Source organism: Enterococcus sp. S22(2020) (genome assembly GCF_020295385.1).
Taxonomy (GTDB): domain Bacteria; phylum Bacillota; class Bacilli; order Lactobacillales; family Enterococcaceae; genus Enterococcus_L; species Enterococcus_L dunnyi.
This window is the reverse complement of the sequence record NZ_JACFUD010000004.1, coordinates 461,372-519,042: the sequence shown is the minus strand read 5'-3', so window position 1 is coordinate 519,042 and position 57,671 is coordinate 461,372. Positions and strand designations below refer to the sequence as shown.

54 protein-coding genes, 1 tRNA gene, 1 pseudogene and 1 riboswitch (2 of these 57 running past the window's edge) are annotated in these 57,671 nt (G+C 38.5%); of the genes and pseudogenes, 3 read left to right on the top strand and 53 right to left on the bottom strand.

The features are described from left to right. A protein-coding gene (locus H3T55_RS10990; RefSeq protein WP_225534493.1) for a hypothetical protein crosses the window boundary here: on the top strand, positions 1–265 show its 3' portion. Its footprint begins 122 nt before the window's first position; 265 of the gene's 387 nt are visible here — the last part of the coding sequence; its start codon lies off the left edge, out of view; the stop codon is at positions 263–265. A gap of 54 nt (positions 266–319) precedes the next feature. Here the strand turns inward: H3T55_RS10990 and H3T55_RS10985 are convergent, their stop codons facing one another. The 7 genes from H3T55_RS10985 to H3T55_RS10955 all read right to left on the bottom strand — a co-directional run bounded on the left by H3T55_RS10985 (position 320) and on the right by H3T55_RS10955 (position 10,967). Beyond that, positions 320–1,822, bottom strand: coding sequence for a helix-turn-helix domain-containing protein (locus tag H3T55_RS10985; RefSeq protein ID WP_225534492.1), 1,503 nt, complete (start codon positions 1,820–1,822; stop codon positions 320–322). Positions 1,823–2,182: 360 nt separating this feature from the next. Continuing rightward, entirely contained in the window at positions 2,183–3,154 is a 972-nt protein-coding gene (locus H3T55_RS10980) for a DUF916 and DUF3324 domain-containing protein (RefSeq protein WP_225550166.1), read from the bottom strand. A 107-nt stretch (positions 3,155–3,261) separates the two neighbouring features. After that, entirely contained in the window at positions 3,262–4,011 is a 750-nt protein-coding gene (locus H3T55_RS10975; protein ID WP_225534490.1) for a WxL domain-containing protein, read from the bottom strand. Between the two features lie 20 nt (positions 4,012–4,031). Beyond that, positions 4,032–5,093: a WxL domain-containing protein gene (locus H3T55_RS10970; protein ID WP_225534489.1), complete on the bottom strand. Its 1,062-nt coding sequence runs from the start codon at positions 5,091–5,093 to the stop codon at positions 4,032–4,034. Continuing rightward, on the bottom strand, positions 5,090–8,587 hold the full coding sequence (locus H3T55_RS16720; RefSeq protein WP_225550164.1) for a pectate lyase-like adhesive domain-containing protein: 3,498 nt from the start codon (positions 8,585–8,587) through the stop codon (positions 5,090–5,092). Before H3T55_RS16720 ends, H3T55_RS10970 begins: the two co-directional genes overlap by 4 nt. 299 nt (positions 8,588–8,886) lie before the next feature. Beyond that, on the bottom strand, positions 8,887–10,035 hold the full coding sequence (gene nagA, locus H3T55_RS10960) for an N-acetylglucosamine-6-phosphate deacetylase (protein ID WP_225534488.1): 1,149 nt from the start codon (positions 10,033–10,035) through the stop codon (positions 8,887–8,889). Positions 10,036–10,139: 104 nt separating this feature from the next. Then, positions 10,140–10,967: a helix-turn-helix domain-containing protein gene (locus H3T55_RS10955; RefSeq protein ID WP_087641498.1), complete on the bottom strand. Its 828-nt coding sequence runs from the start codon at positions 10,965–10,967 to the stop codon at positions 10,140–10,142. A 192-nt stretch (positions 10,968–11,159) separates the two neighbouring features. On the opposite strand from H3T55_RS10955, the gene H3T55_RS10950 reads away from it, so the two are divergent. Further along, complete coding sequence (locus H3T55_RS10950) at positions 11,160–11,336, top strand: hypothetical protein (RefSeq protein WP_225534487.1); 177 nt, start codon at positions 11,160–11,162, stop codon at positions 11,334–11,336. A gap of 87 nt (positions 11,337–11,423) precedes the next feature. Here the strand turns inward: H3T55_RS10950 and H3T55_RS10945 are convergent, their stop codons facing one another. The 38 genes and pseudogenes from H3T55_RS10945 to H3T55_RS10760 form a co-directional block, all read right to left on the bottom strand. Beyond that, positions 11,424–12,641, bottom strand: coding sequence for a pyridoxal phosphate-dependent aminotransferase (locus H3T55_RS10945; RefSeq protein ID WP_087641496.1), 1,218 nt, complete (start codon positions 12,639–12,641; stop codon positions 11,424–11,426). Between the two features lie 199 nt (positions 12,642–12,840). Continuing rightward, positions 12,841–14,496, bottom strand: coding sequence for a glycoside hydrolase family 13 protein (locus tag H3T55_RS10940; protein WP_225534486.1), 1,656 nt, complete (start codon positions 14,494–14,496; stop codon positions 12,841–12,843). Positions 14,497–14,607: 111 nt separating this feature from the next. Further along, positions 14,608–15,264 (bottom strand): hypothetical protein, encoded by a 657-nt coding sequence (locus tag H3T55_RS10935; RefSeq protein WP_225534485.1) that lies wholly within the window; start codon positions 15,262–15,264, stop codon positions 14,608–14,610. 299 nt (positions 15,265–15,563) lie between these two features. Further along, positions 15,564–15,833 (bottom strand): hypothetical protein, encoded by a 270-nt coding sequence (locus tag H3T55_RS10930; RefSeq protein ID WP_225550162.1) that lies wholly within the window; start codon positions 15,831–15,833, stop codon positions 15,564–15,566. Positions 15,834–15,837: 4 nt separating this feature from the next. After that, a complete protein-coding gene (locus H3T55_RS10925) occupies positions 15,838–16,212 on the bottom strand; it encodes a hypothetical protein (RefSeq protein ID WP_225534483.1) in 375 nt (124 codons plus the stop codon). Positions 16,213–16,218: 6 nt separating this feature from the next. Beyond that, the gene (locus H3T55_RS10920) at positions 16,219–17,484 is read right to left on the bottom strand and encodes a hypothetical protein (RefSeq protein ID WP_225534482.1); all 1,266 of its coding nucleotides are present in this window, start codon (positions 17,482–17,484) and stop codon (positions 16,219–16,221) included. Next, on the bottom strand, positions 17,477–18,229 hold the full coding sequence (locus tag H3T55_RS10915; protein ID WP_225534516.1) for a tandem-type lipoprotein: 753 nt from the start codon (positions 18,227–18,229) through the stop codon (positions 17,477–17,479). The genes H3T55_RS10920 and H3T55_RS10915 overlap by 8 nt, the downstream gene beginning before the upstream one ends. A 665-nt stretch (positions 18,230–18,894) precedes the next feature. After that, positions 18,895–18,977: transfer RNA gene (locus H3T55_RS10910), tRNA-Leu, on the bottom strand. Positions 18,978–19,066: 89 nt separating this feature from the next. After that, positions 19,067–19,447: pseudogene (locus H3T55_RS10905) on the bottom strand (pyridoxamine 5'-phosphate oxidase family protein); the annotation flags it as partial. Positions 19,448–19,552: 105 nt separating this feature from the next. Continuing rightward, positions 19,553–20,278 (bottom strand): YdcF family protein, encoded by a 726-nt coding sequence (locus H3T55_RS10900; protein WP_087641490.1) that lies wholly within the window; start codon positions 20,276–20,278, stop codon positions 19,553–19,555. 218 nt (positions 20,279–20,496) lie between these two features. After that, entirely contained in the window at positions 20,497–20,940 is a 444-nt protein-coding gene (locus tag H3T55_RS10895) for a SprT family protein (RefSeq protein WP_225534515.1), read from the bottom strand. 44 nt (positions 20,941–20,984) lie between these two features. Then, on the bottom strand, positions 20,985–23,174 hold the full coding sequence (locus tag H3T55_RS10890; protein ID WP_225534514.1) for a Tex family protein: 2,190 nt from the start codon (positions 23,172–23,174) through the stop codon (positions 20,985–20,987). A 255-nt stretch (positions 23,175–23,429) separates the two neighbouring features. After that, positions 23,430–25,841: a glycosyl hydrolase family 18 protein gene (locus H3T55_RS10885; protein WP_225534481.1), complete on the bottom strand. Its 2,412-nt coding sequence runs from the start codon at positions 25,839–25,841 to the stop codon at positions 23,430–23,432. A 135-nt stretch (positions 25,842–25,976) separates the two neighbouring features. Then, a complete protein-coding gene (locus tag H3T55_RS10880; RefSeq protein WP_225534480.1) occupies positions 25,977–26,711 on the bottom strand; it encodes a metallophosphoesterase in 735 nt (244 codons plus the stop codon). A 134-nt stretch (positions 26,712–26,845) separates the two neighbouring features. Continuing rightward, complete coding sequence (locus tag H3T55_RS10875) at positions 26,846–27,253, bottom strand: EVE domain-containing protein (protein ID WP_225534479.1); 408 nt, start codon at positions 27,251–27,253, stop codon at positions 26,846–26,848. 16 nt (positions 27,254–27,269) lie between these two features. Beyond that, positions 27,270–27,689 (bottom strand): pyridoxamine 5'-phosphate oxidase family protein, encoded by a 420-nt coding sequence (locus tag H3T55_RS10870; protein ID WP_225534478.1) that lies wholly within the window; start codon positions 27,687–27,689, stop codon positions 27,270–27,272. 95 nt (positions 27,690–27,784) lie between these two features. Further along, positions 27,785–28,342, bottom strand: a complete 558-nt coding sequence (locus H3T55_RS10865; protein ID WP_087641485.1) for a cob(I)yrinic acid a,c-diamide adenosyltransferase — start codon at positions 28,340–28,342, stop codon at positions 27,785–27,787. Then, positions 28,326–28,784 carry a EutP/PduV family microcompartment system protein gene (locus tag H3T55_RS10860; protein ID WP_225534477.1) on the bottom strand — a complete coding sequence of 153 codons (459 nt, stop codon included), beginning with the start codon at positions 28,782–28,784 and terminating at the stop codon, positions 28,326–28,328. The genes H3T55_RS10865 and H3T55_RS10860 overlap by 17 nt, the downstream gene beginning before the upstream one ends. 34 nt (positions 28,785–28,818) lie before the next feature. Further along, positions 28,819–29,202 carry a DUF4430 domain-containing protein gene (locus H3T55_RS10855; RefSeq protein ID WP_225534476.1) on the bottom strand — a complete coding sequence of 128 codons (384 nt, stop codon included), beginning with the start codon at positions 29,200–29,202 and terminating at the stop codon, positions 28,819–28,821. 23 nt (positions 29,203–29,225) lie between these two features. Continuing rightward, positions 29,226–29,912, bottom strand: a complete 687-nt coding sequence (locus tag H3T55_RS10850) for an ECF transporter S component (protein ID WP_225534475.1) — start codon at positions 29,910–29,912, stop codon at positions 29,226–29,228. Continuing rightward, the gene (locus H3T55_RS10845; RefSeq protein WP_225534474.1) at positions 29,902–31,578 is read right to left on the bottom strand and encodes an ABC transporter ATP-binding protein; all 1,677 of its coding nucleotides are present in this window, start codon (positions 31,576–31,578) and stop codon (positions 29,902–29,904) included. The genes H3T55_RS10850 and H3T55_RS10845 overlap by 11 nt, the downstream gene beginning before the upstream one ends. Continuing rightward, positions 31,551–32,438, bottom strand: a complete 888-nt coding sequence (locus H3T55_RS10840; protein ID WP_225534473.1) for an energy-coupling factor transporter transmembrane component T — start codon at positions 32,436–32,438, stop codon at positions 31,551–31,553. Before H3T55_RS10840 ends, H3T55_RS10845 begins: the two co-directional genes overlap by 28 nt. A gap of 420 nt (positions 32,439–32,858) precedes the next feature. Then, complete coding sequence (locus tag H3T55_RS10835) at positions 32,859–33,314, bottom strand: AraC family ligand binding domain-containing protein (protein ID WP_225534472.1); 456 nt, start codon at positions 33,312–33,314, stop codon at positions 32,859–32,861. Further along, complete coding sequence (gene eutH, locus H3T55_RS10830) at positions 33,307–34,416, bottom strand: ethanolamine utilization protein EutH (RefSeq protein ID WP_225534471.1); 1,110 nt, start codon at positions 34,414–34,416, stop codon at positions 33,307–33,309. The genes H3T55_RS10835 and eutH overlap by 8 nt, the downstream gene beginning before the upstream one ends. Before the next feature lie 21 nt (positions 34,417–34,437). Then, positions 34,438–34,701, bottom strand: coding sequence for a EutN/CcmL family microcompartment protein (locus tag H3T55_RS10825; RefSeq protein ID WP_225534470.1), 264 nt, complete (start codon positions 34,699–34,701; stop codon positions 34,438–34,440). A 9-nt stretch (positions 34,702–34,710) separates the two neighbouring features. Then, entirely contained in the window at positions 34,711–35,331 is a 621-nt protein-coding gene (locus H3T55_RS10820) for a hypothetical protein (protein ID WP_225534469.1), read from the bottom strand. A gap of 9 nt (positions 35,332–35,340) precedes the next feature. After that, positions 35,341–35,970 carry an ethanolamine utilization phosphate acetyltransferase EutD gene (eutD, locus tag H3T55_RS10815; protein ID WP_225534468.1) on the bottom strand — a complete coding sequence of 210 codons (630 nt, stop codon included), beginning with the start codon at positions 35,968–35,970 and terminating at the stop codon, positions 35,341–35,343. A gap of 155 nt (positions 35,971–36,125) precedes the next feature. Beyond that, positions 36,126–36,404, bottom strand: a complete 279-nt coding sequence (locus H3T55_RS10810) for a BMC domain-containing protein (protein WP_211272478.1) — start codon at positions 36,402–36,404, stop codon at positions 36,126–36,128. 81 nt (positions 36,405–36,485) lie between these two features. Next, complete coding sequence (locus H3T55_RS10805) at positions 36,486–37,937, bottom strand: acetaldehyde dehydrogenase (acetylating) (protein ID WP_225534467.1); 1,452 nt, start codon at positions 37,935–37,937, stop codon at positions 36,486–36,488. A gap of 12 nt (positions 37,938–37,949) precedes the next feature. Next, on the bottom strand, positions 37,950–38,363 hold the full coding sequence (locus tag H3T55_RS10800; RefSeq protein ID WP_225534466.1) for a BMC domain-containing protein: 414 nt from the start codon (positions 38,361–38,363) through the stop codon (positions 37,950–37,952). A gap of 15 nt (positions 38,364–38,378) precedes the next feature. Continuing rightward, entirely contained in the window at positions 38,379–39,032 is a 654-nt protein-coding gene (gene eutL / locus H3T55_RS10795) for an ethanolamine utilization microcompartment protein EutL (RefSeq protein ID WP_087641471.1), read from the bottom strand. 15 nt (positions 39,033–39,047) lie between these two features. Continuing rightward, entirely contained in the window at positions 39,048–39,953 is a 906-nt protein-coding gene (gene eutC / locus H3T55_RS10790; RefSeq protein ID WP_225534513.1) for an ethanolamine ammonia-lyase subunit EutC, read from the bottom strand. A 21-nt stretch (positions 39,954–39,974) separates the two neighbouring features. Further along, entirely contained in the window at positions 39,975–41,342 is a 1,368-nt protein-coding gene (locus tag H3T55_RS10785) for an ethanolamine ammonia-lyase subunit EutB (RefSeq protein WP_225534465.1), read from the bottom strand. Between the two features lie 47 nt (positions 41,343–41,389). Then, positions 41,390–42,817 (bottom strand): ethanolamine ammonia-lyase reactivating factor EutA, encoded by a 1,428-nt coding sequence (eutA, locus tag H3T55_RS10780; protein ID WP_225534464.1) that lies wholly within the window; start codon positions 42,815–42,817, stop codon positions 41,390–41,392. 107 nt (positions 42,818–42,924) lie between these two features. Next, entirely contained in the window at positions 42,925–44,331 is a 1,407-nt protein-coding gene (locus tag H3T55_RS10775) for a sensor histidine kinase (RefSeq protein ID WP_225534512.1), read from the bottom strand. Between the two features lie 4 nt (positions 44,332–44,335). After that, on the bottom strand, positions 44,336–44,908 hold the full coding sequence (locus tag H3T55_RS10770; protein WP_087641466.1) for an ANTAR domain-containing response regulator: 573 nt from the start codon (positions 44,906–44,908) through the stop codon (positions 44,336–44,338). A gap of 19 nt (positions 44,909–44,927) precedes the next feature. Then, on the bottom strand, positions 44,928–45,272 hold the full coding sequence (gene eutS, locus H3T55_RS10765) for an ethanolamine utilization microcompartment protein EutS (RefSeq protein ID WP_088269132.1): 345 nt from the start codon (positions 45,270–45,272) through the stop codon (positions 44,928–44,930). An 80-nt stretch (positions 45,273–45,352) separates the two neighbouring features. Continuing rightward, a complete protein-coding gene (locus tag H3T55_RS10760; RefSeq protein WP_225534463.1) occupies positions 45,353–46,486 on the bottom strand; it encodes a 1-propanol dehydrogenase PduQ in 1,134 nt (377 codons plus the stop codon). A 217-nt stretch (positions 46,487–46,703) separates the two neighbouring features. Further along, positions 46,704–46,846: riboswitch (adenosylcobalamin (AdoCbl) riboswitch) on the bottom strand. A gap of 114 nt (positions 46,847–46,960) precedes the next feature. On the opposite strand from H3T55_RS10760, the gene H3T55_RS10755 reads away from it, so the two are divergent. After that, a complete protein-coding gene (locus H3T55_RS10755) occupies positions 46,961–47,905 on the top strand; it encodes a helix-turn-helix transcriptional regulator (RefSeq protein ID WP_225550160.1) in 945 nt (314 codons plus the stop codon). Between the two features lie 43 nt (positions 47,906–47,948). Here H3T55_RS10755 and dnaJ read toward each other — a convergent pair whose 3' ends face one another. The 8 genes from dnaJ to H3T55_RS10715 form a co-directional block, all read right to left on the bottom strand. Next, positions 47,949–49,109, bottom strand: coding sequence for a molecular chaperone DnaJ (dnaJ, locus tag H3T55_RS10750; RefSeq protein ID WP_087641462.1), 1,161 nt, complete (start codon positions 49,107–49,109; stop codon positions 47,949–47,951). Positions 49,110–49,456: 347 nt separating this feature from the next. Beyond that, positions 49,457–51,286 (bottom strand): molecular chaperone DnaK, encoded by a 1,830-nt coding sequence (gene dnaK, locus H3T55_RS10745; RefSeq protein WP_087641461.1) that lies wholly within the window; start codon positions 51,284–51,286, stop codon positions 49,457–49,459. A 73-nt stretch (positions 51,287–51,359) separates the two neighbouring features. Then, entirely contained in the window at positions 51,360–51,929 is a 570-nt protein-coding gene (gene grpE / locus H3T55_RS10740) for a nucleotide exchange factor GrpE (protein WP_225534461.1), read from the bottom strand. Between the two features lie 37 nt (positions 51,930–51,966). Next, positions 51,967–53,010: a heat-inducible transcriptional repressor HrcA gene (gene hrcA / locus H3T55_RS10735; protein ID WP_087641459.1), complete on the bottom strand. Its 1,044-nt coding sequence runs from the start codon at positions 53,008–53,010 to the stop codon at positions 51,967–51,969. Positions 53,011–53,238: 228 nt separating this feature from the next. Next, on the bottom strand, positions 53,239–55,770 hold the full coding sequence (locus tag H3T55_RS10730; RefSeq protein WP_225534460.1) for a hypothetical protein: 2,532 nt from the start codon (positions 55,768–55,770) through the stop codon (positions 53,239–53,241). A 25-nt stretch (positions 55,771–55,795) separates the two neighbouring features. Further along, complete coding sequence (locus H3T55_RS10725; protein WP_225534459.1) at positions 55,796–56,491, bottom strand: WxL domain-containing protein; 696 nt, start codon at positions 56,489–56,491, stop codon at positions 55,796–55,798. Next, a complete protein-coding gene (locus H3T55_RS10720) occupies positions 56,478–56,789 on the bottom strand; it encodes a hypothetical protein (RefSeq protein ID WP_225534458.1) in 312 nt (103 codons plus the stop codon). The genes H3T55_RS10725 and H3T55_RS10720 overlap by 14 nt, the downstream gene beginning before the upstream one ends. A 42-nt stretch (positions 56,790–56,831) precedes the next feature. After that, positions 56,832–57,671: the 3' portion of a DUF916 and DUF3324 domain-containing protein gene (locus H3T55_RS10715; protein ID WP_225534457.1), read on the bottom strand. It continues 213 nt past the right edge of the window; the window shows 840 of its 1,053 coding nt (coding positions 214–1,053); its start codon lies off the right edge, out of view — the gene reads right to left on this strand; its stop codon occupies positions 56,832–56,834.

The window sequence follows — 57,671 nt, the reverse complement described above, 5'->3', positions numbered from 1 at the left end:
ACAGTTTGAACAGGCAGTTGCGTTTTTAAGCTCAGCAGAAACCTTGACTCTCGATGATCTAAAAGAATGGCAGGCAAATGAATTCCTTGTCGTTGCCCAAACGATCGACGGAGATTATATTGCGGGAACAAAAGATCAAACGTTTGTCATCCCTGTTTCACTATACAAATCTGATATTGAATTATTTGATCTGTTTCTGTCCGATTTTTTCATCGACTATTCTACTCAGAAGATTCATTCTTCTATATTGCCGACGTATCATTAAAAAGTTAAAGTCCGGGACAAAACTGTTTTCCAGTTTTTTCTCGGACTCTTGTTTTTAGTTTTGTAAAAAGTAATCAAAGACATATTCTATTTTTCGAATGTCAGCCCTTTGAAGCTCACTATTGATTGCAACTACTTTTTCTTCCTGATAGGCACGTCCTGGACCTCTCAAAGGCACCGTTGTTAAGATCACATCAACATCTTCCTCATTTTTGATTTCTCCAGAATTATTGATATCAAGCTTATATTTTCTTGAAAAAGTCTCGTGTACTTGAGTACATAGCAATTCCCATAAGATATTCGGCAAATCAGTTTCTATCGCCACTCGAATCGTTTTTTCATATTCATTTGTTTTCTTTAAGTTGCTGAACAGCATACTATAATGTGTGATCAAAAAATCTCTTTCTAAAAACAGGGAGTAACCTGACTGGGCGTAAAGCTCATCAATAAAAACTTCTAGACGGGATTGTAATTTCGGATAATATTTTTGGATTTGTTTCTGATAATAATACCCATTGATATCTGAATTAAACTTTTTAAAATTGAAACACAGGGTATGGACACAAAAAATGAATTCTTCAGCAATTTTTTTCTCAATTAGGTTCATCTCAAAAAAATGATCTGCGAACCGGTCGAAAAAGAGCGTTGAAGCTTTGGCAGCTACGCTGCCATTCAATGTTTCAATGGCAAAAACCTGCTGCATATCCGGTACCCAAGAACAGCTTTTCCAAACTTCATAATGAAAAGCAATTTCTTCTGGTGGCGCATACAAAACATTATTCAAGCGATAAAAAACAGTGCGGAACTCTTTAAAGAATTTGTTGTTCTTTGACGCTTTGTCCCATTCTATATTTTGTTGGATATAGTTCTTTTTTCTCGTTCTGATTTTTACGATCGCAATATAATACATTCTGCGGCGTTTTTCTAAACGTGTGACCTCTTTATTATATGCCCGATCCAATTCGTTGAATTGATGGACGATATGCTCAACTTCAACTTCATTCACATGCGTAAATGGCCATGAGATCCCTGAGTTCAGGCGCCAAAAAAAGAGTAACATGAAAAAGCGAATCTGCTGCTCTTCTCCTTGTAAAACGATCGTTTCCCTCGTCAGACTGATATCGAACTGGCTTAAAAACTTTTTTATTTTCTTTATGTTTCGTCGAACCGTCGCTTCACTAAAATAGAATCGATGCGCATAATCCCTGACTGAAACAAATTCATTTAAACAAATTTCTTTTAGCATTTTGATCAAAGGATTTTTTTGTATGATGAACGCAATAAAGTGCTTCAGATCGTCATTGATAGGAACTTTCAGTAAAATCCCTTTACTTTTACAAATTGAAAAGACGAATCCTTGGTGATCGTATTCCAAAATGTCATCCTGCAATAATTTGACTACCCTGCGAATCCTTTTGATCGATACATCAAATTTATTGCTCAGCTCCTCAATGCTGATATAACGCTCCTCCATATCTAGGAACAAAGCAAGCTCTCTTTCCAAAAGTAAATCCGGTGACAATAATTCATTATAATTAAAATCCGAGTCATAGTTCAAATTTACTCCTCCTTTCAGTAATTACTCCCATCATTTATGAAGGATCAAGCTATTATTTTCGTGAATACTGGTTCTAAAGAAGGATGGTCCATAAGACCTTTATGTGCTAAAATTTCAAAAGTTCTATGTGATTTCATAAAAAATATTTTCTTTTAATTATGACTGCAGGCTATTTCCACCTTTCTATTGAAACGATCATTTAAATGCTTTAATTGGTTATTTTTAGTATAGCATTATTCATTTGTCAATTTTTTTCTAATAATCAACAACATCTTTTCTTTTTTTGAAAAAATTGAAGACCATCATTCAAACAAAATGCAGCACGATCCACTAAGAAACACGATAAGAACATGACACGCTTTAGTTCTTTGCATCCTTTTTTTGATGCTTCGAATATAGAATGATTCCCAAAAAACCAAGGAAAATGACTACTAACAAAAGAAGAATAATGAGCAATTTCCAATCGATCACTGATTTTTCTGCGATATCCACATCTTCTTTATTGTATTTCTGTGCCTCTTCTTTTGAGATAAAAAATGTTTCATTCCAATGCCATTCATTTTGTTGATCACTTATTTTGATTTTTGCGTTATACTCTCCAGATCTCATTCTTTCTCCTGAAAGACTTATAGGGAAGCGTAGAAGAGAGTTCGGCGCCATACGCATGCCGTCTCTCACCTCAGAAAAAAGGATAGACTTCTCTCCTACTTTTTGGATTTGAACGTCAACCTGCATCTCTTCCATGAATGTTTTTGCTATGTTAGAAAATTCAACAAAAATAGTATTACGAAAATTATTTTGTCCAGCATAAACATTTCTAAAAATCAGATCTGGTTCAACCGCTACATCCGTTTCTGTCAATAGCATGCCTATCAGGTACGCAAATCGATTGTTGATTGCTTGTTCTTGCGTTTGTTTTGATTTTTCTTCTTTGACTTGAAGTTGTATCCCTCCTGCGATCGTCCCATCAAACTGCTCTTTGGGCATTGTGATTTCTAAGAGTAATTCTTTAGAGCTTCTCGCTGGAATATCGACCAAATCGGCTGTTTTGACCAGTTCTGTAAAATCTAGGTCCAGTGACTGATCTTTGGGTAAACGATTTGGACCATAATCGATTACACCATTCGAGCTGCTTTTTGCACTATTAAGGCTGACCTCGATGGTTAACGGCTGATCACCTGTATTGATCAAATTGATTTTGACTGTTTGCTTTTGTTCTGGTTTCATTCGTAAATCAAAATAGCCTACATCATTTAGCTGATTTTCAGGATGGATCACTTCATAATAAAATGCTGCACTTGATTCGCTATCTTTGGCTTCTGCTGACTTCATTGAAATCAGCTGGCAACTTATCGATCCTATAAAAAGGAATAATAGGAATCGGATATCTTTCCTCATTTCTTTGTCCTCATTTCACCGCTTAGATGTCTCTTTTTATTTTAGAAGGTATCTGACATAGTCCAAGTGATTTCTGCCACATATTGCCCTTTAATGATCGGTAAATTACCTGGTACCGCTAATTTGATCGATTGTGAAGAATTCTTTTCGTATTCACCAAAAGTGATGTCGTATGTGCCAAACCCTTTTTCAGCTGACTCATTTTCAAAAACCAACTCTTTTTCTCCTGCCGAAACACCGTCGATCCCTGGGACCAAGTCGAGCGTTGAAGCCAGCATCATTTCTTCCTCAGCAGGCATATTTTCCATATTGGCAGCAGTGGTCAGTAAACGTAAATTCGAATAGCTTAACGCTGCGCCTTTTAGTTGAGAGGTATTTTGAGTGAATTGCTTTGTCATTTGCGCATAGAGTTTATAGCGATGATCATCTGTTGCCCGAAGATCACGAAATTTTAGAAAGTTTTCCGTTGTGATCTTCTCTTCTGGAGAGCCTTTGATCGATGTTTGAAAATCAGTTGCAAAATAGTTTTTGGCTGCAATGGTTGTTTCCTGTACACCAAAATCAATAGGGGTAGCAGCTATGATCATCAATGGACCAGTAGTAGGATTCACATCCGGTTCTGTGATTTCTGGTCCCTCACTGCCCGGTGGTGTTACAACTGGCGGAGGATTTCCCTGTGTGTATGTGATCGTCCCTTCAGACTTGTACACATTTTCTTCTGCCTGCACGTTTAAAGTACTTGTCCCAACTGATAGTAGCAGTCCAGACATCATTATATTCATTTTCTTCATTTTGCTTCCTCCTATTGCTTTTATGGTAACTCAGATAGTATCCAAGTTATTTGGGTTTGATATACGGCTGCTTTTTTGGCTGTTTTACCAGGAACAGCTAGAGTTACTGCGTTATTTTGATACACCGGCTTTTGATAAACTGCATCGATCAAGGGGTGTCCATTTGTATGATATTTTGGAACAAGTGAGTTTTTTTGATTATTTTCATTTTCCTGTGAAGCGCCAAATGAAAGCAGCCAAGTTCCTGCACCTTCTCCTGCTTCAGCACTAGCGAGTTGCTGGATCTCTCCTGGTGTCAGCTCGATTGCTTGTGACGTCAATTCAGGATATGTGGTTTCATAGCTACTATTGATCCAAGCCTGTTTTAGTGATAGTTTCGCTCCGTCGAGCTCTAATTTTTGCTCATTTAAACTTGCAAATTGCGTCTCTTGTTTAACAAGCAGCCTCCACCCCAAGCTTTTCTCCCTAATATCAGAAATTTGAATAAAGTTTCCTCTGGCACCTGTTGTCCCATAAAATAGCTGAGCATTTGCATAATAGATTTGATCTTTAGTCGAAAGCTCATTGATGCCGAAATTCAACTGAGGAACAAACTCTAGTCTTAAATACTGACCTGCCTGTACAACTGCTCCTGGTTCAACACTATCTGAAGGGAATTCTGGATCAAAAATGTGATTTCCAGCAGGCTTATCAAAATAAATTTGACCCCTTTCTCTCCTGACAGTATTCACTTCTTTTGGAAATATAGTGATGCCGACTAATGGCACGAGACAAAAAAGAAACCATTTTTCCTTAACAGAATAAAACCGACGTATCTTTGTTAAGATCACTGCCAACAATAAAATCGATCCTACAAGCAGCAATTGTGTATCTCCCTTCTCTCCAGCTTTTGGCAAACGTTTTGAGCCATTCTTCGAAGAATCGGGTATCTCCTGTCGTTCTTGATTCTCCTTAAAACTAACAACACCTTCTGTCTTGAGCGCACCACCATCTTCTGCGGCCAAAGAGAATGATCCCAGCCAAAGACAATTGGATGAGTATAGTAAGAAAATCGAAAGCCAAATCCATTTTTTCATTTTCATTTATTTCCCCCCTGATAGGCATCTGTTATCGTCCATGTCAAATCGGCACGATAATTTCCCGCTTTCTTTACTTTTCCAGCAGGTAATCGATAGACAAAGCCTCTATCAGCATCAGACCATTCAGACTGTGTCACATTGTACTCAGAAGAATCCGTATTTTTATGCTGAACGATAATTTCTGGTTCACTAGTAATCGGAACTTCTCTTCCTTCATTTTTAAAACGAATAGCATTTTCTAGATAATAGTTCTTTTTTTCCTCGTACGGCATTAGCTTTTCCGTCAAAGATACGGTGATATACCACTCTTCTTTTTTGTCCCGTTTGTCTTGAACGATCAAATCTTTTGAATAAACTGGTTCCGTCACTAGTGTTTCTTTGTCATCTACCTGATGGGTACCGAAATCAATCGTTTCAGGAAAAGAAATAATTTCCAAATAACCTTGGATCGGCTGTTCTGGAAAACGAACGATCGGTGATTCTCCTATGATTTTTTCATGTTCCGCATTCGGATTCTCTGGTCCTGAAACAAACTGCTTCTCTCTTGGTGAATCACCTGTTGCTTGCCCTTGATTTTCTATTATTTTTCCTACTGCAGAATGATTCACGCGAGCTTTAAACGAAACTTTTGCAGACGCTTGACTCGCTAAATCCCCTACATCAACAGCTAAAACTCTTGTTTTAGGATCGTAGTGATAGCTTTCTTTTGCCAATAAAATTTGATTCAGCATTAGCTCTGCTTGATCAGGATCAAAGTCTAACTCAGGTGCAAGCTGATCGGTCAATAGAATATTTTTCCAATTTGTTTGATACTCATTTGGTTTGTCATTTTTAATTAAAATCTCGTATTTGATTTGATCTCCAACTTGAATTAGTTGATTTGGCTTGACTGCTTCAGCTGTTTTTTCAAGGTAAGGTCGGTCTGGCAAAACATCTTTCACTTGGAATCTTGCAGCACTTTCAAAATAGGTGTCTCGATAGTAAAACCCTTTGGTAGGATTCTTATTTCCGTTCACACTATTCGTTTTGGGCGGATTGTATACTTCTGGCGGAGCCAATCCTGCATTATCTTCCAAATAAATAACAACGCTCTCTGTTGTTTCTAAATAGCGCGGTAAATCGGCAATGAATGTCCCGTCGGCTGCTACGACACCATTAAGTTTTTCGACAATTTGATCTGCTTCATCATGGACCTCAATAAAATATTTTGTATTTGGTTCATTTCCTCGTCCTTTTAGTTGCTTGGTCGCGTTCGTTATTTCTTCATTTTCTAATTTAGCTGGTGGTGGCGGGGTTATATCGATCACCTTTGTCTCGCTTTTTATCAGCCAAGGTCCTTGTGTGACAACTACACTGATGGGTTGATCCGTTTGATTCAAACGATTGTCAGAATTCGTAACACCAATCATTCCATCTTTGTCTGATTTTACAGGCCCCACCATTTCACCATATGAATCGATAAAAATGGCCTCAGCAGTTTCTTGTTCTGCATAGAACGATGAAAAAGCAGCTTTTCCTGTTATTTCGTTGATGCTTTCAAATTGTGCCCCAAATTTTACATATAAACCATAGCTATCGTCAGCGTCCGTGTTAGCAAGCCATTCAATTTGCGGCTCTACGCTCATTCCAGTGATCCGTCTAACATTATTCGGCCTAAAGGTTTTCGCTAACCCTGTATCAGAAGAAACAATCTCATTATCACCTCTCCCATTGACACTAAGTGTTGCCACATCAGAATAGCTATTATCAGGAGCTTGTTCTGAGTATGAGGTTGTTTTCCACAACTTAACATCTGACTGAACCAATTCAAATGTACAACCGACATTGTTTGGAATTTCCATCACTCGAGCCTGAATTCCCGACACACTATCCAAAGTATTGTTAAAATCATATGCCTTTGGTCGATTTAAGGTTAAGCTGCGTTTGCTATCTTTTTTGTCAATATCCTTATATTTCCGATACAGATCTTGTCCATAATCCCGTCCTCTAAAATCGATCAGTCCATATACAGTCGTATTTCCATCACTTCCAGATGTTGAACTATTTTTCGTATTTCCTTTGATAAAGAGACTCCCGCCTGGTTCAACATTTACTGCGGTATCATTATTACAATAAGAAAGTACCGCATGATTTTTCTGCGTGACCAAACTTACCACCGCATCTTTTTTGATCAAAAGGGACGAGCCTGGATAATATAACGCAAAAGCATTGCCGTTCATGTCCGCTGAAAAGCTAGCCCCTTCTTCAACGGTAAAGTTTTTGAAATTGGAGTAGACTGCTGGATAATTTGCATGATCTGCTGTTTTATTTTTATAGTAAACAGTAGCATTTTTTTTAATGGTATGCTCCATAGATTCACCTGTATAGCCTTTGCCAGAAGGTATTTCCATAACATGCCAGATGATCGAGTAGTTATAATGTCTGATCTCACCTTTGTAGATCGTATCTTCTTCATAAATCATGCTGCCGACATAAAAATTTTCAGCGCTTGTTGAAAGATCGATCTCCCCATATACCGTTACCTCAGCATAATAAGCTCTTACTACTCTGGCTACACCATTGATGCCGATTTTGCCTTTCACATTAGAAAGATTTCCTATCCGAAAATACCAGTTTCTAGTACGAGTTGAATCGTAGGCACCACTGCCGCCAATGAAGGAATAGGAGGATGCACTTTCTATATTTTGATCAATAACTACGTCGTGTAAATGAAAAATCGCGTATGCTTGAGTAGGTCCAGAAGCGTCCAAAGCAAGTGAATAATTACCTAGATAAAGGGTATAGCCATTACCGTCGATCTCAATTGAGGTTTTTCGGGCTGTTAGAGAGCTGTTCCCAGAAATATCCGCTGCCAGTATGATTTTTGTCACTGTTCCATCGTTATACGCTGATTTGAATTCATTAAAATCACGCACTATTTTGATCTGTTGTAAAGGGTCGAATCCCACTTTAGCATTTGCTGCATCATTTGCTGCTTGCTGCTTTTCAGTTAAGCTTGAACCTGCTGTTTTATCAACCGATGATATGTTTGATTTCGTCAACACTTCCTGTTTTTGATCAGCAATTAGCTCAGATTCAAACACTGTTTCAATCATAGGAAATTCCATGTCATCTACATAGATTGGCATTGACGCAATTTTTTTTGCAACAAGAAGTTGATTATCTTGATCGATCAATCGGATTTGGCTTTGCTGGTTTGGATCTATTTGTCGGATTTTCCAGCTTATAGAAAGAGCTGCATCACCTTTTTTGGTAGAAAGGATTAGTTGATTTGACTCTTCTGTTTCTTGAATTTGTAGAGTCTGTTGTCCTGCTTCTTCTCCATAATCACCTTCTATTTCTTCCTTTTTTGGGCATTCAAGATTATCAAAAACTATTAAAATTTTTTCTTCCTCTGGTACTACAATTGTTAGTCTTCCTTCCTTTTCATCAGAAGATAGTCCTTCGGAAATGGTGATTTGATAATTTTCTTTCCCTACGATCGGTGAAGTTCTCACTATTAATGAAATCAAAAACATTAATAGCAAAATTGAAGTACAGTTGATCACCTTTTTCAAGTTTATCGTCACCTCCTCACTTTTTTATTTTAACAGCAAAAAAACTAGGTTAATTATAAAAATAGGGGATGCTGAAGGACCAAATTTGATGAAACTTTGTGAAAATATCAATAGAAATTTGTTTGTGATAAAAAACAAAAGTTATCTAATTAGATAACAAAACTCCTTGTATAACACAAAAAAAGAGTGATGCCAAAACTAAAAATCAGTTTTGCATCACTCTCTTTTTTCACAAAGTGTTACTTGCGGTATCTTTCGACTCCATCTAAATAGGTCGCTGCTAGCTCCATCGTTGGTTCTAACACGATAAAGTCTGCATCTCGTCCTTTTGCAATCATTCCGCATTGATCATCGATCTTACAGCTGACTGCTGGCACTAATGTTGCCATCATGATTGCTTGTTCTGGTGTAGCAATTTCCCAATCGACAACATTCTTGATTGCTTCTTTCAGCTTCAAGATACTTCCAGCTAAATTACCAGTTTCTAAACGGGCAGTTCCATCTTTAACTACAACTGGAAATTCACCTAAGTTATAATTACCGTCAGGCATACCCCCAGCCATCATACAGTCTGTAATCAAAGCAACGTGATCGTGCCCTGCTTTTTCCATCAAGATGTCTGCTGCATTTGGATGTACATGATGCCCATCACAAATCAATTCAGAAAATACATGATTTAAAGACATCAACGCACCAACCATACCTGGTTCACGATGATTTAAACCTCTCATCCCATTATACGCATGGACAAAAACACTAGCTCCAGCTTCAACAGCCTCTGTTGCTTGTTCCAGCGTCGCATCACTATGACCTAAAGCAACAACAACGCCTTCATCTGTCACAGCTTTGACGAATTCTTTTACTCCCTTACGCTCAGGAGCAAGAGCGATCTTCTTGATCAATCCGCCGGAAGCTTCTTGCCATTCATTGAAGGTATCTAAATCAGGATCACCAAAATAGCTAGGATTTTGCGCTCCTTTATGTTCTTCTGTAAAGAAAGGTCCTTCAAAATAGATTCCTTGTACTTTCGCACCAGGAACATCTTGATACACTTCTCCGATCGTTTGGGCTACATCTTTCAAACGTTCCTTACTTGATGTCAGTGTTGTTGGTAAAAATGATGTTACGCCGCAAGACAATAAACCTTCTGACATTACTTTCAAGCCTTCTGCATCATTGTCCATGACATCATGATTCATATACCCGTGGATATGTGTATCGACCAATCCGGGAGCGATCCATTTGCCTTCTTCTTTGATCACTTTTGCATCTGATTCCGGGACTTCCTTATAATAATCTCCAAAAATACCATCGGTAATTTCTAAATAGCCAGGTCCTTTTACATCGCTTTTCAAAAAGAACTTTTCAGCAAAGATAAACGTTCTCATCTTCATCCTTCTTTCTCATTTTTTTCTACTTTAAACGTACTCTTAAAATCAGTATAAGTCAAGAATGGTGTAGACCTTTTATAAAAAAACTTACGCTGTCTTCGTTAGATTTTAATTGTTTCAATGTGTCGGATTTGTTCAGATAGTGCCTCGTATTCTTTCGCTTTATCAATGATTCCTTTAGCCAGCATCAATTGACTCTTCAATTGAAACAGCTCACTTAAATAGTAATAGCTATTTCTATAGCGAGACCAGACGATTCCTTGATCGATATATATTTGAGCATCATCCAACCGTCCCTGATCCTTTAAGAATTTTGCGTAATTATAGAATATTTTTGTCAGTTCAGCATTTACCCGTTCATTTGGCAATTTATGAAAATAGTGAATACTAAGCTTTAAATATTTTTCAGCTTCATTTATTTTACCAATACTGCCATAAGTACTGCCGATACAGCTGATCACCTGAATTTCAAAATCTGATAAATTGTCCTTATTAGACTGGTACGTATACGATAGCCCTTTTTTTAGATCGAAGATCGCCTGCTCATAATTATTGTGGAGATAAAATTTACAACTACCTAAATAATAATAATAGCGCTGCCAATCTGTATCTAAATGAAGACGATCTTCGATTTTGGTCGCCTCCATGTAATCCATGATTTTACTGTATTCTTTATGACGAAAATAATCAGCGATTTTTTCAAACATTTGAGTTAGCAGCCGAACATCATCTGATTTAAACTGCATAATTTGATCGATCGTCACACCCAAGCGCTGACAGAGTTGCTGCATAACAACAACATTAGGCAATTCTTCGTTATTTTCGATTCTGCTTAATACGCTCTGTGAGCAAATATCTTCTGACAACATCTTTTGTGTTAATTTTCGATTCTTACGAATTTCTTTAATAACTGCTCCAAAAGAGTCCATTTCTTCACTCCTATGCCTATTTTAATTATCATAAACAATTAAAAATGCATCGTTTGATAAAAAAAAGAAAAATATGCGAATTCGCATTATGTATTTATTGTACTTTATTGCATAATATACTGCAAGAACATTACCTAACGCTAGACCAAGACGATTTAAAAATTTTACTTTGTAAATAAGGAGTGTTTACTCATGGAGCAGGAGAAACGAATTAGCTTTAGCTGGGAAAAAAATAGTTATATGGGCTATGTCGAAAAAGAATATGAAAATGCATATCTTGTTGTTGTTTCAGATCCAAGTCCAGACATGGAAGAAAAATATACAAATCGAATGGTAATTAGTAAGAAAGATTGCCGTAGTACAGACTGATTTTATTCTGGTTGCGATAGTCTTAATTAAAAAGCGGTTCAAAACGAAACAAAGTTTTGAACCGCTTTTTTTGTTGAAAGAATTACCTTATTTTTGTTTATAACTACTTAAAAATGTCCGCATCTTTTCTGCTGTCAACTTCAGATCTTCCATTTTTGGTAAATAGACGATTCTAAAATGATCCGGCTGTGTCCAGTTGAATCCGCCGCCGTGGACCAATAAGATATGATGTTCATGAAGAAAATCCAGTACAAATTTTTCGTCATCATAAATATCGAAGCGGGCAATATCTATTTTAGGGAAGATATAAAAGGCCGCTTTTGGCTTCACTGCTGAAAGCCCAGGTATGTCGTTGATCGCATTATAAATGTACTCTCGTTGCTCATACACCCGACCGCCAGGCAATAATAATTCATCCACACTTTGATAACCACCTAAAGCTGTCTGGATGATTTGCTGCGACAATACATTGGAACACAAACGCATCGATGCCAACATATTCAAGCCTTCAATATATCCCTTCACATGTTTTTTATTTCCACTCAAGACCATCCAGCCGCAACGGAAACCAGCGACCCGATGTGATTTAGATAGACCATTCAAGGTAACGACAAAAAGATCAGGGGCAAGTGTTGCGATCGGAATATGTGTCAATCCGTCCATGACCAAACGATCATAAATTTCATCTGAAAAGATGATCAAATCATTCTGTCTGGCGATTTCAACGATCTGTTCTAAGATTTCTTTTGGATATAACGCACCTGTTGGGTTATTAGGATTGATCAACACGATCGCTTTTGTATTTGAAGTAACTTTCGCTTTAATATCATCAATATCAGGATTCCACTCTGCTTGTTCGTCACAAATATAATGGACTGGGTTGCCTCCAGCTAAAGATACAGATGCCGTCCACAGCGGATAATCCGGCATTGGGACTAAGACTTCATCTCCATTATTCAGCAAGCCCTGCATACACATCGTGATCAGCTCACTCACACCATTTCCCGTATAGATGTCGTTGATCGTCACATTAGGAAAGCCTTTGACCTGACAGTATTGCTCAATCGCTTTTCTAGCTGAGAAAATTCCTTTTGAATCAGAATATCCTTCTGAATTTCTGACATTTGTTATCATGTCACGCACAACTTCATTCGGTGCATCAAAACCAAATGGCGCAGGGTTCCCAGTATTCAGTTTTAAAATGCGGATGCCTTCTTCCTGCATTCTATCTGCTTCTTCTAAAACTGGACCTCGTACATCATAGCTGACACCGTCTAGTTTATTGGATTTCTCGAAATTTCTCATACTGTCTCCCTCATTTTCAAAAAATTTATATGTTTAAAGTTACGCCACTCAGAAAAAAAAAGCAATCAAAATTTGGAAAATTTCTAAAAAAATTTCCTTTTTTTGATTGCTTCTATTCTCATTCGATTGAAAAAATAAGCCCTACTTCCTCCATCTTTTAAACTCAGCTTTATAGACCAAAGGAAATTTTCTTACCTTGTTAGTCTCTTTTATACTTATACACTCTTGCTTCGTATGGGGCAAATAGAGTGTGTTGATGAATCTCATGATCATCCAAATTTGAAAGCAAGAGTGTCCACTCTTCAATACGAACATTTTCTGGTAAATCTGCCGATGCGAATTCTTTTGATAGATTGATAATCACAACATAGCGCTCTTGTTCCAAACGGCGCCCATAAACAAATAATTGAGGATGTTCCGGCAGATAAAGTTTATAGCTGCCATAAATCAGGGCATCGTTCTGGTTTCTAAGTTGAATGACTTGTTTGTAAAAATTCAAGATCGACTCTGGATCGTTGGTTTCATCTAGTACATTGATCTCCTGTTTGTTTGGATTGATTTTAAGCCACGGCTCTCGTCTTGAAAAACCTGCAAATTCTTCAGCTGTCCATTGCATGGGAGTTCTCGCATTATCACGTGAAGTTCTGCGGATCACAGCCATTGCAGTTTCTTCATCCAATCCGGTTTGGAGCATGTCATAATAGAAATTTTTTGTATCTACCGCATTGATGTCGTCGATTGAACGAAATGGCATATTCGTCATACCGATCTCTTGTCCCTGATATATAAAAGGGGTTCCTTGAAGCAGTAAAAACGTCAAAGCTAAGGCTTTAGCAGAAGCCTTCCAGAATACAGTCTCTTCACTTCCAAAATTTGAGACAGAACGCGGAATATCATGGTTTTCCATATAAAGAGCATTCCAGCCACGTCCATCACCTAAAGCTTCTTGCCAAGCAGTCAATGTTTTTTTAAAATGGATGACATCCAACTTTTCCTGCTCATTTCGATTCCACAATGAAATATGGTCAAATTCAAAGAGCATATTGAAGTAGCCAGTTTCTGCTCCGACCCATTGGTGAGCTTCATCCGCACTAACACCATTCGCTTCTCCTACGGTCAGGATATCCCGCTTTTTAAACACATCACGTAATTCTTCTAAATGCGTTTCAATTCCTTGAACATTTTTATAGGGTGCGTGAGGGTCATCTCCAGATATGGTTTCAAGCGGTGCTTTCTTTATATGAGAAATGGCATCCACTCTGAACCCATCGATCCCTTTATCCAGCCACCAGTCGATCATCGTGAATAGTTCTCTTTTCACTCGCGGATTTTCCCAGTTTAAATCCGGTTGTTCTTTGGCAAATACATGAAGATAGTATTGATTTGTCGTTTCATCATATTCCCATGCAGAACCACCAAAGATCGAAACCCAGTTATTCGGCGGACCATCGATCGTTCCATCCGCCCAGATATAATAATCTCTATAGTCATCTTTGATCGAGCTACGTGACTCTAAAAACCACGCATGCTGATTAGATGTGTGATTGATCACTAGATCCATGACGACTTTGATCCCTAACTCATGGGCCTCTTTTAATAACAGTTCAAACTCCTCCATCGTACCAAATGTTGAAAGGATTTTTTGATAATCACTGATATCATAGCCATTATCTACATTAGGCGATTCATAAATAGGGGTGATCCAAATAAAACCGATGCCGAGGTCTTTCAAATAGTCGAGTTTTGAGCGAATGCCATTCAAATCACCAACACCATCATTTGTTGTATCCATAAAACTTCTTGGATAAATCTGGTAACCAACTGCCTCTTTCCACCATGCTCTTTTAATGTTCATTTGGCTCACCTTCAATTCTCAATCTTATTTCATTCCATTATATAAGATATCAGAAAAAAGCGTATGTAAAATGCCCATACGCTTTTTTATCGATACATTGTTCGTTCTATTCTAGTTGATTGGTGTTAAATCAATGGAATAAGAAGTTAACAAATCAAAATACAAATCATTATTTAATGAGATATAATAAGTTTTCCCTTCTTCTAAATGAAGTTCTCTTTCAAAGTAAACTGAATCTCCGGCTTTTTCCATCTCGCTAAAGTCAATACTCAGCAACTCTTCCTCATCACTAGAAAGTCTAAAGCTTCCATTCCCACCTGCATTAGAAAGTAGTATCAAGTTCAGTAAGTACTCATCACTTATAGCAGTAAATTTCATTTGCTCAACATCATAAGGATGGTCAAACTGGCCTAAAATGGAAACGTTACTTTCAATTTGCTTATACTCGCCCCAATCTGGAAACTCATCTACTTTAACACTTGAATAAACTGTCTTTCCTTCAACTTCATAGACGATCCTTGCCGAACCTTCTCCACTTGCTGTAATAACACCATCTTGATTGATTGAAAAGCTAGGTACATCATCTAAAAGTCTCCAGTTTTCCCCAGGAAGCTGATATGAATCCCCAACATGATCCAATGTGATATGTTCAGAATGAGCACCGATTTTCGTTCCACCCCAAGAGCTACCGACCACAGTCTTTCCAATCACTAAGCCACTAATCAACATAACCATACCAAATAAACCAACACTAATGAACTTTTTCATCCATATCCCTCACTTTCATATTGATAGTTAATTATATCATAAACGACCTTATGACAAAAAAAACAAACAAAAAATTTTGTGTTCGGATAATGAATAAAAATAAAAAGAGAGCATCTCTGCTCTCAAAATTTATGCGGCCAAGAAGACTCGAACTTCCACAAAATTTAGTTCGAGTTTCTACATTGATAAATCGCTATATATCAACATCCCTAAATTAAAGTATCTTATATCTTTAACATTTCTTTTTTCCGTCATCTCCCTTTACAAAACATACAAAAAATGATGAACCTCGAAGTTCATCATTTTCCATCTTCTGTAATAGTTGTTAGTTTTTTAGAAGTATTTTCAAACGTTGTTTTTGCTTTTGTTACCCATGCCCCTTTTGCAGAGGTTTGAAAGTTTGAAATATAGTTTGCACTACTACTTTTTAATCGTTCTACTTGAGCTTGTCCCATGCTTTTAACAAGTTGCTTTTTCGTTTCTGCTGTTTGAACACATGGGGGAGCAACCATGCCTCGTATCAGAGCTTTTTCCAGTTCTTTTCTTAATCTTTTTAACTCTAATTTCATTTTTTCACTGCTCATTTTCTTTTTTCCGCTCATTTTCTTTAAAAAGAGTAAGTTCATCTTCTATTAATCGGGTTTGTTTCTTATAATGAATCGTATTTTCTTCTTGTTTATTTTCTAGTTCTTTCATTGCCTGATTAACAACCCTATCCCCATCATCTTTACATTGTTCTAATAAATGATAGATTCTGCTCATATTTACTGGTTCGCTATATTCTGCTTGCTGATAATGATAGCGATAATTTTCTGCAAGATTTTCTAACTCACGACTAAATTTTTGCTTTTCATAAAAAGCTTCTTCTATCTCTTCTTCAATCTTTCTTTGGTTCTTTTCATACTCTGATTCTAGCTCTGATAATATGTTTATATATGTTCTCTCCATGAGAGTTTATCCTCCTATTTGTCTCGCTAACTCTTGGTCTGTTTCTACTTGTTTATTTATAGATGATTGTATTTGACCAATTAATTCATAGTATTCTTGTTGTATTGAAGATAATTCTGATATTTTTTGTTCATATTCTTCTTTTGGTTCTATTCGAACAATTGGCTCTGTTGCACCACCACCACTTAAAGAATCTAATACTTCGCCTTGATGTAATGTAGAGCCTATGGAGTCGGCTGTTTTCAACGTATCAGTCCATAATTTATCGGAATCTTTCTTTGCTTCCCGATACATTTTTTTGATATCATCTATTTCAATTTGAAGAGTTTTACTCATTCCTTGTGTTAATATCAGTGCTTCGGACGCATCCAAATAAATTTCTTCTGAAGCAGACAGACCTCCTCCGCTTTTTAAAAGCTTTGCCCGTAACACATCCACTGCTTTTAATTTACTCCGAGTATCTGTTTGAACTTTTTGTTGAGCTATATAAATTTTATTTAAATCAGGTGTATGTTGACGAATAAATTCTTGTTCTTTTTTTGTTAAAAAACCAGTGATTTCATGTGCTTTTCCGTTTTTTATAACAATAATTTTTCCTGGATAGACACTCCCACCTATTCCAGAAACTTTATTTAATGGATCATCTTCTGATACAAAATAAATAATATTCCCTTTATAACCACTTAACAGTTTCTCAAGTTCTTTTGCATTCGACAAATTTCCTTTTGTCGGAACACTCGTTAAAACATTCATCAAAGGTGCAGAATTGTAAAGAATGATGTTCGGTACATTATGCGCCATACCCATAACAGTTCCATTTCTTCCGCCTAAAGAGTGCCCCGTAACTGTATCAATATCGTAGCCATTTGCTTTTAAATCGTTCATAAACTTGTTACTAGCATCAAAATATGCTGACGAAGGGCCGTCTCCTTTAAAGGCTATATTCCCCCATTGCCCAACATCTTTAGAACCTTCTCCAAAAAAACCATTATCAAAGTTAGTACCTGCAAAACCAACCACTACTTTTCCTGTATTGTTATCTATAAATGCTACACCACTTGAACTTGTTTTAGAGTCGTAGAATGCATCTACTAGTTGGAGATTAGAAGGAAATTTCCCTTTTTCTTGTAATGTATCAATTTGCCCCTGAACCTCTTTTAAAGGTATGTTATTAAGTAATGCATTTTCTACTTCATAAGAAATTGTTGATACCGCACTGGTTGCTTCAGTATCTTTTTTTATCCCTTTATCTTTGACTTCATATTTACTCACTTGTTAAATCCTCCTCAGAAAGAGGTTGAAAATCAATAGAATCTGTGAAAAATATACTTAATTTTTTATCAAATCTAAATTCTAACTGTTTATAACCAACCGAGTTACCTTCTAAGTCCCCAGTTCCTTTCAACAACAAAGTAGGTGATTCATCTGTTACAATATCATAATTGCTTCTCAATGCTTGGACATTGGAATCTTCATTTGTCAATTGATATTCTAATTCATACATTGGAACTTCCGGATTATACATTTTTTTTATATTTTTATATTTATCTAATTTATCAAAGTTTCCATACTGGACAAAGAACTTGAATTTTTCAACCTTCTTTTTAATTTCTTCCTCTTGTACATCTCCTAATAAATGAAAACCACTACCATCGTATATAACTGGATACTTTTCTTTCTCAATAGGCTTACTTAAATCGTTAGAAATTTTTCTAGTATAATAAAACCCTTTCGCTTTTCTTGTATTTCTATTAATCCTTAGTAACATACCTTCTGTGAATAAATCTCCTTCTTCTGTTTTACTCATTGAAAAGTCAGAATTTAACACCCAAACCCCCTTGTCATTCTTATCAAACTCATCATCTCGGTAGCCTTCCATATCGTAGAAACTTTCCAGATTTGGTGTTGGATACATTGCTAATACCTTATCAAAACTTTGTTCAATTTCTGCTTTATTTTTTTTTTCACATCCAGTTAATCCACTCATTATCATTAGTCCTCCTATAAATAAATACAATTTTTTCAAAATACTTTCTCCTCCTAAACAGGATGAAATTTATTTACACCTTAATCAAGATTTATTTTACCAAAAGTAGGATGCAATAGATAGTTATATATTACATTTTCGTTATTCAATTTTAAATATTATTACTGATTTATGGATAAAAAAAGGGATAGTATACTTTACAACATACTATCTTCTCCTATTTAGTATTATTATATTAAACTACGTTATTAATTTCCTGTTGCAATGCAAGTACAGCATTAGGATTATCATATACACATTTTGCATCAGCAAATTTAAAAATCACAATTGACCAACTATGTATACTATAATTTTTTCCATTCAAATCTAATTTCTTCATAGCTTCTGTTGTTGATTCTATTTCTTCAATTACATATCCTTTTAAATACTAAATTTTACTAATGTGAATACCAACTATAGTGCAACTTTAAAAACAATTCCAGATAGTTTTAGAACTTCAATGTTTTTATTAAATACTATGTCTATCTCCAAGAGGGATCCAACAAAAAATTAACACAAATAGATTTTTTTGAAAAATTAGAGTAATTAACGTAATCGATTACAATAGTTCTCTAAAAAATATCACATCAGAACTTTTAGGAAGAAATAAAAAAAGAGTGATAAACCTTATCACATCAAGGTTTACCACTGAATGATGCGGCCAAGAAGACTCGAACTTCCACGGGAGTACTCCCACCAGCCCCTCAAGCTGGCGCGTCTGCCATTCCGCCATGACCGCCTAACAAGATTCGGCAAACCGCATCTGCCGAACTCTTTTAGTATAAAATACTCAATTATCAAAGTCAATCCCAGAGTAAGTTGGACCTACTACTTGCGTTCTTTTGCTGTAAAACTTGTGACCTCGATTTGAATCAGCCCAGTTCCTAGAACTTGTTTATCCGATAGATCAAAATCCATTCGTTTCGTTTCATGCTCCATCAATTTTAATAAAGCATGTCGTTTACGCTCTAAATCAATTAAAATAGTGGCTATTCCTTGCCCAATGATACTTCTATAATGATAGGTATACTTTGCTGCGTCATCAGCTGTAATCAGCTTATGACGACAATCCATCTCAAAACCGATCTTGGGGTTTGCTTTTAGTAGTGAGAGTTTTTTCCCTTGTCGTGCGCCATGAACATATATAAACAATCGTTCTTCGATCCATTCGTAGCCAAAATTTACAGGGACGATATAAGGAAACTCTTGATCAAAAAATGCTCATCTCGCGACATGAGCTTCGTCTAAAATTTCATCAATGATTTCTTTGTTGACTACCTCGAACTCTTTTCTGCGCATGTTCTCACTCCTTTTTTAGCGTACGTACTCATAATGATAATGATCACTCAATTTTTCATAGGCAGACAGGACTTCTGTCGGAATTTCTAGCGATTCGATATAGCCTGCTCCCTTTGGACCATAACCATTACGATCATCTCTCAAACGAGGGATTTCACCTAAAACTAGTGAGAGAAAATAGTCTTTTGTCCAAAGACCGTTCAGTTGCTTGGCTTCAAAGGTCAAGGATGTATCGATTGTTTTAATATATGGAATAAGTGGTACTGCATTTGTAAATTGACTGCCTGATCCTCGCCATTCTTTCTCAAAAGTAGCTCTAAGCCTTCTTTGCAGAATAGGGTCTTCCAATAGCAGCACACGTTGAGGTGCTAAATCATGCTCTCTAATTTTTGCTAATGAAAAGCGGGCATTTTCACCTGAATTTTTTGAGCGGGTCTCTGTCAAAAATAGTGTTTCGGACAAACCATATCTTTCTTTAAAATAGGTGATGTACATCTCCGCTTCACTCGTAGCTCCTACTTTGACTCCTTGATCTTCGAAGTTTTTTGCTAAAAAGGGCGTGGCATGTCCGACTCCGCCGACCACCATGACTTTAGAGGTACGCTTACTCTCGTACAAGTGAATCAACTCATCTGCCAGATACGGCAAACTATTTCCAGCTAAAATTGTCAGGTCATAGGTGCCTTCGATTTTTTCTTTAGCAGATAGATACTCAATGACTGTATTCCAATACTGTATCATCGTCTCTCTCCTTTTTATATAAGACAGGAACTGGGACATAACTTTACGAGTTACGACCCAGTCCTTTAAAAACGAATAAATGGTAAAAACAAAAGCAACCATCAAGCTATGCTTTGATTACATCAGCTAGCGTATAACGTTTCACCAGTGAAGCTAGCAAAATTCTATGTGCTAGAGCACTAAGCGTTGAAACCCTTGGGAGGAAACTAAGATCATAATCATAGTTCAATTAGTTTTCCACGACACTTTCCGCAGACAAATCGCTGTGTATTGATTCTACGTTTACGTAATATCAAAGTTTGACATTTTTCACATTGATATTGATGGTACGACTGTGGTTTTTGCTCTACCAGCGGCCGAACATAGCGGCTGCCTCCGGTCTGTTTCAATAGTGCTTTAAATTCTGCATCTTTATGCTGATACCCTTTACCTTCTATATGAAGATGGTAATGACACAATTCATGCTTGATCACATTCACTAATTCTGGTTCTCCGTAACGTTCAAAAACTTTCGGATTAAAATCGATGTTATGTGACTGTAAATGATAGCGTCCGCCAGTTGTCTTCAGTCGTCGATTAAAATATGCCTGATGACAGAACGGTTTACCAAAATCAGCTAAAGAAATTCTTTCGACTAACTCTTGCAGTCGCTGATCATTCATTTCATCATTATCTGAACGATATTCTTTTGAAGAACTGTTCAAGATCACTCTTTCCTTTCAGTTTGCGGCAGCATCGTTAAGCTGATGCGCCCTTTCTTCGTATCGACAGCTTCTACCCAAACAGTAACCACATCACCTACTGCAACGACATCTGTCGGGTGTTTCACAAATTTAGTACTAAGTTTAGAAATGTGCACTAAACCATCCTGTTTCACACCGATATCTACAAACGCGCCAAAATCGATCACATTACGAACAGTACCTTGCAGTTCCATACCTGATTTTAGATCTTCCATAGACAAAACATCTTTTCTTAATAGTGGCGCCGGCATTTCGTCACGCATGTCTCGCCCTGGCTGAATCAATGCTGCAACGATATCTTTTAGCGTCTCACTTCCGACAGCCAATTCTGCTTCTACTTGTTCCAATGATAAATGCTTAAGTCCTTGGGCGGCCTCTGAGGTACCAAGCTCTGTCAGTTTGATTCCTGCTTTTTCTAAAATTGCTTTTGCAGCATCATAGCTTTCTGGATGGATACCTGTATTATCTAAAATATTTTTTCCATTTGGAATACGCAAGAAGCCGATTGCTTGTTCATACGCTTTTGGTCCTAAACGCGGCACTTTTTTGACTTGGTTACGAGCAGTAAATGCGCCATTTTCATCACGGTAAGTTACGATATTTTGGGCAGTCGTTTTATTTAAGCCGGAAATATGCTGTAATAATTGCGGACTAGCTGTATTTACATTAACTCCAACTTGGTTGACTGCAGTCTCTACAACGAAATCCAACTGTTCTGCTAAGCGTTTTTGAGACACATCATGTTGATATTGACCCACTCCGACTGCTTTTGGATCGATTTTCACTAGCTCTGCCAATGGATCCTGTAAACGTCTGGCAATACTTACTGCACTTCTTTCTTCGACCTGTAAATCAGGAAATTCAGTTCGTGCCACTTCACTTGCAGAATATACTGAGGCACCTGCTTCATTGACGATCACATAAAAAACGTCGCGTTTGATTTGTTTCAATTGTTCTGCAACAAACAATTCTGATTCACGGCTGGCTGTTCCATTACCGATCGCTACCATTTCTACTTGATGTTCTTCGATCAACTTGTTGAAAATCGAACCAGCTGCTGCTCGTTTTTCACCTGAAGCTGGCTTATGAGGATAAATGACTTGAATGGCTAAAACTTTTCCTGTAGCGTCTACTACAGCCATTTTACATCCCGTACGATAAGCTGGGTCAAAGCCTAACACAACTTTGCCTTTCAATGGCGGCTGCAATAGAAGATTACGCAGATTTTCACCAAAGATCGAAATCGCCTGCTCATCTGCTTTTTCTGTCAATTCATTGCGAATTTCCCGCTCGATCGCTGGACCTATAAACCGTTTATAGCTGTCTAAAAAGGCAGCTTCTACATAAGGAGCAGTTGGTGATTGGTTATCCGATATCAACTGACGTTCTAGGTAGTTTTGAATTTTTTCTTCATCAACGAACAATGAGACTTTCAAGATATCTTCTTTTTCACCGCGATTCGTTGCTAAAACACGGTGTGAGACCATCCTTTTTACAGGCTCAGAAAAATCATAATACATTTCATAGACGGCTTTTTCATCTTTTTCCTGATCTTTGACGACACTGATATATTGCCCCTGATTAAAAGTAAAATCACGAATCCAGCTGCGGAATTTAGGTTCATCACTTACTCGTTCTGCGATGATTTCATGTGCACCTAGTAATGCTGCCTCTGGTGAATCTACTTCTTTTTCATCATCGACATATTTTTGTGCTTCTACAGTGACATCTGCTGTTTTTGGAAAGCTCATCAACCAATCTGCTAATGGCTCTAAGCCTTTTTCCTTTGCGATCGTCGCTTTTGTACGGCGTTTTTGTTTATACGGTCGATAAAGATCTTCGACTTGCTGCATTTTTGCAGCTTTTTGAATGGCTTTCGCTAATTCTTCTGTTAATTTTCCTTGTTCTTCAATTAAGCGTAGGACTTCTTCTTTACGCTTTTCTAAATTGCCTAAGTAAGTGTAACGTTCTTCGATTTCACGGATCTGTACTTCATCTAAACTGCCAGTCATCTCTTTTCGATAACGAGCAATAAAAGGAACAGTGTTTCCTTCACTTAATAAAGTCAGCACTGTTGTAATTTGTTTTGAACGGTAATCTGTCAGTTCTTTTTGAAGCAGGTTCACTACCTCTTGGTTATACGCTTCCGCCATAAATTCCATACCTCTTTTCATTAACATACTCTTTTATTCTAGCATATTTTACGGTGGAAACCTAGAAAATGGCGGGAATCTTACACTTCTTAGTTCATTTTTCTAAAGATTTCTTAACTAAAAATCGAGTGCAAGACAAATCAGATATTCTGCTTTGTCCTGCACTCAAAAATTCTATTAATTGTGATAGAAATCAGATTTTATTCGACTTTAAACGATTGTTTCTTATTTTATTTCATTTATACTGTGCCATATTCAGTTCTCTATTCGTTTCGAACGCTTGCCTTTGATGATCATAGCTCCAAGAAATAGACCCAGTATCGAAAAACCAAACCAGAAACTAGTATGATCCAAGCGACTCCCTGTAGAAGGCAGATTTTTACCAGAAGGCTTCACTACTAGTTTCTCATAAGTATAAATAACTTCTTCTGCGTTTTTTGTATAGATCCCTTTCGCATTCTTAGGTGTCTCTATAAGTTTATATCCTTCAATAGTTAAAGAAGATGTTTCGTAGGCTTTGCCTAATGCGCCTGTCAGCTGCGTTGAATCCGCTAATTTGTTTCCTGAGGTATCTTGATAATGTACAAGCACCCTTCCTACTTCCTGTGGTTCGATCACGCCTTGTGGTTGATAAACGATCACTATATCTTGCTGAAGGTTGAGGAAAAGACCCTCATAGGTATTTTGCAATGCTTGATATCCTGCGATTTCTGGAGCAGAGTAATTGAACGTTGTTCCAACTACATCCTTTAACTCCACAGGTTCTTTTAATTCTTTCCCTATTTCATCGACAAAGTGAACAAGAACAATGCCTGTTTTCTCTCCCTTGTCTTGCGGTTCATAAATACGTTGTGTTCCGTAAGGTGTCCCCACGATCCGTTGAGCCAAAGTGATTTCAGAAACATTCCTGACATCTGCAAACGGTGCATCCGTTGTCATCACCAACTCTATTTCCTTACCAGGAGCTATTTCACTAAATCCTAGAGCATTCAAGTCGATTTGATAGCTAAATGCTTTTTGCTGATTTCTTGTTTCTTCATTTACTGGCTCCAAAATATAATCACCGATTTTTAATGTTTCCTCACGAGTAGTGCTAAAAACTAAATAACCATTTTTTATTGTTTTATGATTTTTTTCAGTTGCAGCTAAAATCAAATCAGTTTCACTCAGGACTTCATTATTTCTTATTTTTAATATATAGCCCTCATGCTCGACTGTCCGAACATCCAACGCTGCTGATACCGCAAGTTCTTGTGTTTTTATTTCATTCATCGGCAGAGCTGCCTGTCCATATAAGCCGTCAAAAATTGCAGAAGTCAGCTGATCTCTGGTCGTCCCCGCTGTAACTGCATCTTGAGACTGCATCCAAGTGATCATTCCGCCTAGATTTTTTTCTTTTACATAGGCCGCTTTTTCCTTCAGAGAACGTTCATTATCAAAAGTGAAAAACACTTTAGATGTTTTCCCGTATAAATACGGTGCTTTCGATCGATCATCCCAATATTCTTTTAGATCTGGATATTTTTCCTTTAACAGATCAAAATTCCGAAATGACCAGATACCGCCATTTCTACCACCATCACCGCTAACGATCGGTAATTCATTTTCTGCTCCTCGGCTCTTATTGCCATCTCCATCAACCGTGGCGAAATCAGTTGTTCCAAAAAGTCCTGGTTGGTTGACTGGATCTGGACCATCATTTTCAACATTTCCCCAACCGCGACTGTAAAAGGCTGCACCAATAACTAGTTTTTCAGCAATAGCTCCATTATTTAGATAGTAATTTACACTATCATTGATACTAAAAGACCATGGTTTTCCATTTCCTTGAGGGGCATCAGGACTTGTATATAAACCAGAATGATGATTTGTAGCGTTTTCCCAAGCTCCGTGGATATCATAGGTCATCACATTGGCAAAATCCACAACATTGAACACGCCAGCAATATCTGTTCCTTGATTGATCGTATACGGTCCAGCTGCTAATGCAACAGATAATTCATAGGTTTTTCCTGTTTTCTTGCTCAATTCATTCAATCCTGCTTTTAGCTCTGTCAAAAGCAATACATAGTTCTCTTTATCTGCCTCTGAAGCGTGAGGTGTTCCCTCATCCTCCGCACTATCAACTAAATCTGGTTCTCGTACACTGCCTGGGTATTCCCAGTCGATATCAAGAAAATCCATCTCATTATATTGAACAAATTTGATCAGATTATCAACTAAACGCTTTCGATAGCTCTCATTCTGCGCATTTTTAGCAAAATCTCCTGACTTGGTCCAGCCTCCTACAGACACACCGATCTTCAAGTTACTATTGCGTAATCGAAGCTCCTGCAATGCATTCAGTAATCCTGCACTGGCGCTTCCTTCTACAACGGTTGCTTCCCCTGCCGGCGTCTTTAATGCTGCGAACTCATCCGTCCATTCTAAATTTCCTTTTTCATCAAAATCTAAAAAAGCAAAATTCAAATGAGTCAGCTTTTCAGCTGGAATGTCTTTTGGATAAAAGATTCCCTGACTTTCCTCGATCGACCAATCCCCATAATACATGACATTCCGCAACCCTTGATCTTCAGCATGTCCTATGATCGATTGACAAAAAATACTTACAAACAATAGTAACCCAATTCCCCAAACTGTACGTATTCCTTTTTCTTTTTTCCCCATAAACGTCTCCTTTCAAAAATGATATCGCTTTCAAACATCATAACATAATGCTTTTAATCTGTATATATTATAATGTTTATTTTTGTAAGAAAAACGGTATGGGAAAAATGATCATTATTTTTAATCATCTTTCGCTTAAAAAGTTGGTTGCCAAGGTCCTTGCCTATTTTGAAGCTCGATATCTTGAACAATGCCTCTCTCGTTAAAAATAACCCCATGAACTGAACCGCCAAAAACAGCGCCTCCATCGATGCCGATTTTATGATCTGATATCCACAAATCTGTCGTTTCCATATCTCCGTGCAGCATCGGCGTGATTGTGTGTCCAAAAACAATTGTCTTTCCTGTATTATTTTTTCCCTGATGAAAAGCGTCTCGGATCCAGATGAAATCATGTGGGCTTGTTTCACGCCAATCCTTTTTGGCTAAATCAACACCAGCATGAACAAATAGATAGTTTTTCCATTCGAAATATAGAGGACGTTCTTTTAAAAACTCGATCAGCTCTTTGTAGCGGCTGCGGATCATCATTGCGATCTCTGTTGGTGAGTATTCATCTGTCGCTCCTTTATGAAGCAGACTTTCCATCGTTTCTTTCCCGCCATTACGCACATAGCTAGTAAACCAGTCCTCTGGCTGATTCAAAAACTGAAGAAAATATTCTTCATGATTTCCTCTAAGATAGATAGCCTGATACTTTTCAACTAATTCTTTTCCAAGCAAAAAGCTCTCCTTAGTCTTTGGACCACGATCATTAAGATCTCCGATCAAAACTAATTGATGTACTTTTGGATCGAAATAATCAATCAGTCCTTTAAATAATTCGTATTCTCCATGAATATCACTGATCGCATAAAGATAGTCTTTCATTTTCATCCCCCTATCTGCTTACTTATTACTTTATTATAGCTCACAAAACAACGCTTGCTTTAGCAAATCGATTTACTCAAAAAAAGAAGCCAAACAAAACTAAATATCCGTTTTGTTTCGGCTCTTTTAATTCATTATTCTTCGATCATTTGAGATGAAATAAACGTAAATAATTCTTCCGGGATTTCAAAATGTCCAAACCTCAATCGTACGCGGTATTCCTGCCATAAAGGAAAATCCTTTACCACTTTTAATGGCAGAGGGGTGATTTGTTTTATATACGCTACATTTTTTCTAAAAGGAATGAAGTCAGGCGCCATTTCAAAAGGATAGGCAGCACCCGCTAAAATTTGTCCGATTGCAATAAATCGTTGAGAAGGCACTTGTGTTTTCAAGCTTTTCTTAGGCGCATAATAAATTAGCCAGTCTCCTTCATTCATTCTATTCAACGGTGCTCCTTTTCCATGACAAAGCTGAGCAAATCCGCCTGATACACCGATTCCTACATGATCTTCTGATGCAACACCGATCCAATACTTCATCTTCTTTCCTCTTTTCTTAGATGTGAATCGTTTCTTTACTATCCATTCCTAAAATCACGATCGCTTCTGAGAAATGAATTTCATATAACTCCAGCATATCACCTGCTTGTTCGATATTTTCTGCATAGCTGGGAATTTTTTCGACCCATCGATCTACTGTATCATAAACAGAAAGAGAGCTTCTTTTCACTTGAGCCTGCTGAACTCGAACATGATTGGTATTCTCTTTTGGGATCGTTGTGAAAGCAACAGTGTTATTAGCAGCAAATTCAGTTACTTTCTGATTTCCTTTAAACGTTGAGAAAAACAAGCACCCTTTTTCTTGGTCATAAAAGAAATTAACGATCCGAACATTTGGTCTTTCTTTCACACTAGTCGCCAGTGCAATTTCAGTTTGTTCCATCATGATTTTTTTAAATGCTTCTGTTGTGTTCATTTATTTCACTCCTTTATTGTTCAGTCCTGTGACTGATAAACTCATAGTAACAAAGAAACCCTGACAACAGCTTGTCAGGGTTTGGACACTTTTTTTTAAGAATGAAAAACTTGCGTATTGCGGCGATAACGAATATCTTCTCGTCCTTCACGGAAATTGATAAATCTTGCTACTGCATAAAAATAATCAGATAAACGGTTCAAAAAAATCAGTGCATCCAAATTGATTTCTTCTTGTTCCTGTACACGAACAACACAGCGTTCTGCTCGTCTGGCAACAGTTCGAGCCATATGCAATAAGCTTGCAACTGGACAGCCGCCTGGCAAAATAAATTCCGTAAGCGCTGGCGGTACTTCTGCATATTTATCGATTTTTTCTTCCAACCAAAGAGTAGAGGCTGGTTTTGTTCGATAGCCTTTTGCGCTAGTCGGCGTCGCCAGATCTGTTCCACAGTCGAATAGAATTTGCTGGATTTCTTCCAATTCTTTTTTTATTTCACGATATGTTTGCATTTGGCTGATCGTATAGCCGAGTAGTGAGTTCAACTCATCAATGGTTCCATAAGCCTCCACTCGATCAGAAGCTTTGCTTCTTGTTTCACCGCCAATGATTTTTGTTTGGCCTTTGTCACCTGTTTTAGTGTAAAGTTTCATTTTTATCCCCTCCGTCTGACTCTAGATAAGCAAGCAATTCATCGATGCCCTGATCTTCAACAGCAGAGATCATAAAGATTTTTTTCGCACCAGCCAGCTCAAGCTGTCTTTTCGTTTGCTTCAAGTCTTCTTCAGTGGCTAAATCGATCTTGGTGATGATTCCGATACACGGCTTTGCAAAAGATGAAGCAAATAGTGGTGAAAAGGTTTGTCTTTTTTCAACTGCACTAGCCATCAGTACAATTAGTTCGGCTTCCACAGCGGTGGTCAATAGCGCACTATAATAATTACGATGCTGAATAAATTCACCTGGTGTATCAATGATTTGATCATGAAATTCAATCGCCTGCGTTTTATTATACGCCAATTCCTCTCCTTTAAGTTTTTGAGAAAGAGTCGTTTTTCCACACCCGACCGAACCAATAAAAATCGCTTTTTTCACCCTGATTTCCTCCTTGCTGCCTTTTTAAAACGTGCTATAACTTGTTCAAGCTCCAAGTGATCGTTTCACCATCTTTAGGAAAATACTCAACTGCTCCAACATCGGGCTGCTTACCATCTACATCGTATAACCAGTATTTGCTTGCTTTGGCATCTTGCTTATGTCCATCGATACCAACGATAAAATCTTTATCCATCTCAACTTTGAAATTTTTCTCCATCACCGTTTGCAACGATTCATTTTTGTCAACTGCTACCTCTTTTTTAGCAAATTCTTTTTCATCTTCTATTAAAACGATCGTGACTTTTGCTGCTGCTTCTTTTGTTTCAGCCGTTTCTTTTTGTTCTTTGGTATTTCCACATGCACCTAATAAAACTAGTGCGACCATAACTAAAACTACTCTCATTACTTTTTTCATTTTAACATCCACCTTTGTCTTTATTATTTTATTTCGTATTTGATTAAAATACGTTGAAGCTTTTTCTGAATGACGCGAAATAGAACACAGGAAAAAAATACATTGGAAAAGCAATACGAAAGCGTATGCGGCAGCGCTGTGATAAAAAGCGCTGCATATCTTTGCCATGAGAAAAAACGATCGATCGAATAAACAGTCCAAATATCCATGAAAAAGGAGAAAAACAACCCCGCAAAGATACCGTACACTGCTAAGAACCAATAACTTTTTTTTAGCAAACTGCTCATCCAGGGAAGTCCTGCAATACAGCCGATCAATCCCCACGATAGCATCTGAAACGGTGTCCACGGTCCTTGGCCAAACAACATATTGGATATGATCGCTGATAAAGACCCCACTAAAAAGCCAACCTCAGGACCTATGCAGATTCCTGAAATAATAATGATCGCAGTCATTGGCGTAACGGCTGGAATCATATAAAATAGAAATCTGCCGGACACTGCAAACGCAGTCAAGACTGCAATCAGCACTAATTCTTTAATATTCATCTGCTTTTTTTCATAGCGATAATAAATCGGAAGACACGCCAGCAGCACTAAAAGCAAAGAAATTATTTGATATTGTGCGGAAAGAAAAGCAGCAATACATACTAGTAGAAAAACAAGTCCAAAAAGAAGCTTGATACCATTTTGTTTATCCTTAATGCTCATTTTTCTGACTCCTTTTTTCTGTCTGACAAACGTCAATTACTTGGTCTGTCGTCACTAAATGTGTAAAGGTTTCACGAGAAATACGACTGGCTGCTGTTGTATAAAATGCGTGATCACTAAAAAAAGTTTTCGGCTCGGCCGTTGTTAATACTTTATGCTGGAAGAACAATCCGCAACGATCAGATAGCTCTGCAGCAAAAGCTAGGTCGTGCGTGACGACCAAAATCGTTTTTCCTTCATCCGCTAATGTTTTCAGTAATTGAATCAATTGTTTTTTTCCATAATTATCGATTCCTTTGGTTGGCTCATCCAAAAGCAGCACACTGGGATCCGTCAATAAGACTTTGCCTAAAGCAGCGCGTTGACATTCTCCACCACTCAAATCAAAAGGATGCTGTGATAGATTATCTGTAATGCCAAGTAAGGCTGATACAGCTTCGATCTTTTTTTGCTGCTCAGACTCATGATAATTTTTTCCTTGAAGATATTGTTGGTATTCTTCCAATACAGAATCTTTAATAAACAGCATTTCCGGACTTTGTGGCAAAAAGCCGATGTGCGCTCGTTGTTTTTTCAACGGCTGTTCAAATAGCGCTTGCTTCCCTTGATAGCAGTCATAAATCCCTGCAATCACCTTCAATAGGGTCGTTTTTCCCGTTCCGTTTGCCCCAACCAGCGAAAATATCTCTCCTTTGTTTAAGGTCAGATCGACACCTGCTAAAATATCGTCTCCATTTTTTTCATATCGGAACCAACAATTATTCAAGACAAGGCTAGGTGTTTTTGTCGGTTGTATGTTCGTTTGATCAGTTTCTTGTTTCTTTTCGTGTGCAAAATGTCTTGCTAAAAAACGTTTTCCTTCAACCACTGTGATTGGAGCTTCATCTTCAATATCAAGAGCATGATAGATCTGCAGCGCGCTAGGTAAGCTCAAAATAAATTTGTCTAAATCTAATCGTTGATCTTTGACAGCAGTAGAAACTGCTTGCGGTTTTTCTACAAAGACCAATGCCCCACGTTCTAAAAGAACGACTTTATCAGCTAATGCAAAAACGGATTCCAAGCCATGCTCCGCTAAAATGATCGTCAACCCCATTTCCCGATTCAAACGGATCAAAATATCAATAAAATTTTGTGCTGCGATTGGATCAAGCTGCGTGGTTGGTTCATCTAAAATCAGTAGTTCGGGCTGCATCACTAAGACAGAGGCTAAGTTCAGCAGCTGTTTTTGGCCTCCGGATAGATCAGCCGTCTGCTCCTCCATCAATTCCTGAATCCCTAAAAAATTAGCCATCTCGGCAATCCTACTTTTGATTTGAATAGCTGAAAGCCCCATATTCTCCAATCCAAAAGCCAGCTCATGCCAGACTGTATCAGTGACGATTTGATTTTCTGGATTTTGCATGACATACCCAATTTTACTGCTTGAAAACGTCTCTGAGAGTTCGCCAAACTCTTTTTCTTGTAAAACTATTTTTCCAGTTTTCGTTCCTGCCGGAGTCAATTGAGGCTTCAACATTTTTAATAATGTTGTTTTACCGCTTCCGGAAGCACCGCACAGCAAAACAAACTCACCTTTACTGATCGACAACGAAATATTCGTCAAACGCTTGTGTTCATCCCCAGCGTATTGAAAACTTAAATTTTCGATTTCAAGATAGTCCAAATGATCGCCTCCTTTAAACGGTTGAATGTCGGTAGAAAAGCTAAAACTAAAATACCCAAATAACTTGCCCATTGCCTCTTGAATACCTCAAAAAAATTTTCTACATAAGGATAATAATCAAAGTGATAAAGGTCAGCAAATAATAGGTACATAAAGACTATTGTCGTAACACCTAATATCAGAAGAAAGAAAGAATCTTTTTTTTGCCACTCATACTGAACCCGGCTGCTTCTTTTACCAATACCATATCCTCTAGCTTTCATTGAACTTGCTGTATCCATCGCGTTTTCCAACGACCATGAAAACAGATTTCCGAATAAGTCCAACCCATAGGAGACTTTTTGTTTAAACGAGCGATCTTGCGTTCTATGGACTGTTTTCTGTACTTGATTGAGTTCGTGATAATAACGCTGAAACAATGGAATAAAACGAAAAACCATTGTCAAAATCAATGCTAATTTAGGAAAACGCTGTCCAAACAAATAATAGAACTGTTCTAAATCGATTTGAGATTGGAAATTTTGAAAGAGGTAGAGAACTCCAGCAATCATTAGACCCATGAAAAATCCATAAATGAATGCTTCTTTGGTCACTGGTCGACTTAAAAAGAAAAAGAGGATCGTTCCACCTCTATGTACAAATAATGGATTGGTGATCGTGATGATCAAAAGAAAGATCAATGGATACAAAACGGATCGCTTCTTTCGCCCATTTAGCTGCAGCAACTGAAAAGATAGACTACCTAAAAAACAAGCAGTGATGATCAGAGGGTTCGTTGTACTCATCAGGATCACTAATACTAAAATATAATAGGCTGTAATCACCAAAGGATGTCTACGTTCAAAAAAAAATTTATTCATCTATGTCTCCTTTCTTCGATCGTCGGTTTAAATGTTGAAGAAATGCAATAAAAAAACAGCCCTCACTTTTATAAAAGCGTGCTGTTTGAATTGACGATTATAACTGAATGTTATTCTGTCAGATAAGCAAACAACGTTTCACAAAAGAGTATCATCAAACACAGCCTGTCAATTGTTCAAAAAAACAATTCGTTTAGCGACTGATTGATCTGTTACTATTTGCTATATCTTCCTTGACATAATCATTCATAGTGGGTAAGAAACGTCGTTGTTGCTTACTTGTTCATTATATAAATTTATCTTTCTAAAGTCAATACATCGACGTCTTTCTGCTTTTTCTTATCCACTATTTTTAACCAAAAAAATAGTTCAAAAAATTAGTCATTTTCCCAACTTTCCGAACCATTTCTATTTATTCGATTATTGTTTTTGCCAATCAGCTGGATAGGTCACATAAACAAAACGTGCTTTTCCAGTGACTGAAAATTGAATGGCGCTTCCTTTTGGAATCAGCAAAATTTCTCCTGGACCAGCTGAAACGGTTCTACCGTCGATCCGCACATCCAATTGTCCTTCTATGATGTAATCAACCTCATCATACTCTAAAAGCCAGTCGAATGTCGTATCTTCCATGACCATTAGTCCACAACCTAAGCGTGGACTTTCTTTCAATGTCACTAAATCTTTACAGTAGACTTTGTGCTCAGGATTTCCTGTATCCAATCGATCCTCTTCTGATACATCTAATTGCGGCAGCTTAATGGATAAGATCCCGCTTGGATCGACCATTTTTGTTTGATCTTCGCTTTTTAATAATTGTTCTGTCAGCACTTCACGAACCAGCGCACGAATCATGCCTGCATCTAAATTATTCATGTATATCCACCTGCTTTGTTTCTTTTTTCAGCATTCGATTCGCCATAAAAACAGCGACCAGAACAGCTGTGATCCCGCCAACTAATTTTCCAACGATCATTGGAAAAATCATTTCTTTAGCGACTCCTGCAGTAAAGCCTAAATGATCGCCCATTACGAAAGCAGCAGAAACAGCAAATGCTACATTGATGATTTTCCCGCGAGGATCCATATCCTTCATCATTTGAAACATTGGGATACTGTTTGCAAGTGTTGCCACCATCCCAGCAGCAGCGACTTCGTTCATTCCTAAAAGCTTGCCCAATTTCATCAATGGCTTATTAAAGACTTTGGTGATCACAAAAACGAGACAAAAGGCGCCAGCTAACGTCAATGCGATGCCTCCTACTACCTCGATCCCCTCACTAACAGGTGCGATTCCATCAATTACAGTAATGCCGACTAATAATTGTAACGCTCCTAAGACTAAACCAGCGATCGCAACGATCACTACAAATTTACCGAAAATCGTAAAGCCTTTGATCATCGCATCTGGCTTCAGCCATAAACCGATCATGATCAATACAGCTACTAATAAGATCGGTACTAGATTTTTTAAAATCATGATCACTGGAAAGCCTGCAATGATCCCGCCGACAAAACAACCGATCGGAATGGTGATCAATCCAGATAAAACACCTGTAGCTAGATATTGCTGATCCTCTTTTTCAATAATACCTAAAGCGACTGGGATCGTAAACACGATCGTTGGCCCCATCATCGCGCCTAAGATCGCACCGGCAAATAGACCTGCCTGAGGATCTTGTGCTAACTGCATCGCCAAAGGAAAGCCGCCCATATCGTTGGCTAATAGCGTTGTAGCAAACATGGCTGGATCAGCGCCTAAAGCTGTGTATAAAGGTACGACAACGGGTTTCAAAATGTTCGCTAAAACTGGTGCTAGTGTAATGATCCCGACCATCGACAAGGCCAGAGAGCCCATTGCCATGATTCCTTCTTCAAACTGTTCCCCTAAACCAAACTTATTGCCCAAACATTTATCGACCGCTCCTAATACCATGAAAAAAGCGATAATATACATAATGATTTCATTGATACTCATTCACTTCACATCCTTTGCATCTTATTCATTCAGTTCAACCGAGTCGATGATCCCCACAATGACCGCATCTACTGGGATCGTTGGATCATCCAAGGACATTCTCGCAGCACTGCCAGTCGAAACCAATACAAGATCATCCAAACCAGCGCCAGTATTGTCTGCTGCTACAAGCGTATGCTGCGGATTAGTATCCTCTGATGATTCCACAACTAAAAATTTTAATCCATTTAGTTTTTCCGCTTTTCTTGTTGCCCATAAACTTCCCTTCACTCGTCCGATGAACATATTGGTTCCTCATTTCTCATTAGTCCAGCTAATGTTGATTTTTTTCTCACGTATATACTCTGTTGCTTGATCAGTCAGTAAACACTGGTTGGAAAGGGAAAGCGTACTACCAAAAGGAAGCTGCTGTTCCATGAGTTCCCTTGCTGTCAGAACTTTTTTTGTCTGTTGATTTTCATAAGGAGTGACAGTGTTTCTGAAAGAGGGGGACTCCATCGATTCTTTGATTGAAACAAAATCTCCGCCATAACGGTATAATTCTGATTCAAAGCTTAAAATCCGTTCCTTTAATGCATATTTCCCTGATTCCAATAATGATAAGTACGAACGGCCTTCTTTTAAAATAAGAAAACGCTGGCCAGCCTTGATAGCATCCACTATCGTTTCTTCCAACTCACTTTGAGGTCGAAACTGACAGATATTGACTAAATTTTCAAAAGACAATTCTGTTACGATGATCAGATCATCTCCATTTTTTACTGAACTTCTAAAATAGTTTAGTTGTTCTTTTGAAAGTTGTGCCTGATTCGCACCTAGAAGGCACGTCGTTTGTAGCTGAACCTTTTCAGCTAATTTTTCGAGCACTTTTTCTGTTATTCGATCAACTAGATCATTAAATTCTTTTGTGTTCATTATTGATCCCTACTTTACGATAAATCCTCTGATCCCTTTTTTAAAAGAACAGGCATTTGCTTCGTCATAATCAATATGCATCGCCGTGGCAAACTTATCACTTACACGTATAACGACATCATCAAAAATCAAGGAACGCTGTTCGCTGACAACTTTGACTTTAACGATATCTCCTTGTGAAACATTCATTTTTGAGGCATCTTTTGCCGCTACATGAACATGCCGCTTTGCTACGATCAAGCCTTGCTCAAGTGATACGACCTTGTTTCCATTGACCAAAATAATCCCTGGTGTTCCTTCAATATCGCCACTTTCTCTAACTGGTACTTTGACACCAAGAGTCAATGCATCCGTCGCAGAAATCTCGACTTGAGAAGCCTTACGCGGCGGACCTAAAACAACTACGTTATGAAGTGCTCCCTTTGGACCTAAAATCGTTAATCGTTCTTTTGAAGCAAATTGTCCCGGTTGTGATAAGTAATTATTGATCGACAGCTGATAATCTTTGCCGAATAATTCATCGATATGTTCTTGAGACAAATGGATATGACGACCGCTAGCTTCAACCAAAAAACCACGCTCCTGATTGATTTTAGCAACGACTTGATCCACTAATGTATCTAGTAATTGTTCATTCATTATTTTTTTCACCTCTGCTTAAAATGAGTATTAGTCACATAATAGAAAGTTGAAAGGAAAGGAAAAGAATACACCGATGGTATAAAAGAGACCGATTCTTCTATTCTATAAGGTCGTTTTTTCCCCTTTTCCTTTCTCATTTCTGTTACATGAATTTATTTAACTGGAGGTAAAATAGCATCCACTTCTGTATGCGGACGTGGAATCACATGAACAGAAAGTAGATCCCCTACACGTTCAGCTGCCGCAGCACCTGCATCGACTGCTGCTTTGACCGCACCAACATCTCCTCTAACCATCACTGTTACAAGACCGCCACCAACTTGTTCTTTGCCAATCAATGTTACGTTTGCTGCTTTGACCATTGCATCTGCTGCTTCGATTGCTCCAACTAACCCTTTTGTTTCGATCATTCCTAATGCATTTGCGTTCATAATATACTTCCTCCTAAAATGTTTTAATTATTTTTTTGATAGGTATTCCTGATAAATCTATATACATAATATTAAAAAATATTATTGTAACTTGGCTAAAATCCGCTCTACTAATGTATCCACTAGCTGTTCTTCATTAAATCCTGATGACGATACCGGCTGTTCTCTTAAATCCTCAAGCTCACGGACACCATAAGCAATTCTACGAACATTGAATAAATTCGCTGGACTGATATTGTCTGAAGTCGAACTTCCACCAACAGCCCCGCAACCTAAGGTCAAAGCTGGAGCTAAATTAGTTGTCGCTCCAATCCCGCCTAGAGCACCTGGTGTATTGACCAGCACTCGGGAAACGGGCTTTTTCAACCCAAATTGACGGATCACTTCATCATTTTGAGAATGGATCATCATCGTATGCCCGGCGCCTTCATGGTACAAAATATCCATCGCCAATTCGCAGGCTTCTTCCCAATTTCCAACTGTATAAAAAGCTAGGATCGGTGCTAATTTTTCTCTGGAATAAGGAACCTTATGTCCAACTTTGGTTTCCTCAGCAATCAGGACACGTGCCTCTTTTGGTACAGATAGATGCGTCAATTCTGCAATTGCCTGAACTGATTTTCCGACGATTTGCGGATTCATACTGCCATTAGGGCGCATGATGTATCGTTCTAATTGTGCGGACTCTTCTGGTGATAAGAAGTAGGCTCCTTGTTTTTTCAACTCAGCGATAACCGCTGCTTTGTTGCTTGTTTCAGCAATGATCGACTGCTCTGACGCACAGATTGTTCCATTATCGAAGGTTTTGGAGTCCATGATTCGTTTGACCGCTAATGGAATATCTGCACTTTTTTCGATATACGCAGGACCATTGCCTGGGCCAACGCCAATTGCAGGAGTGCCTGAAGAATAAGCGGCTTTGACCATTGCTGAACCACCAGTCGCAAGAATCAATGATGTATATTGGTGCTTCATCAATTCCGCTGTTCCTTGCATCGTTGGTTTGAGCATACAGCCGATCGCTCCTTTTGGACAACCGGCCTTTTCTGCTGCTTTAGAGATGACTTCAACAGTTGCCAAAATAGCTTGAAGCGCATTCGGATGAGGAGAAAAGACAATCGCATTTCCCGCTTTGATAGCGATCAAGGCTTTATAAATGACTGTTGAAGTTGGATTTGTTGAAGGGATCAAGCCGGCAACTACTCCAACTGGAACAGCGACATCAATGACTTTTTGCTCTTTATCTTCATTTAAAATGCCTACTGTTTTCATTTCTTTGATCGAATCCCAGACAAATTTTGATGCGAAGCTATTTTTTACGACTTTGTCCTGCCAAATGCCAAAGCCTGTTTCCTGATGCGCCATTTTAGCCAGTTTTTCTCTGGCTTCGTATGCTGATACTGCAATCGCTTCACAAATTCGATCGATTTGTTCTTGACTCATTTTGGCTAAGCTTTCTTGCGCTGCTTTTGCCTCTGTCAGCAGATTTCTGACTTCCTGGATAGAAGCCAAGTCTTTATCAAGTGTTGTCATTTTTTAGGCTCCTTATTTTCTATCTTTTTTTGGATTTTTCTTTTTCGGTACTGTTTTTTCCTTTTCAAGTTTTTCATCTTGCTGAAGTTCAGCTGACTCTGCTTTAATTTCCTCTGTTTCAGTTACAGGTGCTGATTCTTCTGTCACCGTTGGTTTGTCCATTAAAAGTTCTTGTACTGCAATGTCCATTCTTGGAATCACATGACTAGCACGTAGGCAACCCAGTTTTTCGGCAACGATTTTTCCAGCATCTACAGCAGCTGTGATTGCCGCAACATCTCCAATCAACTCCACGGTCGTGATTCCGCCTTTGATTTTCTCAGACTTTAATAAATGAACGTTGGCGGCCTTCAACGCAGCATCTGCTGCACTGACAGCACCTAAATAGCCAGTTACTTCGATCATACCTAAAGCTTCTAACTTCATTGATTTTCACTTCCTTTAATACGTCGTCGGATTTTCAGCAACCATTGCTACCGCTTCTGCAAAAGCATCACATGCTGCTTTACACGCTGACTGACTGCCGCTTAATAATCCTCCGCCGAAATTGGTTTCAGATGGCGGACCGTAAAATGCAGCAACTTCAACATCTGCAGCTTTTAAAGCTGCATCTAATCCATACATTGCTTCTAACGGCGGTGCAATCAAGTAGGCCAACGCTGAACCTTCTGAGATACCTGCTTCTTTCGAAAGATGTGTTCCTGTTCTCGATACACAGTGGGCAAAATACGGAATGGAATCATCTTCATTTGCACTGTAAAAGCTTGCCCCTGTTTCAATTTCCTGAACCGCTACGGCTAAACCGCTTTTTACTTCTGCTGGACTTGGTCCCGCTAAAATCCCGATCACCTCACCAGCTAATTTCGTCGTCGCATTGTCGGCGCCGCCGTAAAAACTCTTCGCATAGACCACATCTACTGCTGCAGCTTTAGTTGCTTCATCTAAAGCAACATAGGTTACATCGTCACAAGTTGATGTGATCAGCCCTAGACTACGATGATCTGGCCCTAGACCAAGAGCTTCAGCCATTGAAGGAGCGACATTTGAAATCACTTTGACACTCAGTACACTTGCACCTAAACGTTCATTTTTCATACGTTAATCCTCTCCTTATTCCACTTCTTTCAGGTCGATCCCTGATTTTTTATGTTCCAGCATTTTATGGATCAGCTCTGCAATATAGGCACCTGCTTCAACTGCCGGTGTACCGCCTTTATGAATATTTGAAATGACGGTTCTGCGGGCTTCCGGCATTCCCACCGTTGGTTTGTATGCGATATAGGCACTCATTGATTCAGCTGTGACTAGGCCAGGACGTTCGCCAATCAAATAACAAACGACCTCTGCTCCTGTCAATTCAGCAATTTGGTCCATCGCCGGTACTCTAGCATGTTTGATAAAGACGACCGAATCGCTATCAAAATCCAAGTTGAACATTTTCAACCCCTGTTTGATCGAAGGTAAAATTTCTTTGATATTTGCTTCGATCGCAGCAGAGCTCAGACCATCACCAACGATGACTTGTACTTTTTGATTTGGTTTGACATTTTCTTTGATTTTCTTCGTGTTCTCTTCATCAAATTGACGACCTAAGTCTGGACGTGTAACATATTCGTCTTTATCCTGACATTTTGTCGCTGCTTCGATAAAATTCATTTCTTTGATCAAATCATCCGACACATAAGAAAATACGGCATCTTGTGCAGCGGCATGATCGGCACGAAAGCGCAGCATCGATTGTGTTTTATAACGTGGACCACTACGCCATAAACCTAAACGGGCAGGTGTTTTTGCTTTCATTTTTAAATAACCGTCTCGATCGACCGGATTCGGGATCAAGAATTGTTTGCGAATATCGACTTCGGTAATATCATCGATGACTCCTTCTTCGATTTGAGATTCAGCTTTTGAGTGAATCGGTTCTGCTACACGTTCTTTTGGTTCTGCGATCGTATTTGTTTCCGTCATTTCTTCCAAAATAGATACGATCAGCGATTTGATTTCATTGTTATCCACCATTTATTCTGTTCACTCCCTTTATTTTTTTAAGAATACAGAAGCATCGCCAGCTAGATCGGTTAATTGACCATTCGCCATGAAGCCCATTTTTTCCATCCATTGTTCAAACTCTTTGATCGGACGTTTATTCAGCATCGAACGAATCGTTGCTGTTTCATGAAACCCAGTAGTTTGATAGTTCAGCATCACGTCGTCTCCATGAGGGATCCCCATCACAAAGTTCACGCCGGCTGTCCCTAATAACGTCAATAAATTCTCCGCATCATTTTGGTCCGCTTTCATATGATTGGTATAGCAAACATCACAGCCCATTGAAATGCCGGAAAGTTTCCCCATAAAGTGATCTTCTAATCCTGCTCTGATGACCTGTTTTGAATCGTATAAATACTCCGGCCCAATAAAGCCAACTACCGTATTGACCATAAACGGGTCAAATCGTTTAGCAAATCCATAGCAGCGCGCTTCCATCGTTACTTGATCGACACCGTAATGCGCATCTGATGAAAGTTCGGAACCTTGCCCCGTTTCAAAGTACATCACGTTAGGACCTGCCACTTGTCCTTGCTGTAAGGCCAAATGTTTTGCTTCAGTGATATCACCTGCATTAAAACCAAATGCTGTGTTTCCTTTTTCAGAACCAGCAATCGATTGAAATACTAGACCAGTTGGTGCTCCTTGACGCATCGCTTCCATTTGTGTTTTGACATGTGCCAAGACACAGGTCTGCGTTGGGATTTCCCACTCGCTTCTAAATTCTTCAAATTTGTCTAAAATCCGCTTCACACTTTCAGTCGAATCATCTACCGGATTAAGACCGATCACAGCATCTCCGATTCCATAAGATAAGCCTTCCATCACACTGGCCATGATGCCGTCCACATCATCTGTCGGATGATTTGGCTGCAGACGAACAGAGAAACGTCCAGCTTCACCGATCGTTGTATTCGCTGTTTTGATGATGTTGATCTTCTGTGCAGCATAAATCAAATCTAAGTTAGACATCAATTTAGCAACTGCCGCAACCATCTCAGAGGTCAAACCTCTAGCGACTTGTTTAATGTCATAATCAGTTGTTTTAAAGTCTAAAAGCCACTCACGCAATTCTTCTACTGTCCAATGCTTGATGCGGTCATATGCTCTTTGATTGACGTCATCGATGATGATTCGTGTCACTTCATCTTCTTCATAAGGCACCGCAGGATGATTGAATAGATCCTCCATCGTCAGCTGAGCTAAAACCACCTTAGCTGCCACCCGCTGTTCTGAAGACTCCGCTGCAACTCCTGCCAGACGATCCCCTGATTTTTCTTCATTTGCTTTGGCCATCACATCCATCACAGAATTAAACTGATAGACTTTGCCAAATAATTTTGTTTTTAAGATCATAAAAATATTGCCTCCTTTATCACATTTATAATTAGAAAACTTATGCCTTACTCAAACACCAATGTTTTCACTACCACAGGTAAAATACTTCCCTGAATGACCGGCATCCCAATATCGATGTAGTCGCCATTTTCCACTTGAATGCCGTCAAGACAAACAAAGGGATACTCTTTTGGCAAATAATTGTATAATGCTTGCCCCAACGATTTTGCGTTATCCTCTTCTACGATCACGATCAGTGGAAACCCCTGCGTCAGCTGATTTTTAAATCCTTCCACAATCGTCTTTGCAGTCGTCGTGATTTGTGCAAAGGTTGGATTTTTTTTCCCCAATAAGCCTAAGGCCACTGCCTGCTGCTCATTATTGACAGCAAACCAGTCCAGCTTTTCTTGAATGATCGAAGCAAGTGCTTCTTCATTTAATTGTTCATCGCTTTGAGACAGTTTTAAGACGGGTAAATTTTTGATTGGCAATACCTTGGCATCATAAGTGATCGTACTGCCACTGACTTTGGTTGTATGTGATCCTGCTCCGACAACTGTTGCTCGAATAGTTTCAACCGAAGCGATCACTTGCTTTTCTTTGAAAAGGCGAGAATTCGCTAGTGCTTTTCCTAACAACACGCCAATATCCCCATATTCAAACAAATTTTTGTTTTTTGAATCAAGACAATCGGCGACACCGCCTGAAAATGATACACAGCGAATCGGTTGATTTAGCTTCAAGCCTTTATTCGTGATCAATAACTGGTAGTATGGATTTTGATCGCCAATTCCTACACTATTTTCCAAGACGGAAACCAATATTTGGATGATCGGATCTAACAGCTCTGCTGATGCAGTCATGCCTTCTTCGATCGTCCATTGCTCTTTTTGAATGATCTCCTTCAGTTTTGGCGCAATATACTCAATTTGTTTGGTCTGCGGTGATATCCGAATCAGCCGTCCGCCAATATCAAAACAGGCTGTATCCAATAGTTCGTCATCATTAAAAAGGACCAAATTCGTTGTACCGCCGCCGATATCGAGATTTACTACACTTGTATGATATTCTTTGGAATAGCTTTGGGCACCCGCACCTTTGCCTGCGATAATACTTTCAAGGTCAGGACCTGCTGTCGCGACCACAAAGTCACCAGCATATCCGCTCATCGCCTGCAATACAGAATTAGCATTCTCCTTGCGGGCAGTCTCCCCTGTAATGATCACTGCACCGATTTGAATCTCACTTTTTTTGATCCCTGATCGTTTGTACTGTGTATCTAAAAACTGCTTGATTCTCTCAACATCTATTATCCGTTGCTCCTTTAGCGGCGTAAAAATGATTTCGCTGCGAAAGATGACTTCTTTTTTTGTTATTTCAACTCTAGGAATCGTGAACGCCGAAGCCATATTATTCATCGTCAATTTTGAGATGACCATTTGTGTGGTGGATGTTCCTAGATCGATCCCTACACTCAACATCGATTCTGCCATTCGTTTTTCTTCCTCCTTTCTAAGAAAAAAAGCGCTCAAAAAAACTTTCAAAGTTTTTTTGAGCGCCTTTGCTCGATTTAGACGAACAGCATTGTTCGTCTGTGTGATTATTTTTTGAAATAAAAAGCGGTTTTTGTTCCCTTTGAATCGGATTGAACGTCTAATTTGCCTCTTAGTTTTTCTCTGACATAACTAGTGACGATTTGCAATCCGAGATTATTTTGTTTGATATCATCTTTTGGATAGCCGACACCATTATCTTCGATCGAAATGTAAACATAGCCTTCTTTTTGTGACACGTCAACGTTGATCTGTCCTTGTTTGCGGCCATTGAAGGCATGATCATAACAATTTTGGATGAGTTCATTGACAACAAGAGCAATCGTGACAACCACATCACTGCTCAAAATCAGTTCTTCATCGATAGTTGCTTCGATCGTAATGTGATACAAGTCTTCATAACAGCGATGCATGTTTTCGATCACAGAATCAAGGACCGCTTTTAATGAAATATCGTCTTCTAGTTGTTTTGATAGTAGTTCATGCGTGCGGGCAATGGCCATGATCCGGTAAACACTTTCTGTGAGTACTTTTTTTGCTTCATCAGTGGAACAGCGTCTCGCTTGGATACTTAAGATCGATACCACACTTTGCAGATTGTTTTTGACGCGATGATGGATTTCTTTGATCACGACAGCTTTATCACTGATCTCTGCTTCTTTTTTTCTGACCTCTGTCACCTCGTGAATGATCACGATCACTGTACCTTCAACCTCATCAAAAATGTATTTCATTTCAAAATACAAGTTACCAAATTTGATTTCTTTTTCCATCGAGCCAGCACCGCCATTACGAGAACGCAGATAGTTCAGCTGTTCAAAGGTCGACATATCCAAGGATAAATTATCATAATGCATTCCTAAAATATCATCAAGATAGCCAAAACCATGATAATAGGACTCCGCCGCGCGATTCATTTGTACCAGATAGCCAGTCGCGTTAAAGATCAAAATACCTTCATCGATATTGTCAGTGACAAATTCTTTTGAGGTGATCGAAATTGGATGACTACGATTTTGTTCGATACCATTTTGAGCAACAAGAAAATGTTTCATTTTTTCATCGACTGAATCTTCTACGATCACAACGCCAATATTTTTTTTCTGATTGCGAATCGGATACACCCGCTGACGAACCATGACATCTTCTTGCGAACGGGCTAAAAGTCCGACTGTATTCAACGAAGTTTCAAAGGTACGATAAACAGCCGCTTCATTTTTGCGCTTTGCTTTTTGTCCGACGATATCTTTTGAATACAATGACTTTTTCGCAAGCGGCGGACGTTGGAAAACAACAATAGCATCTCCAGTCAATCCATTCATCACATCAATAAATACATCATTATCCGGATATAATTTTCTTGCTAAAATTTGTTCTGCCTGACTGATCAGCTCATCGATATCTTCGTGCGAAAGCACCGTGTACTCCTCACACAATAAGCGAAGTCTTTTCATTTCATCATTCATCAGCAACCACAAACATTTCTGCAATTTCTGCGATCGGGCAGCGTTTGTTCATACTAAGATCTCTTAACAACTGATACGCTGAATCCTCTGAAAGATTTTGTTCTTCCATGATGATCCCTTTGGCTTTTTCAATCAATTTTCGTTCGGACAATTTTTTAGTCAACTTTTCAAGTGACACTTCATATTCTCTCGTTTTCGTTCCATTGGCGATGGCCACTTCAACCATCGGCGTCAATGATTTTTCCATGATCGGTTTCACAAGATACCCACTGACACCATATTTTTTGGCTTTCTCAATGTTTTCTTTATCACTGTATGCGGTCAAAAGAATCACTGCTTTGGCATACCTCTCAGCTAATATTTTCTTACTTGCCTTCAAACCGTCTAAAAGCGGCATACTGATATCCATGATCACTAAGTCGGGGTGCTGTTGTTTACACATTTCGATCGCTTCGATCCCATCTGCTGCTTCTCCTACGACAGTGTAGTTTTCCGCTTCCAACATTCCCCGGATATCCATTCTTGTAATAGGTTCATCGTCGACAATGACAATTCTTCCGTTCATAATGGTTCATCCTTTTCTCTTATGTTTTTGTTATATGTGTTTCATTAAATCCTAAAATATTCCCTAATCCCGCTAAGACTTCTGCTAAGGCAGATTCTACTGAGGCGATGTCTCCGGTGATCACAACTGAACCACTGAAACGGTCGATAAAGCCAATTTTGATATCTCCTGCTTTTGTTGCAATATCCACTGCAATGATCGCAGCTTCACTCGGCGTGATCGTTAAAATACCGATCGCATTTGTTTCAACATCCACCAGTCCTAATTTTTCATAGATCTCCGGATTTGGATTAGCGATAATATGAGCCAGCGTGATTTGTTTGCCTGGTACATACTCTTGAATCATACGTTGTTTTTCAGCCATGATCTTTCCCTCTTTTTCTCAGCTCATTAACACTATCATGGTTCTTTTTTTTGGACAACCCCATTTTATAAATAAGCTGCTTATTTGATCTTTTCCAAAATCTGCAAAATATCCGCTTTCGTTGGAACCTTTGGATTCGTTGCTGTACAGCCATCTTTTAAAGCACTCTTAGCAATTTCTTCTTTAAACTGTTGGAAATGTTGATCAGAGACACCAGCTTCTTTTAGCGTATTTGGCATTGCTAGTTGCTGTTTCAAACGCTTGATCGCTCGTACCAATTGTTTGACACCCGCTCTGCCAGTCGATTTTTCATGACCTAAAAGAGTTGCAAGATATGCATATCTTTCTGCTGTTCGTTGATCATACTCTTTAGAAACCGTACCGCAGCCAGCATTAAATTGAATAACTTCTTCTAACAGTAAGGAATTCAAACGACCATGAGCGACATGCAGTTTTGCTCCTGCAGCATGGGCAATACCATGATTGATCCCAAGTGAAGTCAGATTGAATGCCATTCCAGCTATACAAGAGGCATAATGCATTTGCTCACGTGCATGGATATTCTCTCCATTTTGATAACATTGCACTAAATTCTCGAAGACTAAAACGACAACTTTCTCACATAAGGCATCTGAAAATACAGTTGCTTTTGTGGATACATATGCTTCAAGTGCATGCGTCAAAACATCCATCCCAGTATCAGAAGTTATATTTCTGGGTGCACTAATGACCAGCTCAGAAGCTAGATAAGCTTCGTTTGGTTGAATTTCAGATGTTACTAGGGGATACTTCGTTCCTTTTTCCTGATTCGTAATGACTGAAAAATTAGTCACTTCCGAACCAGTCCCGCTTGTAGTCGGGATCACGATAAATGGTAGCTTAGATACTTTCTCAAGCTTCTGACTAAAAAATTTCATTGCTTTGGCTGCGTCGATCGGTGAGCCGCCGCCTACTGCGATCAAAAGTGTTGGGGCAAATTCTGTTAAAGAGTCGATCCCCAAAATAACATTTTCGATCGGCGGATCAGGGATCACGTTACTGAAAATTTTTAGCTGATTACTCGGCTGAAAATGCTTTGTGATCTGTTCGATCTTATTTGATTGAACCATAAAAGGATCTGTAACAATGAAAATTCGTTGATTCTCATAAGTGCTTAGTCCCTTTAAAACATCGGCTCCAATATGTAGCGTAGTGGGAAAAGTAATAGTTTCCAATGGTCTGCTCCTTTCATTTCTTCAAAAAAAGCCGCAAAAAAGACAAGGATATCTTTTTCACGGCTTCATTGCTCGTTAAAAACACTACTTCGTGTTTTTTATTCAATTTAGTTTTTTGGACACAAAAAATAGGCTTCAACCGTTGCGGTGTACTTCGTCGTACATCTCTCACATTTTTGTGTGTTCTTTCGTAGCTGTATGCTAAAAAAAACGCTCCATGTGCCCTATTGTCTTGCCTCGAAACAATAGTACGGGGTATTGAAACAGAAAGACCTGACTTATAGCATAGCTGCTCATTACAGTGGCGGGACCGTATTGGAATCTAACCAAACTTCCATCTAAATCAATACATATTCAATTTCTACACTTGTATGATAGCACACTCAAAAAAAAGAAACAAGTTTTTTTCTAGTAATTTTTTCCCCTAAAAGGAAAGCTTTTTCGTTATAATAGAGATATCTCAACTAGAAAGCAGTGAAGTTAGTGAAAACAGAACGTTTACTCGGAATCATCATGATTCTTTTAGATAGAAAACAAATCAGCGCAACAAAGCTGGCTGAACTATTCGAAGTCTCTGTCCGGACTATTTACCGCGATATCAACTCTCTAAGCGAAGCTGGTGTCCCTGTCACTGCTTTACCGGGTGTAAATGGCGGCATTCAGATCATGGACAACTACAAGATCGATAAACATTTTTTTACTTCAACTGATATTACCTCTTTATTGATCGCTTTAGAAAGTTTGTCCAGTAATGTTTCAGCGGTTCAAGCAAACCAAACGGCTGAAAAAATCAAAACCCTTGTACCTGACCATCTTTCAGAAGAAATCAAGTTAAAGTCCCATCAAATCTCTATCGATTTAACACCTTGGACAAGCAATCAACCACTACAGCCTTTTTTAGAGACCATTAAATCAGGGATGGAACGGCATCAATTATTGCATTTTGACTATTCAGATAATCAAGGCATGAAAACCACAAGGACAGTCGAACCTTATCGCCTCGTCTTAAAAGAGATCAGCTGGTACCTACAAGCTTTTTGCTTGGAAAGAAACGATTTTAGAACCTTTAAGCTCTCTCGAATCAGCTATCTAGATTTACTAGAAAAGGCGTTCACTCCTCGAGAATTCCAGCCTAAACCTTTAGGAAAAGAACCGTTTTATGGTAAAAAATGGACGACCATTACTTTGAAAGTGACTTATAAAGTAATGGAGCAACTAGTAGATAAATTCGGTCAGCTAGATTTCATTGAAACACCAGAAGTTGATAAAATAATTGTCGAATTTCCCTTTATGGAAGATGACTTTGGTTATCATTTATTGATGGGTTTTGGCAATCAATGTGAATGTCTGGGTCCTGATCATGTTCGCGATGAACTAAAGCGCCGGTTTGAAGAACTACTTCATATTTATCAGAATTAAAAAAATCTCAGCTCATATGATTACCGTATGAGCTGAGATTCTTTTATTTTTTCTTTTTGCCGCCAAAAGCATCTTTCATCTTATCAAAGAAACCTTCATCTTGTTGTTCTTCTACTGTTTGACCGCCTGCTTTTGCAAACGTCCGCAATGCTTCTTTTTGTTCTTCGTTCAAGTTTTTCGGCGTGATGATCTTCACTTTGACATGTTGATCACCATTGGCACCACCACGTAAACGCGGCGCACCTTTTCCTCTTAAACGGAAGTTGGTCTCAGTTTGTGTACCTGCTGGGATTTTTAATTTAACATCGCCATGAACTGTTGGTACTTTCACTTCGTCCCCAAGCGCTGCCTGTACAAAGCTTAACGGCAAGTCATAATAGATCTCAGACCCTTCACGATCGAAGATATTGCTATCCTCCACACTAAAGACAACATACAAATCACCATAAGGTCCGCCATTCATACCAGCTTCCCCTTGATTAGCTAATCGCATTTGTTGTCCGTCTTCTACACCTGCTGGTACATTGACTTTGACTTTATGCGCTTTTTTCTCATGCCCTGTACCATGACAAGTTGGACATGGATCCTTGATTTCTTTTCCTGTACCACGGCAGACATCACAGGTTTGACGACTCATCACGCGACCAAGTGGTGTTTGACGTTCAACATTGATCGAACCTGAACCATGACATTTGTGACACGTTTCTGGATGTGTCCCCGGTTTGGCACCATTACCGCCGCAGGTACTACAATTGTCTTCACGATTGTATTTAATTTCTTTTTCGACACCAAAAATCGCTTCTTCAAATTTAAGTGTGACAGTGTATTGAAGATCAGCACCTTGTCTTGGCGCAGTTGGGTCCACAGTTCGTGAGCCGCCGCCAAAGAAGGAATCAAAAATATCCTCGAACCCACCGAAACCGCTGCTGCTAAATCCGCCGCCACCAAAACCGCCGAAACCACCGCCACCGCCATAATTAGGATCTGTTCCCGCATGACCGTATTGATCATAGGCTGCTTTTTTCTGTGGATCACTTAAGATTTCATAAGCCTCAGAAACTTCCTTGAACTTTTCTTCAGCATCTGCTTCTTTGTTGATATCTGGGTGATATTGTTTTGAAAGCTTACGATATGCTTTTTTTATTTCATCATCTGAAGCACCTTTAGACAGACCCAGTACTTCATAATAATCTCTTTTAGCCATTAGTTCCCCTCCAACTATTATTCCATCTATAAAAGAACCGACATCTGTTTATTTCGATAAAAACATCGTTGTAATCATACCACAAATTAAGTAAAAGCAAAATAGCTTCCCTTAATTTGTGCGCCTTTTCCCTTATAAATAAAGATAGGCAAAGAGTGCGTGACAAAACTAAAAATCAGTTTTGCTTCGCACTCTAAACCCGAATAAACGGCAAGAAAAAAGCAGCTCCTTCGGAAATAAGTTGAAATTCACAAAAATTTGAAGAGCAATTTTCATGAATTTCCCCTTATTTCTCGGAGCTAAACGCTTTTGTCTCGGCCTACTTGCCAGCTTGTTACGAACAATGATTATTTATCGTCGCCTTCTACTTCTTCAAAGTCAGCATCTACAACATCGTCTGCTCCACCTTGGGCAGCTTCAGGATTTTCTTGTGCTTGTTGTTGTGCTGCTTGTTCATAAAGTTTAACTGTTAAGTTTTGTACGATTTCGTTTAATGAATCACGTTTTGCTTTCATTTGTTCGATATCGTTGGCTTCAACAGCAGCTTTCAATTCATCACGAGCGTCTTCTGCTTTCTTCACTTCATCTGCATCGACTTTGCCTTCTAATTCTTTCAATGTTTTATCAACAGTGAATAGTAAAGCATCCACATCGTTACGTAGATCAACCTCTTCTTTACGCGCTTTATCTGCTTCTGCATTAGATTCAGCGTCTTTCACCATACGTTCGATTTCTTCATCTGATAAACCAGAAGATGATTTGATCGTGATCGTTTGTTCTTTTTGTGTTCCTAAATCTTTGGCACGTACGTTTACAATACCGTTTTTATCGATATCGAAGCTTACTTCGATTTGAGGCACACCACGAGGAGCAGCTGGAATATCAGTCAATTGGAAACGACCTAATGTTTTGTTGTCTGCTGACATTGGACGTTCCCCTTGCAATACATGGATATCTACGGCTGGTTGGTTGTCTGCTGCTGTAGAGAAGACTTGTGATTTACTTGTTGGAATCGTTGTATTACGATCGATCAATTTAGTAAACACACCACCCATTGTTTCGATACCTAATGATAATGGCGTAACGTCTAGTAAAACAACGTCTTTCACATCACCAGTGATAACGCCACCTTGAATAGCTGCACCCATCGCAACTACTTCATCTGGGTTTACTGATTTGTTTGGTTCTTTGTTTGTTTCTTTACGTACAGCTTCTACAACTGCTGGAATACGAGTTGAACCACCGACTAAAATTACTTCATCGATTTCAGATGGATTCAAACCAGCATCTTTCAACGCTTGACGTACAGGTGTTTTTGTACGTTCTACTAAATCACTTGTCAATTCATCAAATTTTGCACGAGTCAAGTTCATTTCTAAGTGCAATGGACCAGCATCTCCTGCTGTGATAAACGGTAAGCTGATTTGAGTTGATGTCACACCTGATAAATCTTTTTTCGCTTTTTCAGCAGCATCTTTCAAACGTTGAACAGCCATTTTATCTTGTGATAAGTCAATGCCGTTTTCTTTTTTGAATTCAGCTACCATGTGATCGATGATTTTATTATCAAAGTCATCTCCACCTAATTCGTTATCTCCGGCTGTAGATAGTACATCAAAGACTCCGTCACCTAATTCAAGGATCGATACGTCAAAAGTACCACCACCAAGGTCAAATACTAAAACTTTTTCGTCTTTATCTGTTTTGTCTAAACCATAAGCTAAAGCTGCAGCTGTTGGTTCGTTAACGATACGTTCAACTTCTAAACCAGCGATTTTACCAGCATCTTTTGTTGCTTGACGTTGTGCATCGTTAAAGTAAGCTGGCACAGTGATAACCGCTTTATCTACTTTTTCGCCAAGGTATTCTTCTGCAAACCCTTTTAGATATTGTAAAATCATCGCAGAAATTTCTTGCGGAGTATAAGATTTGCCATCTGCTTCTACTTTGAATCCTGCTTCACCCATGTGACGTTTGATTGATGAAATTGTATGTGGGTTTGTAACAGCTTGACGTTTTGCTACTTCACCAACTTGGATTTCACCGTTTTTGAACGATACAACAGAAGGTGTTGTACGATTTCCTTCTGGATTAGCAATGATTTTTGCTTCTCCGCCTTCTAATACTGCAACTGCTGAGTTTGTTGTTCCTAAGTCAATACCAATAATTTTACTCATAATTAATGATCTCCTATCTCTGTTTTGATTTTTGTTGTATTCAATTTATATCATGCAAGTTTTCGTTTTGTCACTATTGTGCAACAACAACCATACTCGCTCGTAAAACACGATCATGTAGCTTATAGCCTTTTTGCAGCACTTCCACGATTGTATCTGCTGGTGTATCATCGGTTGCAGGAATCGTTTGGACTGCCTGATGTAAATTAGGATCAAAAGATTCGCCCATTGCTGGGATTTCTTCAATTCCTTCTTCTTTCAACGCTGCTTGAACACTCTCCAGAACCATCGCGATTCCTTTTTTCAAGCTTGCACCTTGTTCATCATCGACTTCGATAGCCATTGCACGTTCTAGATTATCGATCGAAGGCAATAACTTTTTACCTAGATCCTGCGAACGATACCGGACAAGCAATTCACGTTCGTTCTTAAAGCGATTGCTCATATTAGCAATCTCTGCACGAGCTCTTAAAAATTTATCTTCCATTTCAGATAATTCATCTTGAGCTGTTTCAAGTTCTGATTTTTCAACTTCTGTTTCAGTTGTTTCAGAGACGACTGATTCATCGACTGAATTCGTCTGTTCTTCTTGTAATTCTTCATTAGTCTCTTCTTTACTCACTCTGGCAACTTCCCTTCTCATTTCCGTAGAATCAAAATTCTATATTTTTACTTTTTACTTATTCATCAAGGAAACGATAATAAGCTCCAAGTTTTGACGCTAATTCATGACGAAATACATCGACTAAGCCAAACATTTTTGAATACGGCATGCTTGTCGGTCCTAATAATGCGATCGTCCCTTTCCCATGTCCTGCTACTTCATACGATGCAGTGATCATACTCATATTATCCAATAGATCATTCCCAATCTCTGAACCGATTCGAATGGCGATCTTCGCGTCATTTTGTTCATCTGCCGTCAATAAATGTGTGATCGCATCTGTGTTTTGCATAAATGAGTACACAGATTTCAATTGATCCAAATCATTTTGCACACCAAAGTTAAATAAATTCATTCGACCACTGACAAATACTTTTTCTTCAAATGCATGTCCTAACATAGCATCAAACAAATTCATCATCCCATCTGGTGTTTGGAAATAACGATGTAAAATCATCGGTATCTCAGTCCGCAAACGATGGTACACGGTCAAAAGCGGCTGCCCAACTAATTTATCGTTGATGATCTGTGTCATCTTCTCTAGATCCTGACTGGAAACTGAAGCTGGTACCGCAAAGACCTGACTTTCGACATTGCCTTTGTCCGTCACGATGATCGCGATGATCTGGCGTTCATTCAAAGGAACGATTCGAAAACCGGTCAAGCGCCGCTCTTTCATTTCAGGTCCTAAAGAAAACGCTGTGTAGCTGGTCAATTCAGAAAGAATCTCTGCCGATTGCTCAATGATATCATTGATTTCGTGAAACTCTTTGCCAAAGGAATGACGGATTGTCTGTAATTCCTCATGTTCAATTTCTGTTGGACGCAATAAATGATCAACGTAATAGCGATAACCATCCATTGAAGGAATTCGACCAGAAGAAGAATGCGTCTTTAGCAGCAGCCCAAGCTCTTCTAAAGCTTTCATATCGTTACGAATAGTTGCTGAACTGGACTGGATTCCTTCTTCCATCAACTTCTTTGATCCAACGGGCATTCCTGTGTTTGTGTATTCCTGGATGATAAGTCGCAAAATATTCTTTTGTCTGTCTGTTATCATAGTTACCACCCTTCATTAGCACTCATGTTATTCAAGTGCTAATACAAGTATTAATATAGCAAGTTCTTTCTGAATTGTCAAGAGAAAAACATACTTTTTTAGCACTCTCTTGCCAAGAGTGCTAAAAAATTTTTATTCATCTCTTTTATGAAGAAACGATCGCTTTTCCTCAAAAGTCAAAAGGCGCTTGAATGATTTTTACACAATCATTCAAGCACCTTTTTTCTGTTATCTTGTTGGATCTTCTGTTAATGTCCATGTAACTGTAGAAGTATAGCTTTTAGATTTCACTTGGCCTGGTCTAACTTTAAGCAATAGGCCGTCATCTTTTGGCATCAGCAGCTTATAATCAGAAGAGGCAGTCTCTTCATTTCCAGTATAAACAATAGAGCTATTTGAAGCAGAAACAAATTCTTCCACACCATTACGGCGATTGATTAGAATATCAGAAACTGCTTCTCCATCAGATGTTTTGAAATTATCCGCTATAACAGTCAGTGTCCAATTTACACCTAAAGATGTATCTAATGTGATTGCAACTGGATCAACTTTATTGACATAGGATAACTTGGATCGAATCGGTGTCTGTTCAAAATCGATTTCACTTGGGATATTCAAGATATTTAAATCCCCACCAACCTCAACTTGAATTTTTCTTGACACTTTTCCACTAGATCGTCCCGTCACTTCGATCGTCGCTTCATAAGTACCTTCCTGTGGTTTTACCGTCGTACTGATTATTTGTGCATCGGTTGACGTACCATCGTTCATAAACCATGATTTAAGCTCTGATTTTTCTGCGATCAGCGCAAATAGTTCTGCTTCTGTAGCAGCTTTTTGAACTTGGCGAATCGACAGCTCAACATTTTTTACATCGGTTGCTACTAACTCTGTATCATTGAAAACAGTATTATCACCATAAATGTTTGTTGGTACCTCTAAATCAATATTATCGACGCTTGATGTTTCTTTATCAGCTAAATTGATTTTTGACCAAACAAAACCGATTTTGCTTGTATCCGGCTCTCCGTTTTCTTGATAGGTCAAAATCGGCGGTGTATGGATCGTATTATGGGATTTAATCAATTTATCGATAGCCATTAAGTCCAACGAACTGTCTAAAGGCGTTTTAACAATAGCCACTTCGGCAGTTAATTTACGCATTTCAATCGTTATATTTTCTTCATTTGATGCATCATACAAATCATTTTCAGCGTAAAGGCTGACATGGTTTTCACCACTGTGAAGTCTACTTGCATCGATTTTTACTGTACCAGAAATACTTTCTTTATCGCTAAGATCTAATGTTTGGATTTTTTCAGGTTCTTCATCATTGTAAATGATATAAAGATCATCTGAGGTTCCTTCAATATCAGTCAAATCAAAATCGATCGGTGCCAATTCGGTAGCAGTATCATAGTAAAGTGTTTTCTCTGTACTAGCCGTTAATTTTTGTGGTTCTTTTAATCCACCATAGTAATAGTTCGCCCCCACAGTCATTGCTTCTCCTGGCTGAAGTGTTTTTACATCTGTTCCAAATTGATAAAAAGCTTTTGTCTTAGAAAGCAGTGTTGCTCCTCTGTCTCTTGGAGTTCCTTCAATACCTGGTGTTAAGAAATTATTGCCAAAGCGATTTCGATTGTTAATATCGACTGCATTTTCAGTATACAACGTATAGTGGTTATAATCTGTTAGCCATTTCGCTCGTCCATTTTGCAATTCTATATTAAGTTGATCTTTATAGTAGTCATCTCTATAGAAAAAGCCACGATCATTTCCCAAACTTTGCATCACTGGGTATCCACCACTTTGAGTTTGAGAGCTTGAAAAAATCTCACCATATTCCATGATTCCCATATCGATTGCTTCCGAGGTATTGTTATAAAATTTATACCGAACTTCTCCAGCCCCTTTTCGTTTATCGATGAGAATAGACATAACCACATCAAAACCATCATTTGTATACATAACAGCTTTCAATTCTCCATAGCGCTCTTCAATGTTATCTTTTTTAAAGAAATACATTTCCTTTGTCATTTGATAGGCAATACTATTGATACCTGTTCGTCTCAAAACACCATATGGGCTGTCTGCATTGGCAGTATCATATCGAATCCATTTTCCATTGACATATGGATTTATACTTGTATTTTCAAAGCTGCCTGAACCTGATAAAATACCATCTGCCAGGAATGATTTTCGACCAATATTATTTTCTAAATTGAAGCTTGCCCATATCAAAGGTTCAAAATAGTAATGTCTTTCTGGTGTCAATGTCGTATTCCCCACAGTTGCAAAGTTATTTGCAGACATCCCTCTAAAACCAAAAGCAGCATTTACTCCTTCTTTTGCATCAACATGAACATCAGAAAGTCGCTGGCTTTTACTCAACTCAGTATAGCTAGCATCAATACCAAAATGACTACGTGTATAATCGATGCCGTGATTGGTTTCAAGCGCTCTAGTTTGTGGACTTGATGCTTTTGCTGAATCTTTTACCTGTGCTTCCGCTTCAGTTTGTTCGGTAGAAGAGGTTTCTGTTTCCATACTTGACTCTTCTGTATCAGCACTCTCTTGCAGTTCTTTCGACTGCGACGATTCTTTTGTTCCAGCAGTTTCTGCTATTTTTTCACTTTGATTCATTTCCTGCGTCATGTCTTCTTTCGCATTCACCGTTTTTATTCTAATTAAATAGACAGCGGTAAGCAATATGGTCAGTATTATGAAAATAAAAAGTATGCGTCTCTTTGTTTTACTCATGTTTATCTATCCCTTTCCAGTGATGTCAAGCTTCTCCCGCTGAAAGTGTCCAGGTAAAAGTTGCACTATAAATACCAGGTTTCTTTTTGGTTTCTCCAGGTACGGTCAGTCCAATTTGTTCAGCAGCACTCTCTTCATCTCCGAAAACACCCAGCCATGTACCGGTTCCTTGTTTTTGCTGCGCATTGATCATTAAAGCCGCATCACCATTCGGCACTAAATGAACAACACCTTGTATGTTTGGCCGGTCACCATCATCAAAGGTCTGCATAATCGGCGACTCAACTATGACTTGTGCCCCTTTAAGCTCAACCCTATCCTTTGTTTGGAACTGATTATTTTGTTTGACTGTCAATGTCCAGCCATTTGCTTTTCCTGTTTTATCTGTCACCTGAAAAAAATTGGGCACTTCTTTTGTTTGACCATCACTTGTTTCCACAACATCTTTTTTCACAGGATATGTAATTTTCTTCGAACTAATTCTCTGGATCGAAAAGTTCCAGTCTGAGATATAATCAATACTTAAAGGCCCCGCTGTATTTTTGTCACTCTTGATCGTTTCGTCTGGATTCATCGGATTGATCGGAGGTACTATTTCTGTGTCTTGCTCGTAATCTATTCCCACATCAGAAATTGCTGCTGTGGCAGAAATAGAATAAAAGCTGGTACTAGAAAACACACATAATGCAGTCAACAAATAATAGATTTTATTCTGCTTCATCCGCTCTCCTCCTCCATCGTTTATTTATTTCCAGCATGATCACTAAAAATAAAAGAGCTACCCCATTTAGAAATAATAAGCGGGAATGTTCAGAACCAGTTGAAGGAAGCTTGCCTTTATTCGCAGGTGTTTCTTCCTTAGCAGTATCAGAGCTATTTTTGACTTGATCGCTCTCAACTAATTCAATCGTTCCATTCGATTGATATTCTGAAGCTTGGACATGTTTAGGTGCTACAAGAAAAATACAACATGCAAACCAGATAATCGTCCATTTTGACATTTTTCTTTTTTTGATCATTTTTTCACTCCCGCTTATATTCTAGGTAGTTTTTTGAATTTATTATTGTTCTTTTTTGTCTCCTTTTTTACGTAGCACAAGTACGATCAATACTAAAAGCAATGCGATTAAAATCGCGATTCCAATCATAATATATAGCATCAAATTTGATGATTTTTCTAAATCAACTGCTTTTGCATTTAATTCTTTCGCTTCCTTCGCATCTATTGTAAAGTTTTTTACCCAATGATATTCTTCCCCGTTCGCTAACGCATCCATTTCTAATCGATACACACCTGCTTTAAACTCTTGATTGTCCCATGAAATGGCATAATCAAAGTTGGAATTGGGAACCATCCGCATGTCTTCTTTTTTTGTCTGATGAAGAACTTCTTTTCCTTTTTCCGTATAAATACGAGCGTCCACTTTAAAATTTTTGACGATTTCAGCTGTTGTATTTTGAATATTCGCCTTTACAAAATTGCGATAATTAACTTGTGTCGGCACGATATCATTCAGTTCCAAATGGGTTTTTACTTCATTGTCGTTTTCTCTTAATGAAACACCTACGACATAAGCAAAATTATTTTTTATTTGTACACCGCTATCGGCGGATTTTTCAGTTTTAGTGTCTTTTTCAGCCAGATGAATACCACCTAAAATCAGACCGTCATATTCGTCTTTCGGCATGTCGATATCGATCTTAGCTATTTTACTTTCATTAGGCGCTAAGGTCAGCTCATTTTCATGCGGCTTGGCGATTGTTGAAAAAGGTGTCTTTAATGTGCCGTCATATTTTTTGATCATCGACTGACTATAATCAGCTACTCCATTGTCATTGGTCAAAGCTGTATTCGCATTGATTTCTACAATGATTTCTTCGTCAGTACTATTGCTGACTTC

Coding starts and splice junctions, on each gene's coding strand:
- H3T55_RS10980 (WP_225550166.1), bottom strand. CDS start 3,154: ATGAAGTCAGCAGAAGCCAAAGATAGCGAATCAAGTGCAGCATTTTAT.
- H3T55_RS10975 (WP_225534490.1), bottom strand. CDS start 4,011: ATGAAGAAAATGAATATAATGATGTCTGGACTGCTACTATCAGTTGGG.
- H3T55_RS10970 (WP_225534489.1), bottom strand. CDS start 5,093: ATGAAAATGAAAAAATGGATTTGGCTTTCGATTTTCTTACTATACTCA.
- nagA (WP_225534488.1), bottom strand. CDS start 10,035: ATGAGAACGTTTATCTTTGCTGAAAAGTTCTTTTTGAAAAGCGATGTA.
- H3T55_RS10955 (WP_087641498.1), bottom strand. CDS start 10,967: ATGGACTCTTTTGGAGCAGTTATTAAAGAAATTCGTAAGAATCGAAAA.
- H3T55_RS10950 (WP_225534487.1), top strand. CDS start 11,160: ATGGAGCAGGAGAAACGAATTAGCTTTAGCTGGGAAAAAAATAGTTAT.
- H3T55_RS10945 (WP_087641496.1), bottom strand. CDS start 12,641: ATGAGAAATTTCGAGAAATCCAATAAACTAGACGGTGTCAGCTATGAT.
- H3T55_RS10940 (WP_225534486.1), bottom strand. CDS start 14,496: ATGAACATTAAAAGAGCATGGTGGAAAGAGGCAGTTGGTTACCAGATT.
- H3T55_RS10935 (WP_225534485.1), bottom strand. CDS start 15,264: ATGAAAAAGTTCATTAGTGTTGGTTTATTTGGTATGGTTATGTTGATT.
- H3T55_RS10930 (WP_225550162.1), bottom strand. CDS start 15,833: ATGAAATTAGAGTTAAAAAGATTAAGAAAAGAACTGGAAAAAGCTCTG.
- H3T55_RS10925 (WP_225534483.1), bottom strand. CDS start 16,212: ATGGAGAGAACATATATAAACATATTATCAGAGCTAGAATCAGAGTAT.
- H3T55_RS10900 (WP_087641490.1), bottom strand. CDS start 20,278: ATGATACAGTATTGGAATACAGTCATTGAGTATCTATCTGCTAAAGAA.
- H3T55_RS10895 (WP_225534515.1), bottom strand. CDS start 20,940: ATGAATGATCAGCGACTGCAAGAGTTAGTCGAAAGAATTTCTTTAGCT.
- H3T55_RS10890 (WP_225534514.1), bottom strand. CDS start 23,174: ATGGCGGAAGCGTATAACCAAGAGGTAGTGAACCTGCTTCAAAAAGAA.
- H3T55_RS10885 (WP_225534481.1), bottom strand. CDS start 25,841: ATGGGGAAAAAAGAAAAAGGAATACGTACAGTTTGGGGAATTGGGTTA.
- H3T55_RS10880 (WP_225534480.1), bottom strand. CDS start 26,711: ATGAAAGACTATCTTTATGCGATCAGTGATATTCATGGAGAATACGAA.
- H3T55_RS10875 (WP_225534479.1), bottom strand. CDS start 27,253: ATGAAGTATTGGATCGGTGTTGCATCAGAAGATCATGTAGGAATCGGT.
- H3T55_RS10870 (WP_225534478.1), bottom strand. CDS start 27,689: ATGAACACAACAGAAGCATTTAAAAAAATCATGATGGAACAAACTGAA.
- H3T55_RS10865 (WP_087641485.1), bottom strand. CDS start 28,342: ATGAAACTTTACACTAAAACAGGTGACAAAGGCCAAACAAAAATCATT.
- H3T55_RS10855 (WP_225534476.1), bottom strand. CDS start 29,202: ATGAAAAAAGTAATGAGAGTAGTTTTAGTTATGGTCGCACTAGTTTTA.
- H3T55_RS10850 (WP_225534475.1), bottom strand. CDS start 29,912: ATGAGCATTAAGGATAAACAAAATGGTATCAAGCTTCTTTTTGGACTT.
- H3T55_RS10840 (WP_225534473.1), bottom strand. CDS start 32,438: ATGAATAAATTTTTTTTTGAACGTAGACATCCTTTGGTGATTACAGCC.
- H3T55_RS10835 (WP_225534472.1), bottom strand. CDS start 33,314: ATGAATAATTTAGATGCAGGCATGATTCGTGCGCTGGTTCGTGAAGTG.
- eutH (WP_225534471.1), bottom strand. CDS start 34,416: ATGAGTATCAATGAAATCATTATGTATATTATCGCTTTTTTCATGGTA.
- H3T55_RS10825 (WP_225534470.1), bottom strand. CDS start 34,701: ATGTTCATCGGACGAGTGAAGGGAAGTTTATGGGCAACAAGAAAAGCG.
- H3T55_RS10820 (WP_225534469.1), bottom strand. CDS start 35,331: ATGAACACAAAAGAATTTAATGATCTAGTTGATCGAATAACAGAAAAA.
- eutD (WP_225534468.1), bottom strand. CDS start 35,970: ATGAATGAACAATTACTAGATACATTAGTGGATCAAGTCGTTGCTAAA.
- H3T55_RS10810 (WP_211272478.1), bottom strand. CDS start 36,404: ATGAACGCAAATGCATTAGGAATGATCGAAACAAAAGGGTTAGTTGGA.
- H3T55_RS10805 (WP_225534467.1), bottom strand. CDS start 37,937: ATGACAACACTTGATAAAGACTTGGCTTCTATCCAGGAAGTCAGAAAT.
- H3T55_RS10800 (WP_225534466.1), bottom strand. CDS start 38,363: ATGAAGTTAGAAGCTTTAGGTATGATCGAAGTAACTGGCTATTTAGGT.
- eutL (WP_087641471.1), bottom strand. CDS start 39,032: ATGAAAAATGAACGTTTAGGTGCAAGTGTACTGAGTGTCAAAGTGATT.
- H3T55_RS10785 (WP_225534465.1), bottom strand. CDS start 41,342: ATGATCTTAAAAACAAAATTATTTGGCAAAGTCTATCAGTTTAATTCT.
- eutA (WP_225534464.1), bottom strand. CDS start 42,817: ATGGCAGAATCGATGTTGAGTGTAGGGATCGATCTAGGAACATCCACC.
- H3T55_RS10775 (WP_225534512.1), bottom strand. CDS start 44,331: ATGAAAAGACTTCGCTTATTGTGTGAGGAGTACACGGTGCTTTCGCAC.
- H3T55_RS10770 (WP_087641466.1), bottom strand. CDS start 44,908: ATGAACGGAAGAATTGTCATTGTCGACGATGAACCTATTACAAGAATG.
- eutS (WP_088269132.1), bottom strand. CDS start 45,272: ATGGCTGAAAAACAACGTATGATTCAAGAGTATGTACCAGGCAAACAA.
- dnaJ (WP_087641462.1), bottom strand. CDS start 49,109: ATGGCTAAAAGAGATTATTATGAAGTACTGGGTCTGTCTAAAGGTGCT.
- dnaK (WP_087641461.1), bottom strand. CDS start 51,286: ATGAGTAAAATTATTGGTATTGACTTAGGAACAACAAACTCAGCAGTT.
- grpE (WP_225534461.1), bottom strand. CDS start 51,929: ATGAGAAGGGAAGTTGCCAGAGTGAGTAAAGAAGAGACTAATGAAGAA.
- hrcA (WP_087641459.1), bottom strand. CDS start 53,010: ATGATAACAGACAGACAAAAGAATATTTTGCGACTTATCATCCAGGAA.
- H3T55_RS10730 (WP_225534460.1), bottom strand. CDS start 55,770: ATGAGTAAAACAAAGAGACGCATACTTTTTATTTTCATAATACTGACC.
- H3T55_RS10725 (WP_225534459.1), bottom strand. CDS start 56,491: ATGAAGCAGAATAAAATCTATTATTTGTTGACTGCATTATGTGTGTTT.
- H3T55_RS10720 (WP_225534458.1), bottom strand. CDS start 56,789: ATGATCAAAAAAAGAAAAATGTCAAAATGGACGATTATCTGGTTTGCA.